Origin of the sequence: Pseudomonas rhodesiae (assembly GCF_007858255.1) — a bacterium.
GTDB lineage: Bacteria > Pseudomonadota > Gammaproteobacteria > Pseudomonadales > Pseudomonadaceae > Aquipseudomonas > Aquipseudomonas rhodesiae.
Window position 1 is genome coordinate 1 of the sequence record NZ_VFEU01000009.1, and the last position, 57,671, is coordinate 57,671.

Genomic DNA, 57,671 nt, shown 5'->3' on the forward strand with positions numbered 1-57,671 from the left:
GCGGCGCAGGCAGCAGCACTATCGGTCGGCCAGTTCACTTTGACGGTGCCGCGTGGGTGCAGAATCTCAATGCTGATATTCGATGAAGGTGGGTGTGCCGTTATCTGCATGGGCAATGGGATAAATGCTGGTTGAAGCGCTGAGCTTTTGTGCGCGTGCACTCGAATCCATTTGTGGACGAGGTTGGCGTTGAGGCTATGGCTGAGGGCGACGCCGGCAATCGAAGCGCCGGGTTGGGCACACTCTTGAATGACCTGGGCCTTGAAGGATTTGGAATAGGAACGGCGTGTTGGCTGCATGACATACCCGCTTAAAAGGCTAGAACTGGTGCCCACTTAAATTAAGTGCACACCATGTCCAAGCGTTGCGGGGTTGGGTAGATGACTTGGCCGGACGCATACGGCCGTGGCTGGTATTCAGTGCGCCTCCGTATACTGGATGAGCAACCCGTATCTGGCAAACCCTTGCTCGTTCGAAAGAGGACGTGGGTGATGAGTCGATACCTTCAAGCGGCGTTGTCGGGGCTGTTTTTCAGCACCTATCCTTCGCTGTTCATGGCCAGTTAAGCCTTTGGGCCAGGTCGGTGATCAGTCGTTAGGCAAGTGCAACTGCACTTCCATGGCGTCATGCAGGAGTCGGACGACCTCGATCACGTCGTCGTTTGCCAAGCGATAGAACACGACATGGCGCGGGCTTTTGACCGTTCCATGGGGGTGTTTAGCCTGCTGGCGTGAGTAGATGAGGTGATAGCTGCGAAGGCCCGGTGCAAGCTCATCGCGGTCGTGGCTGCCAATTCGATAGGGCGTGTCGGCGATAGCTTGTAATGCGGAGAGGATCAGCGCCTGGTAGCGCTGGCGTGCTTGATCGCCGAACTGCGTCTGGGAGAGCCTGAGGATGTCGACAATATCGGTGCGCGCCGCGTTGGAAATCCGATATTGCGGCATGCTCAGTGTTTCTCGCGCGCTGGGAGGGTGGCCTCCAGGCTCAAGCCCTCGAGGTAGTGCTCCAGATCCCCTTCGTTCAACTGAGTAAAGTGCCCATGCTCAAGATCCATGATGCCGATCGAGGTCGCCTGACGCAGCGCCTCAATTTTGGCGGTGTCTTCGGCGACGCGTTGCTCCAATAGCCGCAAACCTTCTCGCATCACTTCGCTGGCATTCTGATAACGGCCGGACTGCACCAGGTCCTGGATAACCTGTTCCTGGTGAGGGGTGAGCACAACGTTTCGCGTCGCCATAACTAACTCCAGGTCCATGCAAACAGGTACATTTGATTGTTGGCATATTATGCCATTTTCGTTCAGGGGAATAGTTTGGGGCCGACATTCGGCGATCAGCTGATGGCTGACTCGGCGCTAATCAGCAAGATTCAAAGTGATCCACCCATTAATAAAACAACCTGTAGATTGATTGTATGCGTCCGGCCAAGTCATCTACCAGCCCCGCAAAGCCAAGAGATGGTGTGCACTTAAATTTAAGTGGGCACCAGCTCTAGCTGTTTAAGCGGGTATTTCATGCAGCCAACACGCCGTTCCTATTCCAAATCCTTCAAGGCCCAGGTCATTCTAGAGTGTGCCCAGCGCGGTGCTTCAATTGCCAGCATTACGCTCAGCCATAGCCTCAACGCAAACCTCGTCCACAAATGGATTCGGGTGCACATGCACAAAAGCGTCGTGCTTTAACATGCATTTATTCCATTACCCATGCCGTTGGCCGCAGCAAGTTCGCACGCAGCGTCATCGAATATCTGCGTTGAGATCCAGCACCCATGCGGCATCGTTAAATTGAACTGGCCCACTGAAAATGCTGCTGCATGCGCGACCTTTCTTCGAGACCTGTTGCGATGATCCGCATCAACGCCATCTGGCTCGTCACCGCTCCGATGGACATGCGCGCAGGTACCGAAACTGCGTTAGCTAAGCCGATCGTGGTGTTAGGTGCGGCGCAGCCGCACTGCGCTTATCTGTTCGCCAACAGCCGCGCCAACCGCATAAAGGTGCTAGGGGCTGAAGTGCCCTCAGGTTTCTGGTCCTGCGATAGATCAGTGACGCCTTCGTACGTCTCATCATGTGGGTGCCGAACATAGCCGGTTCAAGGCCAATAGCTTTTTTCCACGCTTGACGATTCGGGCGTACTGCCGGGTCAGGGCTGGTCTGTGAGAGCCAGCAATGCCAGTAAGCTTTTACGGCCGCTCATTTCCTCCGCAGAAGTTGCTCCAGTAATAGCTCACGGCTCGAGGTATGGGGCGGATGAAGCTACTGGGTGCCAAAGTGCTAGTGTCGAGACTTTTTCGATTGCTAGAGCACCGCAAGGAGTAGCGCATGTCATGGCTAATTAAGCTGGAGGGGGCGCCCGATGGTTTTGATAAGTATCTCGCGAGATTCCATTGCCAATCTACCGGACGCCCAAGGCATGCTTAGAAAAACACACGGTGTATGACTTTGGCGGTGCATTCAATGTCTATCGCGCCGATGAACAGCTGGCCTATTTGCAAAATCGCGCAGCCGTCACCGACCCCGTCGAACGGGCGAACCTGGTCCTCAAGTACGAGGTCCATAACTACGACCCGGTAGGTACGTGGTTCATCATGGGCAATAACCCAGGCACCGGCGGGGTGATACCCCAGGGCAGTAGCCTGTTCAAACAGCTTATCAACGTATTGAAGGGCGAGACGAAAATGTACAGCTGTTACGCCTACGGCCCAAATGCCTGCACACGATACTGGCCCGAGGGTCGGCCCGTGCTGGTGCCGGTGAGCCCGCGCAAATAAGGAAATTCAGGATGCAGCTTAAACGTCTGGCGTTAATCGTGTTGATTGCTCCTTTTGTCAGCGCTTGCTTTAGCAAGCCATTCCAGCCCCCCCACGGCCGATGCCGACTTGTGGGAGAAGCCCGACGCCAGCCACCAGGATGTGGTTGCGTCCATGTTGGCGTGTGGTGAAAAGAATGGCTCCGGCATCGATCCCAATGCCAGCTTCCAGGAGCGGGCGCAGCGCTTTGTGTGTATGAAGCGCGCGGGCTACACCCGGCGTGATGGTTTTGACGTCTGTGCATTGCGCACCCAGGAACCGTTGAAGGCTTGCGAGTCGGCGCAATGAAACCACAAAAAAACCGCCTTCTTTTTGAGGGCTCGTCACTCAACACGATAGGGACATCACCTGTGAAATATGCAATCTGCGCCACCTTGCTGCTGTCGCTCAGCGGCTGCCTGACCATGTCGGGTGAATACACCGTGACGGCTCAGGACGCCTCCGGCGCCCCGTTAACCAAGCTTGGCACCTTCACCGCCGAGGGCCATAACATCTACCCCATACGCAATGCGTTCTGCCTCAATGCGCCGGAGGCGACGGTCATCATTCGCGATGCCCGCACCGGCGAGGAACTGCACAGCGAAAGCCCTTATCACTGCCGTTAAGCCTCAAAAAAGGATTTCCATGAGAGCGTTTCTGATAGCAGGCCTGGCCGTGGCCGGGAGTGGCTGCGGCAATATTTCCAATATCCGTGCTTACAATACGGCCTATGTTGAACCCACATCCGGGGATACCGCACGCTTGCGTGTGATCACCAATGGCATGGCGCGCGGCGTGCCGGGCCGTGACTGCATCGACTGGCGTGTGCCTGGCGCCGGGGTGATGGCCGTGTCCGAGTCCGGCTTTGCGGGTCAGAATAATGGTCGCAGCCTAGGCATGCCCGATAGCAACCGCCGGATGGAGGCGCAAGGCTCCGCGCGTGGCGAACTGAAGGTGCCGGCGAACAAGCCTTTTGCCATGAACTTCCAGAGTGAGGGTTATGTTTCTGGCGGCAATTCCTATAGCTGCAGGCAAAGCTTTCACTTCACCCCCAAGGCCGGGCAAGATTACGAACTGATCCTGCTGGACGGTGGCCAGTGCTTGGTCGCGTTGCAGCGCTTAAACCCAGCTGGAAAACCTGAAAACGAGCCTGTTGAGAAGGCAGGGCTGTGTAGAGCATTGGATGCCTTTTAGCTTGGCGTATTCAGAATTCCAGCGATAGGTGCCTATCTGGACATTGCGGATAGTTCAAACCTAAACGTGAGCCGAATCAATGCGCATCGGGGGCGTGGCCTTTAGCCGACTTGACCTACCAGGCGTATCCAAGAGGCAGAGAAGTGAGCGAGCTTGCACTTGCGGAGGAGGCAAGCTGGGCGAAACCAGAACCGAGTTGGTCGTCCGCTTTTGGCTGTGGATTCAACCGGTCGATGCAACAGATTGGCTAAATCGTTCTGCCGGTGTTTCGTAGTCTAGCGTTTTCCGAGGGCGGCTATTTAGCTGCCTTGCCACTTCATTGAGCGTGGCTTGCGAGTGCTCCGCAAGGTCGGTTCCTTTCGGGAAGTACTGCCTTAACAACCCGTTGGTGTTCTCATTTGATCCTCGTTGCCAAGGACGATGAGGATCGCAGAAGTAGACTTTGATGTCGGTAGTCACCGTAAAGCGTTTATGGTCAGCCATCTCTTTACCGCGATCCCAGGTCAGCGATTTGTAGAGTTCTTGGGGCAAGTTACGGGCGTTTTCAATTAGGGCGCTGATGACCGTCTCGCTATCCTTACCGTCCAATTTCACCAGCATTACGTAGCGGGTATGTCGCTCAACAAGAGTGGCAATTTGGCTGTTCCTGCTACCGCACAGCAGGTCGCCTTCCCAGTGACCTGGCACCGCCCGATCCTTAGCCGCGGCCGGGCGTTCACGGATCGATACAGCATCAGTGATTCGTCCGTGATTTTCTTTTTTCTGCGTGTGATGACGCGAGCGACGCATGGCCCGCGTGCGCCGTAAATGCTCAAGCAACTCCTTCTTCAGAGCCCCGCGAGCCTGTATGAAGAGCGTGCGATAGATCGTCTCGTGTGACACCTGATAGCTCGTATCGTCCGGGTACGTACGCTTCAACCAACCGGCAATTTGTTCCGGTGACCACTGCAATTGAAGCTTGTCTGCAACAATTTGCGCCACCGTTCGGTTCTCAACAAGTTTGCAGACCTTGGGTCGATGGGCGCGATCCCAGGCAGCCTGATCAGCTTGATTAGCCCGGTAGCATCCTTGTCCACCGTTGCGTCTGATCTCACGGCTGATCGTAGAGGCTGCTCGCCCTAGCAACGCAGCCATGGAACGGATCGAGTTACCTGCCACCACGGCACGCGAAATCTCTTCACGCTCAGCCAACGTCAGCGCCAATCTGGATCTGCGGCGTACAGCGGGTCTGATACCGCCTGTTTCCGCCAAGATGCGCTGTATCGATGAATGGTTTCGATCAAATAGTTGGGCGATGTGCTGGAGAGAGTCGCCTTTCTGCCAGTGATCCCACATCAGTTTTTTCTGGCTTTCGGTGTAATAGATCCGAGGTCTCTGCTTCATCTGCAACACTCCTTCTGCTTACACAGAATTTAGTCGTGTTGCATCGACCGGTTGAATCCACAACCCTAAGCAGACGGTACCCACTTAGTGTCAGCTAAGCTGAAAATTTGCCGCTCAGAAGAACTGCCAAGCTCTCCGAAGATAAGCTCCACTTTTTAGTTGTTGGCTTTTGTAGAAAATCCAGGTTTTGGATATGCGGAAGGATGACGGCCAATAGCTGTTTTGCATCCAAGCCTCGAAATATAGCCTCACAGTCGCCGCCATCGATTGCCATGTCATCGCTATCGAATTGACCTACGCCACTCCGAGCAAGCTGTGGCTTGAGTTCTTCAATAACGTTGCACCACAGGACAATGTCCTCGATGGAATGAGTGAAATGAAGGATCAGATGTTGCATCGGTTATTCCTGACGTTCTGATGATGATAGGAGCGCTGGCTATTTTCTTTCCTTTAACGTTTCGCCGGTGGAAACTCCTATTTCGAGGATTTTCATCCTTCATAGCGAGGCTTGCTTAAGCCTAGCTTGATTCCTCAATCACGGGCTGCTGCTTTCGAACTGAAGACGCCCATGCGACTCACATCATGCAGCTAAGCAACGGCTGACTCCGGCAGCTATTGGCCGATTGTAACCGGTCGTGAAAGACCGGAACCGACCCTAAGCCGCCTTCGCTAGAATGATCACGCAAGCTGACGGATAGAGGCTCTCCAGATTCAACGTCCATCGGCAGCTGATCCTGGTGGTTTTCAGAGGTAGGAGGAGCCTCCTTCCGAAGTGCAGGCCGGGTGTTCGAATAATAAGCCTGCCTAGGTCTCCAAACCAGCTTGAATCCACTTTCGTTCAAGGTATTCGGGGTCAGGACTGCCGCCGTCAATACGAAGCCTGAGCTTTTTTCCGGAATATCTTTGATACCCCGACTTCGCTAATAGCGGCGATACCACGATGTTGAGTGACTTCGGGTCCACCGCGATGAGGCTGCTATCAAACAGCCGATGGAGATCAGAGCGTAGCAGCAGCCCGTTCCCGGAATGATTCAGGCCTGCCTCAGAGTGGCTCACAATGTGCGCAGCCTCAAGCACCTGTGCAATGGATTCTCCGGATATTGCGCAAGTACTATCGTACAGCTCCATCAGGTTCAGTCTGAATCGACTTTGATTACGCCGGGCTTTGCGCTTCGCCACGACTGTGCTGCCGTCGTCATCGCGCGCCTCCGTACGTGGATGATCCGCCCCCTCCTCGCTGGTGTGCGCTTCTATCGCGCAGCTCATCAACTCAAGAAAATGCTCACAGACAACCGGCCAATCGGCATCGTCAATAAATCCATAACCTGTACGGGGTGTGTTGACTCCTGACTTTAGGCGGCTCTTCACGCCTTGGACCGAATGTGAATAACCCTCGTCTAAGGTTACTGGGGCGCCCAATAGGGCCTCAAGCATTGCGACATTCCGCTCATGGCTTGGTGCCTTGAGATGCCACGTGAAGCGTCCACGCTGATGCACAATCATCGACAAATCTAGTTCAAACAAATACTTCGCGCCCTTGAACAGAATGATGTAGAAGGGCCCGTCCCCCCCGCGCCAACTGGTAAACCGCACATGCATTCCGTTGGAGAGTTTTACTATCTCATAGGCTCCGGGCGCTCCACATGGAATCAACTCGGTGCTGATCGTCTCAGCTAGCTCTTTCATCAGCTCATGACCAAGACTCTTGTAGAACGCTTTATCTCGCGGCACTTTTCTCGTCCCCTTTAATGGTTTGTCTAATTGCGAATTTACCCGAGGACTTGAGTCATACGGTAGATTCGTCGGTGAGTGGGACGATCGCGGATTTGAAAGGCGTTTTGGATCGCGGGTTAGGTCGATAACGGCCACGTGCAAGTGACAGCTTCTGGCCGCTCTCTGCCGGTCACGACCAGGCGGCAGTCGGCCAGAAGCGAACAGTCTCACCGGGACAGGGCTGGTATCCATGAGGCTCGAAAGCATCTATGAAACTCGGGGCGATTCAATGATCCGTATGCGTATCTCAAAGATGTGCTGATTCGGCTGCCGACATAGCGGGCGAGTGAGATTGGGAAAAGCTAATAGCGCATGAGCAGCTGCTCGAGTCCTTGGATCGTACGAGACAGGAATACGCCTTGCGCAGTGGCATTATGCCGCTTAGCATTGGGGGCGAGTTAGCCTGCATCGATGCGGCTAGGGGTTTGATGCCCTAAATAATGGAACACACCTTGCGCCTGGAAGTGCAAGAAGAAAGGAGAGCGTCGTGACCCAGCAATTTGATAACGCGGTATTTGAGCAAGCCCTGGCTTTGACGGCAACTTGGGACTTTAAGCTGGCCATTGAAAAAGTCTTGGAGATCAAAAACGGAGAGTGGACCCGTGACCGTGCGGAAAAAGCCGTACAGAATTACACGCGTTACATGGCGGTGACCAAAGCGCTGGGCGGGTTGCAAATGGTGCCTAACGGGGATATCGACGAAATCTGGCACATGCACATTCTTGATACGCGCGCCTACATGGCGGATTGCAACGCGTTATTTGGTGAATACCTGCACCATTACCCCTACTTTGGCATGCTTGGTGAGGAGAACCGGCAGCAATGGCTGCAGGTGCAGAAAGTCTCCACAAATCTATGGGTGCAGCTATTTGGCGAACCGCTTTACGGTGCTGATAGCGCCCCGCAAAAGTGTCCGCAAGTTTGTCCCTGCAACATTGACGATTTGACGATCACATCGTCCGGGCTGTCTGCTGTTTTGAGAAGCGCCTGATTCATGTCGGCGAGCGATTATCCCGGCAGTCATAGCGTAGTGCGTTGGCCTCGGGAGAAAACAACTCCGAACAAAGCATTGCAGCTGGACCAATGTGAGCTCGCCGAGAATGGCTTCCAACTAATACGCCAATACGGGATTGATGTGTCTCGGCTTGAGCGTGACTTGGATCGGATTTCGGGAGGCCAGCTGTATTACTCAAGTCGGGTGGGCGCGCTTTGCCATCAGTACAGCGTGCTTCCGGAAAGTGCCAATTTTTCTGAACAGATGCTTGGCGGTGGCTTCCACACAGATTTTATGTTCCAGCCGAATCCTCCAGCCTTTATTGCGCTGCTTTGTCTGCAGCCGGATCCCAGACATCCTCTCTATGGCCGCAACCAGGTGGTACATGTGCGGCCTTTTCTAGAAAGGATGCAGCAGATATTTGGAGTGAGTGAGCAGGAACTGAAGGAGTACAGATTGCTGTATGACCTTGCTGAGCGTGGCCGCTTCGAGCTACCGATCCTGTCGGATTTAGATGGGAAACCCATTTTTCGCTTCCACGAACGGTTGCTGGCGAAGGGGCAGATGCAGGGTATTTCTGCGCCGGATATGTCGGTGGCAGCAATGCTTCATGCCGTGATGATGGAGGTCATGGCCGATATCTGCTTAGATCGCGGCGATCTGTTGATTCTGTCAAATCACAATGCTCTGCATCGCCGCGGGGAGTGCAGTATCGAGTTCGCAGGTGTGGCCGGTAAATGGCACGCGCGAGAAATGGCCACCATAAGGTTCAATCTATGAAGTATGGCTTCAACACTCGGTATGGCATTGAGGAGCAAGAAATCAAGGGCCATGGGAACGTGTTCTTTGTTAGGAAAGAGCATCGAGACGATATTGTTATCCTAGATGAGCGCTCTCTTGCACTAATAGAAAGAGTAAAGCAAAAAGGGGGGGGAGATGAAACTGATGAAGATGCCTCTACCTTCGCGAGGCTGGTTGGCGAACAGGTAATTATCCCCCTAGAGCCCTCCGATTACTTTAAAAGCCTCCCTTACATAGAAAGCCTGAGCTTCTGGTTGCAGGTGACGGATACCTGCAACCTAGCCTGTAGCTATTGCTATATCCCCTCGTTGAACAGCAAGCAACTTTTTCGCCCCGATTTATTTGACATGCTTGCTAGTAAACTGCTTGCGGTAAACGGGCTGCGGACAGTGAACATAAAGCTTGCCGGTGGTGAACCCTTGATGGCGTTCAATAAGTGGCATGCGAGCATTGTCCAACTCAAGGAACAGCTGGCGGATCAGGGCATTGAGTTGCAGTTGCGCTTAATCACCAACCTGACAACGCTGACAGACGCGATGATCGAGTTTATAGGTGAGCATGACATTGCAGTCTCAGTTTCTCTGGATGGTCTCGCGGCCTATCATGACAAGAACAGAATCTACACGGGCACCCAAAAGGGCACGTTCGAGGTTGTCGATAAGAACATAAAGCGATTGCAGGGCGCGGGTATCACGCCAAGTGTGATGGTCACCGTGACGTCAGAAAATCACGAGGGTGTCCCGGATCTAGTGGATTACCTCGTGCAGAACGACATCACCTTCCGCCTTGCAGATGCGAAAGGCGGGTACATCGATCCCGCTGAGTTCCTTTCTGCAATGGAGAAAGTCTCCGATGTACTGCGCGCAGGTGTTGACAGCGGCTTTCCGGTGAGCCGGCGTGTTGTTGTGTCCGATTTACGTACGCATTACCCCAGCTCAACCCCCTGTTCAATGGGTAAGAACGCTGCAGCAATTTACCTAGATGGCTCGGTGTATTTTTGTCATACCGAGTTCGGGAAGGGCAAGCCACTGGGACATCTAGAGGAAGATGGGAGTCTTCTAGAGATTATTCAAAAAGGCAGAGAAAAACACTTTGGCTTGAGCGATGACTGCCAGCAATGCGAGTACCGGCTGATTTGTGCGGGTGGCTGCCCTCTCTATCGTGTAGAGGGAAAGAGTCCCATGTGTCAATCCTATAAGAAGATAATCAGGCAAGTATTCGATTTGTATGAGCGCGAACAAGACCTCCTTTGAAATCACCGGGATTACCGAGAACAATCTGAAGAACATCGACTTCTGCGCCGCGGCCACGGAAGTGATTGTGATCATCGGAGTTAGCGGGTCTGGAAAATCCACTTTGGTCAATCGAGTCATAGCTGCCGAAGCTCTGCGACAGAGCAAGTTGCGCCGCAAAAGTGACGACCTCTTAGACTATTGCGTGCGCCCTAACTTTCAGACCGCTACGCGCTTGCCCGAACCAGTCATGATTTCCCAGCGCGCCATCATGCCTTCGGTGTCATCGACGTTCGGCATCCGAACAGGGCTCAATGATTTATTGGTCAGGTTATTCGTTCGCCGAGGTGAAATTTATTACCGCGGCGGGAGAATATCTAAGCCGGATCTTGCGACTATTTTGCAGTTCCGCCGACTCTATCACCCCCGGGCCCGTTTGCTGGGCTGCATTGCCCGCTATGAGGGCATCGGACGTAGCCAACTGGACCTGCTACGGAGGGCTGGGATACAACAAGTTTACCTTCGAGCGGAAGGCAAGCGTGCGCTTAGGCCGCTGGCACTGGATAAACTGGTGACTTCACAGCTTTCCAGCTGTGAGGTCTTCATCGATTTGGACGGTGACGATGCTCCGGTCCTGTTGAAAAAAAGCCGGGCGATTCCGGTGTTGATCGATGACTCCCTTGAGATAGATTTCCACCAACACGGCGTGGCGCTAGAAGATGGGACGGTCTTCAGGCTGCCGTCCAAGCTGTTGCTTTCGCGCTCAACGATGTCGTCACATTCGGGATGCTGTCGCGTGTGTGGTGGCGCGGGAACTGTGACCCACTACGATGCTGAGCGAGCCATTGACGGACAGGTCCCGTTGAAAAACGGCTTTCTGACCGTGCCGCTATCTCCATCGGGACGTTATAAGGGTTTTAAGTTCCTACCGTCCGGCCTAGTTGCTTTGCTAAAAAAGGAGGGGCTCGATGTTAATAAACCGTATTGTGCTCTCAGCACTGAGCACAAGTCCGCAATTCTGAATATATTAAAAGATAAGCTGGCCCGAAACAGTAGCGATAGCGCTGCCCAGCAGTTTATCACTGTCGGGACATGCAATGACTGTGAGGGGAGTGGCCTGGACTGGCAGGCTCGAGCAGTAACCCTCAATGGAAAGTCCATAGATTACTTTTTCGGGCTGACGCCATCCAAATTGCTTGCTGAGTTACGAGTTCTGGTCACTGAGGAAGATGAGGTCGCGCGCAAGATGCTGGTCGTGTTGGACTACCTATCGGCGTTGTCCATTGATCACATTGATCTGAATCGTCCCTTACCAAGTATGAGTTCAGGCGAGCTGCAAAGGATGAAGCTACTGCCTGCGCTTATCAATCGGTATTCAGGACGGCTCATAATTCTCGATGAGCCCTCCTCGAACCTGCAGTACCGTGACAACCTCAAAATACTGCGGCTGATCCTTGAACTAAGAGCGTGTAATAATTCTATTATAATTGTGGATCATAACCCGATGTATCAGGCGATCGCTGACCGGGCTATTAAAATTGGTCCTGGTCCAGGGGAGCTTGGCGGCTTTTACTGCTTAGTTGACGAAGATGATCAGTTATCCGCCGGTTTTGACGATCTACGCGAGGCCGAGGGACCAACAGCTGATTTCAGGTATACCACACTCCAGCTCCCCCACCTGCGAACTCTGCAGTTGGGGCAAGTGCGCATTCCTCATAGTGCTTTTACTGCCATTATCGGCTCTAGTGGCGCGGGAAAATCTACGTTATGCCGCGAGCTGATCTATCCCGCGCTTATGAAAAACGGTGAAAACGTCATTCTGTTGGACAGCACGCCACCACGTGGTGCTTCCAATTCCATTGTGGCTACCTACCTTAATGTATTCGATAAAGTCCGGAGATTTTATGCCCGCTGCGAGGGCGGGGAGTTAGTCGAAAGTGATTTCAGCTTCAATTCGACGGGAGCATGCGATCACTGCCAAGGTGCTGGTAATGTTGAGGGGCAGGTCTGCAGTGTGTGTTTTGGTAGTCGTTTCAGATCCGAGGTGGCGCTGTTCAGTGTAGAGGGCTACACCCTTACCGAACTACTGGCGGCTGATCTTGACCGGATTCCTTTGGAGGGCGGATTAGCCTTCCTCACTGAGGCTGTAGATATCCTAAAACGACTGTCTCTTTCTCATCTTAGCTTAGGGCGAGAGACGGACAGTTTGAGCGGTGGGGAACTGCAGCGTCTCAAAGTCGCCAGATTCTTAATGGCGCATCGAAAGGACCGCAAAGCCAGCAGCTATTTCGTGATTCTGGATGAGCCTTGTCGCGGTCTTGATCCACAAGCTGTGAAGAACCTGTACGACACGCTGAAGGATTTTCTATCCGATGCGGCTGTATTGATAATTGAACACAACCCCCATTTCATTTACAGGTGCCAGTCCATAATAGATATGGGTGAGGGCACGGGCATCAAAGACGAAACCACCGTGGTGCAGGGGAGGCTAAGGGAAAAAGTGTTCCCCAGTCTCAACCATGCGCAGGTGTTGAGCGCATCAGAGATGTCTGGCAATCTAGGGATACCTTGTGATGAAACTGATCTGCGGATCGAAGATGATGAGGTGTTAAGGGAGTTAAACACAAGACGTTACGAGCTGATTCCCTCTCTCCTACTCAAGCAGGACAACTTTGCCCTTGAGGCAAAATTTCGCGAGTCTTTCAGTCCTCTGATCCCGGACAAGAATGTTGTCTTGTACAGAACACGAGACGAGTTGGAGTGTGCGTTAAAGGAAGAGTGTCGGTTTTTTTTCAATCCGTTTATCGCTCTGCTGGAGCGTTTTCCCCGCGTTCCAGTATCCCTACAGCAAGAAGTTCTCAAGAAGATCGATAAGCGTGCCATTGTCTGCGATACCGATCCCTGGTCGTTCATGGTTACTGCGGGCTCGTTGCAGTCTGCTTATCTGAATGGGGCTGGAGTAGTTATCGCCCCTGGGCCAAATGGAGCGTTCGCCTATCACACCGTTCGCTTAGTGAGTCTGCAAGAGTGTGTGGTAGACCGAGTTTTCCCTCACACGTTCGCTTTTAACCTATATAGGAATGCCTGCCATTACTGTAACGGTTACGGGAAAATACAGAGCTATCCGCTACGGGAATGGATTAATAGGTCACGCTCCGTACTAGATGAGGGATTTATGACCTATCCCGTGCACAAGATTGTTCCCAAGGCAACGATCAAGCGTTTTGCCAAGGAAGGGTTGTTTGACTTTTCACAACCCGTTGAAACACTCTCCGACCAAGAGCTAAATATCCTACTTTATGGCTTTAAGGCTTACAGGTTCAGAAAGGCCGGATCCAGTGATGATTCGGAGGCTGCGTTCTTCGAGTGGCGCGGTCTCAACTCCTACTTGTATCGGAATGCGGCAAAATTGAGTCCCGCTCAAAACATCAACAACTCCATAAAGTGGACAACCTGCCCATTTTGTATGCAAGGCTTTTCGGACAAAATTAGATTTTACGCACTAAAAGGTCGTCTAATTACGGAATTTGTTGGGAATCAGCAGTCTTGATCTGTGTAGTGGTCTAATGAAACCGGACACCCATTTAGGCGAGAATGCTCGCCAGATCGAGGTGTCAGATGACCAAACAACGCCGCTCCTTTACTCCTGAATTCAAAGCGCGAGGCTGCCGACCTTGTGCTCAAACAAAACTACAGCTACATCGAAGCCAGCCGTTCGCTTGGCATTGGTGAGTCGGCATTGCGCCGCTGGGTTGACCAGATTCAGAAAGAACATAAAGGCGTCACCCCGCAGAGCAAGGGTAAGCGTATGCCGAAGTCACCTTGCATAAACTGTCGGGTCATCACGAAGAGCTTCACAGCGAGCAGTTCCTAGGAAGGCTTCCCCTGTAATCAGTTGCTGGTAGAGGATTGTCGCAGCACACTCAGCTACTCGCCCCACCCAAAGGAACTGAAATTACATGAAGGATCAACCTAGCCCTATCCCCCTTGTTATCCTTGACGTTCAGGACGCCATCGATCGCCCGAACTGGGATGGAAAAAATAATCCTGGGTATTTGGCGGTGATCCAACGCCTTCTCGCCCTCTGGCGGTCAAACGGCTGGCCAGTTCTTCACGTGAAGCACGATGAACGGACTCCTACATCCAGCTATTACGTCCATGGCCCGTGGAATGGCATCAAGAAAGACGTTGCCCCGATCGAGGGAGAAACCGTCATTATCAAACAGGAAAACTGCGCATTCATCGGCACCGAATTGGACGCCATTCTTACAAAGATGCGAGTAAAGCGTTTGGTGCTGACGGGCGTTGTCATTCATAACAGTATGGACGCCACAGTCCGTGCGGGAAAAGCACTTGGATACAGCATCGTCCTTCCCTCAGACGCTACGACAGCCGTGCCCGTCGTCGGGCCGCATGGAAAGTCCTGGGACGCCACAACCGTTCATGAACTGACCTTGGCAATACTCGGTGATGAATATGCCGATGTCATGTCGTCGGACGAAGTGGTCGCACAGCTCACCCTATGAAGCTTGAAGGTACCCACTGATGTGGGAGCAGTTGACCTATTTCACTCGCCCGCTGCGTCGGCAGGCGGGTGAGAACATCCTTTAGATATGCATATGGGTCATGCCCGTTCAGCCGCGCCGATTGAATCAAACTCATGATCGCCGCCGCTCGTTTTCCGCTTCGTAGCGATCCTGCAAAGAGCCAGTTTTTGCGTCCAAGAGCCCAGGGTCGGATCTGGTTCTCGCACCAGTTATTATCAATGGGTACAGCCCCATCATCGAGGTAGCGCGACAGCGCTGCCCAGCGTTTCAAGCTGTAGTCCAACGCTCTACTGATCGCCGAACCTCCGGGCACGAGATCGCGATGGGCGATCATCCAGGCATGTAGCGCATCCATTACCGGTACGGCTTTTTCTTGCCGTATTCGGCGCCGTAACTCCGGCTCCAGGTTACGGACTTCGCTCTCGATTTCGTAAAGCAACTGGATATAACGCAGCGCCTGCTCGGCGAGCATGCTCTTGTTGGTGGCGTGCAGTTCGAAGAACTTGCGCCGTGCATGGGCCATGCAGCCAATCTCTGTCACACCGAGTTCGAAGCTGGCCTTGTAGCCGCCAAAGTCATCACAGACCAGCTTGCCCCGCCAGTCTTGCAGGAAGTTGCGAGCATGCTCTCCGGCGCGGCTGGGGCTGAAGTCGTAAACCACCGCTGCCACGTTCGAGAACTGGCTGGTGGCGTAGGCCCAAACATAAGAGCGGTGGGTTTTCTTTGAACCCGGAACGAGCATCTGTACCGGTGTTTCATCGGCGTGGATGACCTGTTGCCCGAATACCACGTTGCGCAGCGCATCGACCAGAGGCTGTAACTGAGCGCCAGTCACACCCACCCAAAAGCATGCAACGCAGCACAGACCCTTGGCGGCGCCTACAGCTGCACCACCTCAGTTCTTGAGGCGTGTGTCACTGTGCCATCTTGGCCAAACGCCGTCGACATTTGAATCTTAATAGCTTGGAGACTCCAATCGGCATTTCTGTTCGCCGCAACCTCGCTGTTCTTGCGGCTGAGCACGCTGCTCTTGAGGCTATTGAGCGATTAGTGCGCCAGTTAAAGCTGGCGGAGGATAGTGATGAAAGTTCGATACTGGTAAGCAATGGCGAATCAACCAGACCCCGAGTCATGCATGTTGCACCATGAGGTGCAGGGTGAAGCGTTGACAGGGGAAACCGATGGGCCAGCCATTGAACCGCGTAATCATGAATTCGGGATGCCGATGTTGTTAAGCGAAGCAGAAGGCAATACGGAGCATGGCGTTATACGCCAGTCATGCTCTGATCCCGTGCGGTCGGAGACCCTGTGCACGCCGGGAAGTCCTTCGCACAGAACTGGGAGATCTCAGCGGTGCCCAGCGCGCAAGCACCGGGCGGAGCATGAAAGGCCAAAAGCCGTAACCCTGCTGTCCACGCCGCTGAGAAGTCGGATACGTCCGTAGTACCTGAGAATCCATCGAACAAAGGGCCAAGCTCTGCGGAGATTGTGGAGGAAAGGGACGTAGCGAAGGGAAACACCGACATGCCCCAACGCCCCGGACACTGAGTCGGATCAGTTGCGCGTCGATGGGACTTGAAGGTGTACGTGAAGCAGCCCGAAGGAACAAGGGCATGCAGTTCTCGGCATTGCTGCACCACATCACACCACAGTTATTGGCGCAGAGCTTCTATGCCCTGCGCTGCAGCGGCGGGCGTGGACGGCATCACGTTGTGGCGAGAATATGATGAAGGTCTTCTTCAGCGGGTATGCTGTAGTTCCGCACGTACGGATCTATGCGGGTGACAGCAGCTAACTGCCGTCCCTACCGCTGCGCGGTTCATAGGCTTGTCATGCCCAAAAAAGTAGTCCATGATTTTGTCCATAGAAAGCGTTACTGAACTTAAAAACTCAACGTTTTCAAAGGGCTAGGCGTTTAGTAAGAAACTCGTTTCCCGCTCCGCTATCTGACTTTTATCCTCATCGTCAATCTGTCGTCACTCGCGCGGCGTTCTGTCTTAACAGATCCAAATAGTCAGCCCATTGTTGAGCCGCTTCCCGGCGCTGCGCTAGCAGTTGCGCGCGTGCATACACAGCCCCCAGCGCACCTGGCATCCGGTGGGACAGCGACAATTCAAGCACGATGGGATCAATTCCCAGGTGCTCGTGGGCAATAGTCCTGTAGGTGGCACGAAAGCCGTGGGCAGTGATGCCGTACTCCGGCCAGATATGCTGAAACGACTTGAGCATTGACGTCGGGTTGATCGGGCGGCCTGGATAGACCGGCGAGACGAACACCCAACCTTGACCTTTGTCGTCCACCACGCGCGTTTGTCTGAGCTTACGCAACAGGATGAGTGCTTGTTCAGGTAAGGGCACGATGTGTTTGCTTTTGTCCAGATGTCTGGTCTTGCTCACTACGTAGCGCCAATCGGCGCCGACCAGGTCGACATCTTCCCAGCGCATCCGCACGAGTTCGCCAGGGCGTACGGGCAACATGACCAACAGGCGCATCGCGTTGGCCACACTGCCGTCATCGCACTCATCCAGGCGTAAAAGGAACCTGCCCAGATCGGCTGGCCTTTCAATCGCCGGATTGCTGGTTACGACGTGGCGAATCCTCAACTCCTCGACATTGCTGAGCGCCACGTTGCGCTCCACCCAGCCGCGGCCTTCAGCGAAGCCGAGGATGGAACGGATGATTGTGCGTACACGGCGGGCCATAGCCATGAGACGTTGCTGGCGCAGTGCCGTGATGATGGCGGTGACGTGTTCAAGCTTGATCTCGCTGACCGGTTTACTGCCGACTGCAGGGAGAATGTGGTTTCTCAATGCTCCGCGAAAACCCGCGATGGATTTGCTCACCAGATGGGCAGACTTGAAAGTCATCCACTGCTCAGCTACGTAGGCGAAGGTGCGCTGTTCACTGAGCCGCTGTGCCTCGATCTTGGCGGTTTTAGCCTTGAGCGGTGCGATGCCGTTCGCCACGTCGCGGCGCGCGCTGCGGGCAATCTCTCGCGCCTCCTTCAGGCCGATATCCGGGTACGAACCAATCGAAAACCGGTTTTCCTTGCCATGCAGGCGATATTTCAAGCGCCAGAACTTGGAAGGAGGGTTTCCGATTTTGCGTGACGCGCTCACCTCCAAGTAAAGACCGGGGACTTCGCCATCGGCATGTTTGCCAGGGGTAGTCAGTGCGCGTACGAAAGCGTCGGTCAGTTTACGCTTGAACAGAGCGCCTTCTCGGGCGTGCATAAGTGGGGGCATCATTTTTTAAAAAATGAAAATATGCCCCCAATTATGCCCCCAAAAGCCTCAGAACCCCTTGGTATTGGACGGACGTCCATGGATTGCAGATGCTGTAAGCTGATGTTTTATAAGCCTTTATAGAACCTAGTAGAACTCTGTTACAAACTCTCGGGGTCGCCGAAGAACATCTGAATACGCGACCGCAACCAGCGCTCTCCCGGATCGTTATCCTGTGAACCGCGCCACGCCATGTGCAGTTCAAAGCTGCGCACCGGCAGCGGCGGGTCTTCTGCGCGCAAGCCGCCGGCCGAGGTCAGGGCTTCGGCCGCGTAGTCGGGTACGGTGGCGAGGATGTCGGTGCCGGCCAGCAAGGTGCCCAGGCCATTGAATTGCGGCACGGCGAGTACGACGTGGCGCTTGCGCCCGAGTTTTTCCAGCTCTTCATCGATAAAACCGCTCAGGTCGCCGGCGAACGACACCAGGGCATGGGGGCGGGCGCAGAAGTCGTCCAGGCTCAGGGAGCCGGGCACGCTGTCGGCGCGCAGCAGTTTAGGCAGGCTGCGGCGCAGCACTTTGCGCTTGGCGTTGGCCGGCAGGTCGGCGGTGTAGCTGACGCCGATGGAGATTTCGCCGGAGGCTAGCAGGCTCGGCATCAGGATGTAGTTGACGCGGCGTACCACCAGCACGATGCCGGGGGCTTCGGCGCGCAGGCGCTTGAGCAACTGGGGTAGCAGGGCGAATTCAACGTCGTCGGACAGGCCGATGCGGAATACCGCATTGCTGGTCGCCGGGTCGAATTCGGCGGCGCGGCTAACCGCGGTGGAGATCGAGTCCAGGGCCGGCGAGAGCAGGGCGAAGATTTCCACTGCGCGGGCCGAAGGTTCCATGCTGCGCCCGGTGCGCACGAACAGCGGGTCGTCGAACAAACCGCGCAGGCGCGACAACGCGGCGCTGATGGCCGGCTGGCCGAGGAACAATTTCTCGGCGGCGCGGGTCACACTGCGCTCGTGCATCAAGGTTTCGAATACGATCAAGAGGTTCAGGTCGACACGACGCAGGTCGTTACGGTTCATCTTGTGTCCTGGAAGAGTCAGCAAACTTGACGAGAGCAGTCACAGGGAGCCGTTGGGTTCCCTCTTGCAGCATGACCGGCATGAATCTTACGGGGAAAGACTGGTACTCTGCACCGGCTAATTGAGTTTTCCTACGATACTTAAGGTCTATTCATCAGACGCGGAATCAATGACAGGCATGTCGACTATTAATGGTGACCGATGGTCTTGCCAGGAAAGCCCAGATAAAGTTCATGGCATTAGAGGTTAATTTGGCGAGGTTTGCGATGTCCCGCACGATCCGTTTTCACAAGTTTGGTCCGGCCGAGGTGCTCAAATGCGAAGAGCATGCAGCCGCGCTGCCCGCACCGGGCGAAGTGCAGGTGCGTGTCGAAGCGATTGGCATCAGTTGGTATGACATTTTGTGGCGCCAGAACCTGGCGTCTTCCCACGCACGTCTTCCTTCGGGCCTGGGCCATGAGATGGCAGGGGTGGTCGTCGCCTTGGGCGATGGCGTGGAGGATTTGGCCGTGGGCGATAAAGTGGCCAGTTTTCCGGCCGAAAGCCCCAATGACTATCCGGTGTATGGCGAGCAGATCGTCCTGCCCCGTTCGGCCCTGACGCGCTATCCGGACGTGTTGACCCCCATCGAAGCGAGCGTGCATTACACGCCGCTGTTGATTGCCTATTTTGCTTACGTGGATCTGGCACGGGTCAAACCGGGGCAGTTTGCATTGGTCACGGATGCCAGCCACTGTGCGGGCCCGTCTTTTGTGCAGTTGGGCAAGGCCTTGGGTGTACGGGTGATCGCCGCGACCAAGGACAGCGCAGAGCGCGAGTATCTGCTGTCGCTTGGGGCCGAGAAGGTAATCGTCACCGAAGAGCAGGACCTGCTTATGCAGATCAACAAGTTCACCGACAATCGCGGCGTAGACGTGGTATTCGATGGCCTGGGTGGTCCGCAGATGTCATTGCTTGGCGATGTACTGGCGCCGCGCGGCAGCCTGGTTCTGTACGGGCTGCAGGGCGGCAACCAGACGCCGTTCCCAGCGTGTGCGGCGTTTCAGAAGAACATTCAGTTCTATGTGCATTGCATCGGCAATTTCACCGGCAAGCCGGAACTGGGCATTGTCCAGGATCAGGTCGCTTTGCAACGGGCCTTGCGTGACATCAACCAGTTGACCGCCGACCGCGTGCTGGTGCCGCTGAAAACCACGGTGTTTCCGTTCAATCAGTTCGTGGAAGCACACCGCTATATGGACGAATGCCCGTGCCGAGAGCGTGTGGCGTTGCAGGTTGAAGCTGTTTAGCGCGTAGGAAGATTCGTAATCGGCTGTTTCGGCCAGCTGGCGCATGGGGCAAATGCGCCATTTGACAGGGCTTAAGCCTCGCCCTTCGTGAAGTGCCGATCAGGCTCTTCAGTCCCTGAATCCTGCTCTTGTCCCCCGACGCCGCACTGAATCCCAGGGCGGCGTTGTTGTGTATGCCCATTCGACATGCCTTCGGCTGTTCATCTGCACTGGTTTTCGACCAAGTTCTGTATCTATTAATCATTAATCCATCACTGATAATTGCGACTTCACATTCATCTCAAGGATTGAGCAATGATTGAATTCATGATGCCGCTACCGACCATCACTCGAACTACGAGTGCATCACTCATTTGGACTTTTGAAAAAAAGTGGGTTGATAACAACTCACTGATCGAAAGCCTGGAAAGTTGCTTGAGTGTATTTGTCGGACGCTTCTTTAAATAATTGGTTAAAGCTGTGTAGGAAAATGTCAGAGCCTTCCTAGGAATGACAAAAATATGAAGTTTATCCACTGATATCAGTGGGTTGCGCAGATCATGCTGGCAACGTTTCTCGGTGATCAAAGCGGGTCATTTCGTTGCGCGGTGCTAGTGTCTAGTTATCGGCGCACGGTGCGAAGGGCGAATTTCCTACATGCGCAATGGGTCAAGCGGAAACTGTCAGCAGTAGCTTGAAACTGATATTTCAACTCAGGTAGTACAACTATGAGCACTATTCACGAACAGGCTATGAATCATGTTTATCAGCAAGTTCTGCAGCGTTTGATCGGGCACTTTACTCGTTCGGGCAGGACGGCACTCCAGTTGTTGGTCCAACGCATTGTGGTGGCCGCAGGGGGCATGGAGCAGGTCGGGGATTACAAAGTGCTGGTGGCCCATGGGGGAGGCGAGGTCAGCAGTTACACGTTGGCGCTGTTACGCGCCGCGCAGTTGACGATCGCTGGTCGCGCTCCCCGAACGTTTCAGTTACGCGTGGCGACGTTACGCCACGCCGGCATGACCGAAGGGCAACTCGATACGCTCAATCGGGGTTACAACCGCCTGTTTCTGCACGATGACTCACGCGTCGAATTATTCATGGTGGAAAACCAGGAGGTCCATCCCTTCAATCACCTGCGTCCCGCGTCTGCGGTCGGGCGCGCGAACAGCCAGCGCAATATGCTGATGGTGGGGCACCTGAGTTCCGGGGACTGTCGCGCGGCATTGTGCAATGAAACCTACCTGGCTCTCGGCGATTTCTACCAGCGCGTCACGACTTGGAACGGCGGCGTTCACGCCTTGGTCAGCGGTGACTCCCCACGAAAGCAAAGCCAGTTTCTCGCCTGGCTGAAAAGAACCGCCGAAGGCGCTGGCATCCCCCCAGCCAAGGGGCGGGCGCGGTCGCTTACCGAATTGTTCGCACGCATGGACGAGTGGAGCACCGGCTACTACCGCGATGTCTATGGCGAACACTACGTGGCGCATGAGAACCCCAGCCCTTCAGGACACCGCCATCTGGCTTACATCGGCATTGACGATCTGCTCAAGGACGTCGACCTGCAATCCGCGACGCTATTGTCCGATTTCATGGCGTATACCCCCGATCCGCTGGGCTTCCATTTCAGCCACCCAAGCTATTCCAATCCGTTGCTGATGGCGCATTTGCGGGGCCTGCAAGCCGAATGCCTGCGCGATCTCGATTATGAAGACGGTGTAGACGGCTTCGTCCAGCAGGCCGCTCACTACATGCGACGCCTGCGCATGCCCGAGGAATTGTTCGCCGAGGCCAGCTCCCGCGAAGGGCGTTTGTTGTCGAGCACCTTCGCCCAGCAATTTTTCGGGCTTGATGAAACCCAATTGGTCTGCCTGCTGTTTTCACCGTTCATTCATTACGGTCAGCGGCTGGAAGGTTATCTGCGCCAGTGCCATCCCGGCATGCTTGTGGCACTGCCCGAACTGCACAAAGCGTTGCAGGGCAAGCCGTCGGCCGAGATGCTGCAACAATGGTTTACCGACACCAGCGGCCTACCCCTGCCGTTGTTGCAACACCTGTATCGCAAACGTCCCTTGACCTGCGCCAACGGTCAGCGGCGCAGTGACCGTGCCGTGGCGCATGGCGCGATCCCGGCCTTTCAATTGTCCGGGCGATGACCCAGCGCGGCGAGCGCCAGGCGGATTTCGCTTATCAGGCGGTCTATCGCTACATGATCAACCTGATCAACGAGGTCAGCACGGACACCCGGGTAAAATTGCCGTCGCTGCGCCAGTTGGCCGCTCGCATGAACGTGTCGATATCGACGATCCAATACGCCTACTCGTTGCTGGAGAAAGAAGGCCGGGTCTATTCGGTGGCCAAGTCCGGTTATTACGCTTGGCCGATGTCGGCCAATCCTACGGCGTGGTTGGGCGGGGACTTGCTCGACCGCCTTTACGCTGCGGCCCGGCGCCCCGCAATGGTGGTGCTCAGCGGCGATGAGCCTGCGCTGCAAGCTTCATTGGATGCCACCTTGCTGCGCCTGGAGCGTGAGTTGGTGCGCCAGTATCCCGGCAATTTGCAGCCGTGGGTCCAGCCGTGCGGGGTGTGGGAGCTGCGGGCAGCGCTGGCCGCGCGTTATACCTCGTCACCCACGCGGTGCTGGCACGCCGACGATGTTTACATCGGTGCCGATTTGCGTGGCGTGTTGGATATTTTGGTCGAAGTGCTGGGGCTCAAAGGCACCACGGTGATCGTCGAATCGCCTTGCGACTGGCTGATTCTGCGGCTGTTGCAGGATGCCGGCGTGCGCGTGATCGAGCTGCCCTGGACTGTCCAAGGGCGCTTGGACAGTGAAACCCTGGAGCGGCTGTTGCGCGATGAACCTGTGCATCTGGTGTTGCTCTCATCGGCGGTCAGCTTGCCTTCAGGCGTGGCGATGTCGGCCGAGGATCGTCTGACCGTGGCGCAGCGCTTGGATCGCTACGGCTGCTGGCTGCTGGAAAACGACAGCCTCGGCGAGTTGAGCCGGGAGGTGCCACACACGCCTTTGCGCGACCTGGTCAACCCTGATCGGCTAATCGTGTTTTCGTCGTTCGAGAAAATCCTCGGCTCGGAAGCGCCCTACGGCTACTTATTAAGTCGGCGCATGAGTGCGGAGTTGCAACGCCAGTTTCTTTTGCGTTCTTTCCGCTTATCGTCAATACGGCAGCGCGCCATCGCCCGTTTGTACCAGAGCGGTCGTATCGAGCAGCACCTGTGCGCGTTGCGTCAGCAACTGCGCGAGCAAGCCGCGCACATGGGCTTGCGCCTGGCCCACCACCTGGGGGATCAAGTGACGTATCGCGTACCGGCGGCCGGCGCTACGTTCTGGCTGGGCTCGAACCGTGCGGTGGATATGCGCCAGGTATTCCAGTATCTGCTGGCGCGGCAGGTCGTGATCGCGCCTGGGGAACTGTTCAGCGTCAGCGGGTTGCATCATCAGTATTTGCGTGTAAGTCATGCCTTTAATGGGCAGCCGAGCCTGGAGAGTGCGCTGATGGCTTTGAGCGACGCGTTGCGCCAGGCGCAAACGGGTTGAAAATTCTGTTGTGTGTGTAGGATCGATACCGTCGCGCAGTAGTCCAACTCTCAGTAAACTGGCATTTTTTCCGAATTCTTCCTTTCCGAGGTTTATGCATGACAATCAGTCCTTTTGCGGGCAAACCGGCACCGGCCCAATTGCTGGTGGATATCCCGCGACTGGTCACGGCTTACTACACCGGCCAGCCTGATGCAGCGATCTCCACCCAGCGCGTGGCGTTCGGGACCTCCGGGCACCGTGGCAATTCGTTCGAGCTGAGCTTCAACGAATGGCATGTTCTGGCCATCAGCCAGGCCATCTGCCTGTACCGCGAAGCGCAGGGCATCAACGGCCCGCTGTTCGTCGGCCTGGACACCCACGCATTATCCACTCCCGCCGGTGCCAGCGCGCTGGAAGTCCTGGCCGCCAACGGCGTCCATGTCATGCTGGCCGAAGGCGACGAATACACACCGACCCCGGCCATTTCCCACGCGATCATTTGCTATAACCGCGGGCGGACCAGGGGCTTGGCTGACGGCATTGTGATCACGCCCTCCCATAACCCGCCGCAAAGTGGCGGCTACAAGTACAACCCGCCTAACGGTGGTCCGGCGGACACCCACGTCACCAAGTGGATCGAAGCCAAGGCCAATGAGCTATTGGCCAACCGGCTCGTTGGGGTCAAACGTATCACCCACGCCCAGGCGCTCAAAGCCGACACCACCCATCGCCATGACTACCTCAATAGCTACGTGGCCGACCTGATTAACGTGATCGATATGGACGCCATCCGCAGCGCCGACCTGCGCCTGGGCGTCGATCCGCTGGGCGGAGCAGGGGTGCGCTATTGGTCTGCGATTGCCGAGCACTACCGTCTGAACCTGGAGGTGGTGAACACCGAAGTCGACGCCACCTTCCGCTTCATGAGCGTCGACTGGGATGGCCAGATCCGCATGGACCCGTCCTCCAGCTACGCCATGCAAGGCTTGATCGGCCTCAAGGAGCGTTTCGACGTGGCCTTCGCGTGCGATCCGGACCACGATCGCCACGGCATCGTCACCCCGTCCGGCGGCCTCTTGGCGCCGAACAACTACCTGGCCGTGTCCATCGATTACCTGTTCCAGAACCGTCCTGACTGGCGCGCCGACGCTGCCGTAGGCAAGACCGTGGTCAGCAGTGGCCTGATCGATCGCGTGGCCACGCGCATCGGCCGCCGCCTGTACGAAGTGCCGGTGGGCTTTAAGTGGTTTGCCGACGGCCTGTTCGAAGGCTCCCTGGGCTTCGGCGGTGAAGAAAGCGCCGGCGCATCGTTCCTGCGCAAGGACGGCACGGTGTGGAGCACCGACAAAGACGGCCTGATCCCGGCGTTGCTGGCGGCGGAAATGACCTCGCGCAAAGGCCAGGACCCCAGCCAGCTGTACCGTGGCCTGACCGATGCCCTGGGCGAACCGTTCGCCATTCGTGTCGACGCCAAGGCCACCCCAGCGCAAAAAGCCCTGCTGGGCAAACTGTCGCCGGAACAGGTGACCTCCACCGAACTTGCCGGCGAGCGCATCCAGCAGATCCTCAGCCACGCGCCGGGTAACAACCAGGCCATCGGCGGCCTGAAAGTGATGACCGAAAACGGCTGGTTCGCCGCACGCCCATCGGGCACCGAGGACATCTACAAGATCTATGCCGAGAGCTTTGTGGGTGAAGAACACCTCAAGCGATTGGTGCAAGAGGCGCAGGTGTTGGTAGACGGCGCCATCGCCGAATAACACCGCAACGCTTTGTAAGAGGGGGCTTGCCCCCGATGGCGGCATTTCAGTCCACTGGTCCAGGGACTGACCTGCCGCCAAGGGGGGCAGGCGTCGCCGCCGATTTTGGCTGTAAGGCGTCAGGTCAAGCCAGATCGACCAGCACGATCTCACTGTCCTCAATGGCCGTAACCCGTAGCAGTTGTTCATCCTCGATCGCTACGCCATCGCGGGCTTGCGCCCTTACACCATTGACCTCAATCACCCCGGTGGCTGGCACCAGATACGCTCGGCGCCCGCCCTCCAGGCGGTACTCAGCGACTTCACCGGCTTTCAGATTCGCCGCCACCAGGCGCGCATCCGCACGAATGCGCAGGCTTTCGCTATCGCCGGCCTTGCCACTGGCCAAGGTGACGAAGCCTTCGCGCTCACCCTGTGGAAACGGCTTGGCACCCCAGGATGGGGGCAGGCCTGCTTCATTGGGGATAATCCAGATCTGGAAAATCTTGGTCGGTGTGGCTTCCAGGTTGTATTCACTGTGGGCGATCCCCGTGCCAGCGCTCATGACCTGCACATCGCCAGCCTCGGTGCGGCCTTTATTGCCCAGGTTATCGGCGTGGCTGATGGCGCCTTCGCGTACATAAGTGATGATTTCCATATCGCGGTGCGAGTGCTGGGGAAAGCCCGTGCCCGGGGCAATAATGTCGTCGTTCCATACCCGCAGGTTGCCCCAGTGCATGCGCTTGGGGTCGTAGTAGTCGGCGAAGGAAAAGTGGTGATGGGCGTCGAGCCAACCGTGGTGGGCGCCGCCCAGGGCGCTGAAAGGTCGCAGTTCAAGCATGATCGTCTCCTATGGATGGTGCCTATCATCCAGCAACGCTTGATCGAGAAAAAGCGTAAAAAACGCTCCATTCTTATCGACTGATTCGATTGGATTCCCGCGTTTCAACATTCACTTCATCGCCTAACTGCCTGATGGCACAGCAATTGGCTGGTACTGCGCGGCGATTCCGGCGACCATGGGGTACTGCTCACAGCCCAGCCCATTGCAGGAGTCCGCGTGTCGCAACAAAAGCCTGATCTGCCCCCAGAACTGCTACCCCTGGCTCAGATGCCGTTGTTCAAACGCCTGGCGGCGCGCCTGTTTGGTCATGGCCTGACCCGCCTGCGCGCCCAGCACCGGTTTTCCTGGCTGCATGGGCAAGCCGATGGTTTTCGCAGTGGGCATGAAGCGGGCGTGGAATACGGTTATCGCGAAGGCAAGGCCGATGGCATCGAGGAGGGGCGGCAAGTATTGCTGATCCGCGATTTCCGCCCGGACGCGCACACAGCTCCCGGGATAGACGACAGCCTGTTCGATGACTGGCGCCTGCCGCTGACCGCCGACATCAAGAAGCGCATCAAGGCCGACGTCGCCCGTCTCTTACCGCCCCACGCTCAACCGAGTACGGCCCAGTGGAAGATGATCTTCAGCGAGACACCCTCAACCTCGGTGATCGCCGGGGCCGGCGCGGGCAAATCCACGTCATTGGTGTTGCGTATCCTGCTGCTGACCCATTACCTGGGCTTCGAGCTCAGCTCGATGACCGTGGTGACGTTTACCCGCGAGTCACGCCAGGATTTCATTCGCAAGCTTATGGAGATTATGAGCCTGTGGGGCCAACCCCTTGATGCCAAAGAGGCACAGGCGGTGGTGCGCACGTTCCACTCGCGCATCCTGCCGATGGTGCGCAGCCTGCCGGGCTTCGAGCGTTTGCAGGCGTTCGAAAACCTCAAGGCGGGCTTCGACGATGCCGACAGCAACCCGTTCGATCTGCGTATCAACGATGCCCAGCGCCAGCACCTGAACGCCTGCTACCAGCGTCTGCATCGCCAGCATCCGCGTTTTCGCGAGTTGATCGCGCCGCTGGCGCGCCACGGGTTACAACTCAAAGAACTGGAGCGCGACCATCCGGACGTGCAGAAGCGCATGGCAGTGACTGAGCTGGCCGCCCAGCGTGACGAAGAATTGTGCGATTTCATCGAGGACCTGTGGTTTCGCGCCGGGGCCTGGCCGATCAAGGGCATTGAGCCGAATCGCCAAACTGTTGAGATCAATGGCGCGCATTTCCACTGCCATGGCTACATTGCCGAATTGGACGCGTGGGTAGTACTGGGCTTCGACCCACGGGAAAACCCCCAGGTCAGCCGCCCCAATGCCAAGCTGTCAGTGCGCGCAGAGTGGGCGGTAAAGCGCACTCTGTTTCAAGCTTTCTGTCGTAAGCCATTGATATGGCTAGATAGTTATGAGTCATCCAAGCGCATGCTCAGCTGCCTGGCCGATGATGCCAGTGCCGGGCCAGGGTTTGATTACAAGGTCAAAGGTGAGCTGACATCGGCGCCGCTGCTGGACTGTTTTGTCACGGCCGCAGGCTTTATCGAGAACCTCGGACTGGACGTGCCCAGCGCCGTAGGTCGCATGAGCTTCGCCAAGGATGATCCGGACCGCTTGTTCTTCGAAGCGTTGAGTATTTTCTGGAAGGCGTTGGAAGACCATTTGCTCGACCAGAAGCCACCGATCATGACCTACAACCGCATGTTCTCGCTGTTCGGCGAAAACACCCCGGAAAACCTCAAGCTGCTCAGCGACCCGCTGTTAAGACCGTTGTCCCACTTGATGATCGACGAATTTCAAGACGTCTCACCGCAGATCGTTGGATGGATTCGCGCCAGCCTGCGGGAGATCCGCAGTCGCGGCCCGGCCATGCACGTGGGGCGCGGCGCGCAATACTCGTCGTTGCTGTGTGTGGGTGATGACTGGCAATCGATCTACGGCTGGCGGGGCAGTTCGCCCAAGTACTTTATGGCCTTCGACCAGGAATTCCCGTCACCGAGCACCACCCGTGTGATGCTGAGCGAGAATTACCGCAGCCACCAGCACATCATCGACGCGGCAGAGCACATCGTGCGTGCCGCGCCGTCGATCCCGGGTAAGAAGGCCAAGGCCAGCGGTGCGCCCAAGGCTCTGGTGCCGGTCAATGTGCTTGAGCGTGACGATGCAGCATTGGGGCGACGCTTGCTGGAGCATTATCAGCGTGGCGAAACAGTGCTGATGCTGTATCGAAAAAGTAGCGATAAGTTATTGATTCAAGAGCATATTCAGTCTGTAGTTAATCTGGATTCTAGCTTGCCCGCTGACTCGCGTCGGCTCAAGCAACTGACCTTTCACAGTGCCAAGGGCCTACAAGCGGATGCGGTTTTCCTGTTGGGGGATTGTCAGCACGTCACCCGCTCGCCGTATAAAAACCAGGTGTATCGCATGGCAGGCTTGGGTAAGGATGGCGACAACGAGCCCTATGACACCGCGCAAAAGGACGAGGTGCTGCGCTTGGCGTACGTCGGCATCACGCGGGCGGTCAGCCATTGCTATTGGTACGTGGAGAAGCCCGAAGGCCAAGCGGCGAATATGCCCAGGGCCTCGGAGCGGGTGGATGGCAAAAAGGCGTTTTTCGACGATCACCGTCACTGAAGGCCTGATGCAGTGGCCCTGCGGGAGGGAGCATGCCCTCCCGGTGCTGTGAATCGGTTCAGGCCTGCAACGAGAGCGGTGGCACAAAGGATTCCAACTCATCCTCCACCGCCTCGATAATCCGCTCGACATCGGCGGCGTCCATCACCGTGGCGCAGGGGATGCCGGCGATGGCGATCAGGGTTTCGCCGCTGGCGCGGTCGAACAGGCGGGCGACCATGCTGCCCGGCGCATCCATGCTGCCTTCAAAACCCATCGGATGAAAATGCCAGCGCATCAGCTGGCAGGCGTTGGGGAACGTCACTTTGTTCATGTTGCCCACCTTGTTCATTGAGCGCTTCCTTTAGCTCGCGGCAGGGGGCCAGGACCGTCACTGGTCGAGGCGTGTAGGACTTAAAAATAGCATTCGTTCGCAACGCCAATGTGACTTTTTTCGCCCCGTTCGGCGGTTGTTTGCCTTTCCCTTGACATGGATCATGCCCTGTCCAAAAGTTGGCTAAAGGCCATTATTCGGCTGCAGTGCCTGCACATTGAAGGCAGGGCGGAATTTCGGCAATCTCCACGCTTTATCCGCCCCCAGAGCCCTTTATGCCCGACATCGCCCCCGACGCCGACAGCCAGCTCACCCACGCCACGGGCGAACTGGTGCTGCGTCATCACCTTTGCTGGCGTCATCGCGACCTGGACGGAGTAATGGCCTACTACCATCCGGATATCCAATACCACGACTTTTTCCAGAACCGTGTGATCGGTTACCCAGAGCTACGTGAATACCTGCAGGCGAGCATGCCGCGTGCGGCGGACGAGGCGATCGAGCACACCGACCGCATCCGTGCCGATGGCGACACGGCGTTTATCCAGTACCGCATCACGCTGCGTGGTGGTCAGGGGCTGGTGTCCTTCCGCACCAGCGAGGCGATTACCGTGCGTGATGGGCTGATCTGGCGCGTCAATGAATACGCTTCGCTGGTGCATGAGCAACCGGCCCAAGCCCTGCGGCCCACGGTCAGCCGCCTTGGGCTGTCGCCCCAGCAACTGGGGCATATGGCCAACGACTTGCAGCAGTATTTCGACAGCAAGCAACCCTATCTCGACCCGGAACTGGACTTGCAGCGGGTGGCCAAAGAATGCGGTTACAGCCGCAACCAGATTTCCTACCTACTCAATCAGGTGCTGGGGCAGAGCTTCTACCGCTACGTCAACCAGGCACGCCTCCAGCATTTGCTGGCCGCGCTGAACACCGCCCAGGCGCCGATCAAGGTCGACGAACTGGCCTTTGCCGCGGGCTTCAATTCCCTCTCGGCGTTCTACAGTGCCTTTCGGCAGCACACCGGCCAGTCGCCCAAGGCCTACGTCAAACAAATTTCTCTGCGTGCACGCGCGCAAGACAGCCCCTGACACCGCCCTCTAGGATCCCATCTATCGAAACGCGGTAGAGGGAACGGGCATGTCGGCATGGCGCAATATCAGTTTATGGATGGATCAGGTGGGCGAGCCGCTGGTGGCGCGGCCATCCCTGACGCACGACCTGGATGTCGACGTGGCCATTATCGGCGCCGGTTACACCGGGTTGTGGACGGCCTATTACCTCAAGCGCCAGGCGCCGCAGCTGAACATCGCAATCATCGAGGCGCAAACCGCCGGCTTCGGCGCATCGGGCCGCAATGGTGGCTGGTTGATGGGCAACCTGTTGGGCGAAGACCGTCTGCTGGCCGGGCTGTCTGCTGAGCAGCGCCGTGCTTCCTTTGATTTGCTGCACGGCATCCCCGACGAGGTGGCCCAGGTACTGGCCCGCGAAGGCATCGACTGCGACTACCGCAAGGGCGGCGCGCTGTATTGCGCTGCGCGTTACCCCGAGCAGGAAACCAGCCTGCGCCGCTATCTGGACAAACTCTACGCCCAGGGCCTGACCGAAGCCGACTATCGCTGGCTGAGCCCGCAGCAACTGGCCGCGCAACTTCGCATCGCCAAACCTTATGGCGCGATCTACGCCCCCCATGTGGCGACTATCCAACCGGCCAGGCTAGTGCGCGGCCTGGCGCGGGTGGTCGAAGGCATGGGGGTCACCCTCTATGAAAACAGCCCCGTCACCCATTGGCAGTCCGGCAGCCTGCGCACTGACAAGGCCAGCGTACGCGCCACCTGGGTGGTGCCGGCTGTGGAGGGCTATGCCAACACCTTGCCACCTCTGGGCCGTTACCAACTGCCGGTGCAAAGTTTGATCGTCGCCACCGAGCCGCTGCCGAACAGCACTTGGGATGAGATCGGCCTCAGCCAAGGCCAAGCGTTCGGTGAGAGCAGCCGCCAAGTCACCTACGGCCAGCGCTCCGCCGACAACCGCTTGGTGTTCGGTGCGCGGGGCGGCTACCAGTTCGCCGGGAAGCTGCGCCATCACTTCGATTTGACCGACAGCGAAGTGCAACTGCGTCGCTACCTGTTTGGCGAACTCTTCCCACAGCTCAAGAACGTACGGATTACCCATTCCTGGGGCGGCAACCTGGGCATGTCGCGACATTTCCGACCACACATGCTGTGTGATCAGCGCACCGGTATTGCGCTATCCGGCGGCTACGGCGGGGAGGGCGTCGGTGCCACCAACCTGGGCGGGCGCACCTTGGCCGACCTGATTCTGGGCCGTGACACACCGCTGACACACCAACCCTGGGTGATCCGCGGGGGTGGTCTGGACGCCCTCAAGGCCTGGGAGCCCGAGCCGTGTCGCTGGCTGGGTTACAACGCGATCATCCGCAGTTTTGTCCATGAAGACCAGGTGTTGGCCAACCCCAACACCGCGCCCTGGCGGCGCAAGCTCGCCACGGGCGTGGCGCAGTTCATGGAAGGTTTTATGCACTAAGTCGTTTCATACACACGGGAGCCCCTATGAGCATCACTCAGTTCAAAGACGCGCTGAATGCGCATTTGCCGGATTCGTCCCCGGTCGCCGTGCCCTTGGGCGAGCCGATCGCGGTGGCGTCCACCTTGAGCGTCGAACGCAACGATGGCGTCGAGACGGGCATCTGGCAATGCTCCCCAGGCCGCTGGCGGCGCCAGATCCGCGCCCAGGAGTTTTGCCACTTTATACAGGGCCGCTGCACCTTCACCCCCGACAACGGTGAAACCCTGCACATCCAAGCCGGCGATGCACTGATGTTGCCGGCCAACAGCACCGGAATCTGGGACATCCAGGAAACGGTGCGCAAGACCTACGTCTTGATGCTGTAACGCTTTGATCCTTGATCGCCTGCCATAACAACAGCCCTAAAACCGCCAGGAAATCGAACCATGAAAGCCATTGCCCTGTTGCCCTTGATGTGGGTGGCCTGCGTCAGCCAGGCCGCCGAAACGGTGAAAATCTACAACTGGTCGGACTACATCGCGCCGGACACCACCAAAAACTTCCAGAAAGAGACCGGCATCGGTTTTACCTACGACGTCTACGACAGCAACGAAACCCTGGATGGCAAGCTGATGACCGGTAAATCCGGGTATGACGTGGTGTTTCCATCCAACCACTTTATGGCCCGGCAGATCCAGGGCGGTGCGCTGAAAAAACTCGATAAGAGCCAGTTGCCCAACTGGAAAAACCTCAACCCGGTGCTGCTCAAGGCCCTCGAAACCAACGACCCCGGCAATGCCCATGGCTTCCCGTACCTGTGGGGCAGTACCGGTATCGGTTACAACATCGACAAGGTCAAAGCCGTGCTGGGAGACAATGCCCCGGTGGATTCCTGGGACTTGATCTTCAAACCCGAAAACATGGCCAAATTGCAGAAATGCGGCGTAGCGATCCTCGATAACGGCCCGGAACTGCTGCCGGCGGCGCTCAACTACTTGGGCTTGCCGCACCACAGTAAAAAGCCTGAGGACTACAAAAAGGCCGAAGCCCTGCTGATGAAAGTGCGCCCTTACGTGGCCTACTTTCACTCCTCGAAATACACCGCCGACCTGGCCAATGGCGATATCTGCGTGGCCGTCGGTTTCTCCGGCGACATCCTGCAGGCCGAAAGCCGCGCCAAAGAAGCCAAGAACGGGGTGAATATCGGCTACAACATTCCCAAGGAAGGCGCCGCGATCTGGTTCGACATGGTCGCCATGCCCGCCGACGCCTCCAACGAAACGGCCGGCTACGCGTTTATGAACTACCTGCTGCGTCCGGAGGTGATGGCCAGCATCACCAACTACGTGCACTACGCCAACGGCAATCAGGCGGCGGATAGCCTGGTGGACCCGGCCATCAAGGCCGATACCAAGGTTTACCCAAGCCCGGACATGATGGGCAAGTTATTCGCCCTTGAAGCGATGCCGCTGAATATCGACCGTGTTCGTACGCGGGTGTGGAACACCATTCGCACCGGGCGCTGAGCCACTGGTGAGCGGGAAATCCCGCTCACCACAAGTACTCTTTTGCTTATGTCCCGGTATTGGGGGACAAGCGGGTTAATTTATTTCAGTAGTGGCGGTTTAATGTTGCCAATGACACCGTGACAATATAATCGCCAGCCTCTTGTGTGACGCTGTTCAAATTGAGCAGCGTTAAGGTTATTTAATATTTAAATAGGAGCGCTGTGTTTTTTGTCGGACGACAACCACAATACCCAATAAACACGGCCTGAGACTTCCAAGTGTTGTTTGCGTTGCACTTATTCAGCCGGCAAATAGATGTAGACGGAAGATTTCAAGTTGTGTCAGTTTTCTTACGCCTTCAAAAGAGGCGAGTGATAGGACGATCTCGCCAGCGGGGTTCCTATCGACCAAAGACTGATGCACTTGCAAACAAGGAAGTACGTTTATGTCAAAAGTAAAAGACAAAGCTATCGTGTCACTGGCGCAAGCCAGCACCGCTTACTCGCAAATCGATAGCTTCAGCCATCTGTATGACCGTGGCGGCAACCTCACGGTCAATGGCAAACCGTCCTACACCGTCGATCAGGCAGCCACCCAGCTGCTGCGCGACGGTGCCGCGTATCGGGACTTCGACGGTAACGGCAAGATCGATCTGACCTACACCTTCCTGACCTCGGCCTCTTCGAGCACCATGAACAAACATGGCATCTCGGGGTTCAGCCAGTTCAACGCGCAGCAGAAAGCACAGGCCGTACTGGCCATGCAATCCTGGGCGGATGTGGCCAATGTCACCTTCACCGAGAAAGCCAGCGGCGGTGATGCCCACATGACCTTCGGCAACTACAGCGGTGGCCAGGACGGCGCGGCGGCCTTCGCCTATCTGCCCGGCACCGGCGCAGGTTACGACGGCACCTCGTGGTACCTGACCAACAGCAGCTACACGCCGAACAAAACCCCGGACCTGAACAACTATGGCCGGCAGACCCTGACCCACGAAATCGGCCACACCCTGGGCCTGGCTCACCCTGGCGACTACAACGCCGGGAATGGCAACCCGACCTACAACGACGCGTCCTATGGACAGGACACGCGTGGCTACAGCGTCATGAGTTACTGGAGCGAAAGCAACACCAACCAGAACTTCAGCAAAGGCGGCGTGGAAGCCTACGCCTCCGGCCCGCTGATCGACGACATCGCCGCGATCCAGAAGCTCTACGGTGCCAACTACAACACCCGTGCCGGCGACACCACCTACGGGTTCAACTCCAACACCGGGCGTGATTTCCTCAGCGCCACCTCCAACGCCGACAAACTGGTGTTCTCGGTATGGGACGGTGGCGGCAACGACACCCTGGACTTCTCCGGTTTTACCCAGAACCAGAAAATCAACCTCAATGAAACCTCGTTCTCCGACGTGGGCGGCCTGGTGGGCAACGTGTCCATCGCCAAGGGCGTGACCGTGGAAAACGCGTTCGGTGGCGCGGGTAACGACCTGATCATCGGCAATAACGCGGCCAATATCATCAAAGGCGGGGCCGGCAACGACCTGATCTACGGTGGTGGCGGGGCGGATCAGCTATGGGGCGGTGCGGGCAGCGACACCTTTGTGTTCGGTGCCAGTTCCGATTCCAAGCCCGGTGCGGCGGACAAAATCTTTGACTTCACCTCCGGTGCGGACAAGATCGACCTCAGCGGCATCACCAAAGGCGCGGGCCTGACCTTCGTCAATGCGTTCACCGGGCATGCCGGCGACGCCGTGTTGAGCTACGCCTCAGGCACCAACCTGGGTACTCTGGCGGTCGACTTCTCCGGGCACGGCGTGGCGGATTTCCTCGTCACCACCGTTGGCCAGGCAGCGGTCAGCGACATCGTGGCGTGATGCACGGGCGCGGCGTTCCGGCGCCGCGCCTCCAGGATGGAGCATAAAGATGCAGCGTTTTTCCCTATTTTTAGTCGCCTGCGTGGTGCAGGCGACGTGCGTATCGGCAGGAGCCCACGCCATGGCGAGCAGTCTTGTTTTACCTTCCAGCGCCCAGCTGGCCGGGCATTGGCAGATGCAGCAACAGGATCAGGTTTGCGCCCTGGACTTGATCGAACAGGCCAACGCCTTGAGCGGCGACGTTGACTGTGTGGCGCAATGGTTGGGCGATAAGCCCTTGAGCTGGTCGCCGACCCCGGACGGGATCTGGCTGATGAACGCCGAAGGCACGGGCATCACTCACCTGAACCGGCAGAAAGAAGGCGAGTATCAGGCTAAAACAGCAACTGGCGCTGTAGTGAGACTGCACCGTAAACCTTAGTTGCAGTTATAACGCTATAACCTGTACTTATTAGTTGGCCGCTCCTTATATAAGGGGTTGGGGCAACTATTGCGTGTCGTTTGGTTCAAGGAAGAGCAGAAGATATGGCAAAGCCCCATGCCGTCGCGCCGTTATTCAAAGCGCTGGGTGAATACAAGAGCATTCTGATCAGCGTCGGCTGTTTTACCGCGTTGATTAACCTGCTGATGCTGGTGCCGTCGATTTATATGCTGCAAGTGTATGACCGGGTGCTGTCCTCCCAGAATGAAACCACTCTGGTGATGTTGACGCTGATGGTCGTCGGCTTCTTCGCGTTTATTGGCACCCTGGAAGTCATCCGCAGTTTTATCGTGATCCGCATCGGCAGCCAGTTAGAGCGGCGTTTCAACTTACGCGTGTATAAAGCTGCGTTCGAACGCAATCTGCAACGTGGCCAGGGGCATGCCGGGCAATCCCTGGGGGATTTGACCCATATCCGCCAGTTCATCACCGGGCCGGCGCTGTTCGCGTTTTTCGATGCCCCGTGGTTTCCCATCTACCTGTTTGTGATTTTCCTGTTCAACGTGTGGCTGGGCGTGCTGGCCAGTGCCGGCGCGCTGTTGCTGATCGGCCTGGCGTGCCTGAACGAATACCTGACCAAAAAGCCTTTGGGTGAGGCCAGCGGTTACTCGCAGCAGTCGACCCAACTGGCGACCAGCCATTTGCACAACGCCGAAACCATCCAGGCCATGGGCATGCTCGGCGCGCTACGCCAACGCTGGTTTGCCGTGCACTCGCAATTCCTGGGCCTGCAAAACAGCGCCAGCGACACCGGTTCGGTAATCACCTCCCTGAGTAAATCCCTGCGTCTGTGCCTGCAATCCTTGGTGCTGGGCTTGGGGGCGTTACTGGTAATCCGTGGCGACATGACCGCCGGCATGATGATTGCCGGTTCCATCCTCATGGGCCGGGTGCTCAGCCCCATCGACCAGTTGATTGCGGTATGGAAGCAATGGAGTTCGGCCAAGCTGGCGTATCAGCGCCTGGACGCATTGCTGCGCGAATTTCCCCCTGAGGTCGAGCAGATGGCCTTGCCGGCGCCCAAGGGCCAGGTGAGTTTCGAGCAGGTCAGCGCTGGCCCGCCGGGTCAGCGCAATGCAATCTTGCACCACGTCAGTTTCACCCTCGGTGCCGGCGAAGTGCTGGGGGTGCTGGGTGCGTCGGGTTCCGGCAAATCGACCCTGGCCCGCGTGCTGGTGGGCGTGTGGCCGACCCTGGCCGGCACGGTGCGCCTGGACGGTGCGGATATCCACCGCTGGGACCGCGACGACCTCGGCCCGTATATCGGCTACTTGCCCCAGGACATCGAATTGTTCAGCGGCAGCATCGCCGACAACATCGCGCGCTTTCGCGAGGCCGACCCCGAGCAAGTGGTGCACGCCGCGCAGCAGGCCGGTGTGCATGAATTGATCCTGCGCTTGCCCCAGGGCTATGACACGGTACTGGGAGACAACGGCGGCGGCCTGTCCGGTGGGCAAAAGCAACGTGTGGCCCTGGCCCGTGCCTTGTACGGCGCACCGCGCTTGATCGTGCTGGACGAGCCCAACTCCAACCTCGACACCGTCGGCGAAGCGGCACTGGCCAGTGCCATCGTGCAGATGAAGGCCCAGGGCAGCAGCGTGGTGCTGGTCACCCATCGCTCATCGGTGCTGGCCCAGGCCGACAAATTGCTGGTGCTTAACGAAGGGCGCTTGCAAGCCTTTGGGCCGAGCCAGGACGTGCTGCGCGCATTGTCCGGCCAACAGGAAGCGCCGAAGGAAAAACCCGGCGTGAGTTTCAGTCGTCAGTACCAGGCCGGAAGGAATCCAGGCGCATGAGCAGCATCACTCTTGAACAACGCGACGCCGGTTTCTTTGTGCGTATGGGCTGGCTGCTGACGGTGGTCGGCGCGGGCGGTTTCTTCCTGTGGGCCAGCCTGGCGCCGCTGGATCAGGGCATTCCGGTGCAGGGTACGGTAGTGGTGTCCGGCAAGCGCAAAGCTGTGCAAACCCTCAGCCCTGGTGTAGTCAGCCGCATCCTGGTGCGCGAAGGCGAGGTGGTCAAACAAGGCCAGCCGCTGTTCCGCCTCGACCAAACCCAAAGCCAGGCCGATGTGCACTCGCTGCAAGCCCAATACCGCATGGCCTGGGCCAGTGTGGCGCGTTGGCAGAGCGAGCGGGATAACCAGAGCAGCGTGACATTCCCCGCCGAACTGAGCGCCAACCCCGACCCGGCCCTGGCGCTGGTGCTGGAAGGTCAGCGCCAACTGTTCAGCAGCCGTCGCGAAGCGTTTGCCCGCGAACAAGCCGGCATCCGCGCCAATATCGACGGTGCCGTGGCGCAACTGGGTGGCATGCGCCGCGCGCGCAGCGACCTGACCGCCCAGGCTCAGTCCCTGCGCGAACAACTGAGCAACCTGCAACCCCTGGCCGACAACGGCTACATCCCGCGCAACCGCTTGATGGAGTACCAGCGTCAGCTGTCGCAAGTGCAACAGGATCTGGCGCAGAACAGCGGCGAAAGCGGCCGGGTGGAGCAGGGCATTGTCGAGTCGCGCCTCAAGCTGCAACAGCACCGCGAGGAATATCAGAAGGAAGTGCGTAGCCAACTGGCCGATGCGCAGTTGCGCAGCCTCACCCTGGAACAGCAACTGACCTCCGCCGGTTTCGACCTGCAACACAGCGAAATCACCGCGCCGGCCGATGGCATCGCGGTCAACCTGGGCGTGCATACCGAAGGCGCCGTGGTGCGCGCCGGCGAAACCCTGCTGGAAATCGTGCCCCAGGGCACGCGCCTGGAAGTGGAAGGGCATCTGCCGGTGCACCTGGTGGATAAGGTCGGCACCCATTTACCGGTCGATATTCTGTTCACCGCCTTCAATCAGAGCCGTACACCCCGGGTGCCGGGGGAGGTCAGCCTGATCTCCGCCGACCAGATGCTCGATGAAAAAACCGGCGCACCTTATTACGTACTGCGCACGCGTGTGAGCGACGCGGCGCTGGAAAAACTCCACGGTCTGGTGATCAAACCGGGCATGCCCGCGGAGATGTTTGTGCGCACCGGCGAGCGCTCATTGCTCAATTACCTGTTCAAGCCCTTGCTGGATCGTGCCGGCTCGGCGTTGACCGAGGAATGAGCATGAGAACCCTGTTCTTCGCCTTGCTGCTCACCTGCGCCAACGCCCAGGCGACTATGGGCCCGTTCGATGTGTACGAGCAGGCCCTGCGCAATGACCCGGTGTTTCTCGGCGCCATCAAGGAGCGCGACGCCGGCCTGGAAAACCGCACCATTGGCCGCGCCGGGCTGCTGCCACGGCTGTCGTACAACTACAACAAGGGGCGCAACAACTCCCAGGCCACCTTGCCTGACGGCCGTGGCGGCAATTATCACGACGACCGCAACTACAACAGCTACGGCTCCACCTTCAGCCTGCAACAGCCGTTGTTCGACTACGAGGCTTACGCCAACTACCGCAAAGGCGTGGCTCAGGCGCTGTTCGCCGACGAAAGCTTTCGCGACAAGAGCCAGGCCTTGCTGGTGCGGGTGCTGACCTATTACACCCAGGCGCTGTTCGCCCAGGACCAGATCGACATCGCGCGGGCCAAGAAAAAAGCCTTTGAGCAGCAATTCCAGCAGAACCGGCACCTGTTCCAGCAAGGCGAGGGTACTCGCACCGATATCCTGGAAGCCGAATCGCGCTATGAGCTGGCTACCGCCGAGGAGATCCAGGCCCTGGATGAGCAGGACGCCTCACTGCGCGAACTGGGCGCGTTGATCGGCGTGCCGAGCGTCGACATCCATGACCTGGCGCCGCTGAATCAAGGGTTCGCCGCCTTCACCCTGACCCCGGCCAATTACGACACCTGGCATGAGCTGGCGATCAGCAATAACCCGGTGTTGGCGTCCCAGCGCCAGGCCCTGGAAGTGGCGCGTTACGAAGTGGAGCGCAACCGCGCCGGGCACTTGCCCAAGATCACGGCCTATGCCAGTTCGCGCCAGCAAGAGTCCGACAGCGGCAACACCTACAACCAGCGCTACGACACCAACACCATCGGCGTGGAAGTCAGCGTGCCGCTGTATGCCGGCGGCGGCGTGTCGGCGTCCACGCGCCAGGCCAGCCGCGCCATGGAACAGGCCGAATACGAGCTGGAAGGCAAGACCCGCGAAACCCTGATCGAACTGCGGCGCCAGTTCAGCGCGTGCCTGTCAGGGGTGAGCAAGCTGCGCGCGTACCAGAAGGCCCTGGCGTCTGCCGAAGCCCTGGTGGTGTCGACCCAGCAAAGCATCCTCGGTGGCGAGCGGGTCAACCTCGACGCGCTGAACGCCGAGCAGCAGCTCTACAGCACCCGCCGCGACCTGGCCCAGGCGCGCTACGACTACCTCATGGCCTGGACCAAATTGCATTACTACGCGGGCAACTTGCGTGATACCGATCTGGCCAAAGTCGACGAGGCCTTCGGCCCGGTGAACCCACGCCCATAACAATAAGGACACCGTTTGATGAGCACTGACTCCTTGCGTTTCAAACCCTTCACCGCCGGTTCGCTGTTGCTATTGTCCATGACGGCCCAGGCGCAGTACCTGGAGGCCGGCCAGCCCGGTAACCCGGCCAGTTGGCGCTCAGCCGAGTACCTGAGCGACTGGGGCCTGGACCGCCTGCACGCCAACGAAGCCTACGCCGCCGGTATCGACGGCAGTGGGGTGAAGATCGGCGCGCTGGACTCGGGCTACGATGCCAACCACCCGGAAGCTGACAAAGCCCGATTCCACCCGGTCACCGCCACCGGCACTTACGTGGATGGCACTCCGTTTAACACCACTGGCGCGCTGAACCCCAACAACGACTCCCATGGCACCCACGTCACTGGCACTCTGGGCGCGGCGCGCGATGGCGTGGGCATGCACGGCGTGGCCTACAACGCCCAGATCTATGTGGGCAACACCAACGCCAACGACAGTTTCCTGTTCGGCCCGACCCCTGACCCCAAGTACTTCAAGGCGGTGTACAGCGCCCTGGTGGATTCCGGCGTGCGCGCGATCAACAACAGCTGGGGCAGCCAGCCCAAGGATGTCAGCTACCAGACCCTCGGCGACCTGCACGCCGCCTACGCCCAACACTACAACCGCAGCACTTGGCTGGATGCAGCCGCAGACGTAGCCAAGGCCGGCGTGATCAATGTGTTCAGCGCCGGCAACAGTGGTTATGCGAACGCTAGCGTGCGCTCGGCGCTGCCGTATTTTCAGCCGGAGTTGGAGGGGCATTGGTTGGCCGTCTCGGGGCTGGATAAAGCCAATAACCAGAAATACAACAAGTGCGGAATCGCCAAGTACTGGTGTATTTCCACGCCGGGCGCGCTGATCAACAGCACCATTCCCGACGGTGGCTACGGGGTCAAATCCGGCACATCGATGTCGGCGCCCCATGCCACCGGCGCCCTGGCGCTGGTGATGCAACGCTACCCCTACATGACTAATGAACAGGCGTTGCAGGTGCTATTGACCACCGCCACCCAGCTCGACGGCTCGATCACCCAGGCGCCCAACACCACGGTTGGCTGGGGCGTCCCCGACCTCGGCCGGGCGATGCACGGGCCGGGGCAATTGCTGGGGGCGATGAACGTCAACCTGGCGGCCGGGCAGGCCGATGTGTGGAGCAATGGCATCAGCGACCAGGCGCTGATCCAGCGCCAGGCCGAGGACCGCGCCGAACACGTCGCCTGGCAGCAGACCCTGATCGATAAAGGCTGGCAGAACGGCGTCGGCGCCAATGCCAGCCAGCAGGACCAGACCGACTATGGGGTCGGCAACGCCCGCGACCAGGCTGCCGCGACGCGTGTCTATGAAGGCAGCCTGATCAAATCCGGCGCCGGCAGCCTGGTGCTCAACGGCGACAGCACCTATCGCGGCGCGACCACCGTCAACGGCGGCCTGCTGGCGGTAAACGGCACATTGACCTCGGCCGTGAGCGTCAACGACAGCGGTACCCTCGGCGGCTCGGGGCGTATTGGCGCGCTGACGGTTAATCGCGGAGGCCGGGTGGCGCCGGGCAACTCCGTGGGGACCCTGCAAGTGGCCGGCGATGTGACGCTGGGCGCAGGCTCCACCTATGCTGTGGAGCTGACCCCCAGCAGCAGCGACCGCATCGTGGCGGGCGGCAAGGCGCTGCTCGACGGCGGCACGCTGACCCTGGCCCTGGAAAATAGTCCGACCTTGCTCAGCGGTGCACAGGCGCAGAGTCTGATCGGTCGCCAGTACAGCATCCTCCAGGCCGCTGGCGGTATCGAAGGCCAGTTCGGTCAGGTGCTGCCCAACTACCTGTTCCTCGGTGGCAGCCTCGATTACGCCGCCGGCGGTGTGCAGTTGCAAGTGGTGCGCAACGACGCCCGTTTCGCCAGCGTCGGCGCCACGCGTAACCAACGCAACGTGGCCACCGCCGCCGAGCAACTGGGCGCGGGTAACCCGGTGTACGAAAGCATGGTGCGCAGCGAGTCTCTGGCCGCCGCGCAACAGGGGCTACAGCAGTTGTCGGGGGAGATCTACCCGGCGATCGGCGCGATGCTGATCAACGACAGCCTGCAATTGCGCGATGCGGTGGGCGAACGGCTGCGCCATGTACCCACCAGCGGCGAGCGCAACCTGTGGCTGAAGGCGCTGGGTGCCTGGGGCAAGACCGATGCGCGCAGCGAAACGGCGGGTGCCACCACCTCCCTTGGCGGCGTGCTGGCCGGTGTGGACGGCGCACTGGACGAGCAGACCCGTGTCGGCTTGGTCGCCGGCTACAGCGACAGCTCCCTGAGCTTGGGTAGCAGCACGCACTCATCGGCTTCCATCGACAGCTACCACTTCGGCGCCTATATCGGGCGGGAGTGGGGCAACTGGCGCATGACCGGCGGCGCTGCCTACAGCTGGCATCGCGGCGATGTGAAGCGCGACCTGCAATACGGCGACGTCAGCGGCAAACAGAAAGCCAAGCTGGAGGCGCGCACGGCCCAGCTGTTCACCGAAGCGGCGTATCGCATTCAACTGCAACCGCTGGCGCTGGAACCGTTCGCCAACCTGGCCTATGTGCACCTGGACAGCGATGGCTTGCACGAAAAAGGCGACGCCGCCGCGCTGCAACGCGGCAGCGACCGTCGCGACGCGGTACTCAGCACCCTGGGCACACGCGTGTTGAAAACCGTCGCGCTCAATGACCACCAGCAGCTGGAACTCTCCGGTTCGCTGGGCTGGCAGCACAGCCTTACCGCCGTCGAATCCGAAGAGCACCTGGGGTTTGTCGCCGGCGGGCCTTCGTTCGCCGTGCGCAGTTCGCCGCTGTTGCGCGATGCCGCACTGGTAGGTGTGCAGGCCAGCCTGGCGCTGAGTGCATCGACGCGGGTCAACCTGGATTACCACGGCCAACTGGCTGGGCGTGAAAACACCCAAGGCGTGGGCCTGAGTTTGAACTGGCAGTTCTGAAGCGATCTACACACCTGCAATAAGAAAACTAAGGAAGGTCACCGTGAATATACGCAAATCAGGGGTCATCACCGCCGTACTGGCCAGCCTGGGGACGGCCCAGGCCGCACCTTATGTAGAAACCGGCAAGCTGGGCGACGCGGCGAGTTGGCGCAGCAACGAATTCAAGGCCGACTGGGGCCTGGGCGCCGTCAACGCCGACAGCGCTTATGCCGCCGGCTACACCGGCAAGGGCGTCAAACTGGGGATCTTCGACCAGCCGGTGTACGCCCAGCACCCGGAGTTCGCCAGCCCCGGCAAGGTGGTGACGATTGTCACCGAGGGCATTCGTCAATACACCGACCCGTATATTCCGGTCAAAGCCGGCGACGCGTTTCGCTATGACGGCACACCGTCCCTTGGCTCCAACGGCAAACTGGGCAACCACGGCACCCACGTCGGCGGTATTGCCGCCGGCAACCGCGATGGCGGGCCGATGCACGGCGTGGCGTTCAATGCGCAAATCATCAGTGCCGAGAACGGCGATCCTGGGCCGGAAGACGGGATCATCCTGGGCAACGACGGCGCGGTCTACAAAGCCGGCTGGGACGCTCTGGTGGCCAGCGGCGCGCGCATTATCAACAACAGTTGGGGCATCGGAATCGGTGACCAATACGCCCAGGGAGGCCGCGACCCGGCGTACCCGAATTTCACCGTCAACGAAGCCCAGGCGCAGTTCGACAATATCCGGCCGATCCTCGGCACCCTGGGCGGCGGTGCCTATGACGGTGCGATCAATGCCGCGCGCAGCGGGGTGCTGACCATCTTCGCCGCTGGCAACGATTACAACCGCAACAACCCGGACGCGATCTCGGGCCTGGCGTACTTTGTGCCGGACATCGCGCCGAACTGGCTCTCCGTGGCCGCATTGCAGCAAAATCCGGATACCAGCAGCGCCAATCCGTATGTGATCAGCACCTTCTCGTCGCGCTGCGGTTACGCGGCGAGTTTTTGCGTGTCGGCACCGGGCACCAAGATCTACAGCTCGGTGATCAACGGCACCAGCCTGGACAACCTCACCACCGACTACGCCAACTTCAACGGCACGTCCATGGCTGCGCCTCATGTGGCCGGTAGCGCGGCGGTGTTGATGGAACGCTTCCCGTATATGAATGGCGAGCAGATCTCCACGCTGCTGAAAACCACCGCCACAGATCTGGGCGCGCCGGGCATCGACTCGTTGTATGGCTGGGGCATGATCAACCTGGGCAAGGCGGTCAACGGCCCGGGGATGTTCGTTACCGCAGAGGACATTCCTGCCGAATTCCGTATCGACGGCGCGTATGGCAGCGGCCAGTTCGTTGCGGACTTGCCGGGCATCGGCGCGGTAGTAGATGCCGGCAAACCGACCCAGCGCGTCTGCAACGACGTGCACTGCGGCCTGGATGTATGGAGCAATAACATCAGCGGGCATGGCGGCCTGACCAAACAGGGCATCGGCGCCTTGGTGCTCACCGGCACCAACACCTACAGCGGCCCGACCCTGGTGAACCAGGGGCTGCTGGCGATCAACGGTTCGGTGACATCGGCTGTGACCGTCGGGCAGAGCGGTGTGCTGGGCGGCTCCGGTCGCGTCGGCTCGCTGCTGGCAACCCGCGGCGGCACGGTGGCGCCGGGTAACTCCATCGGTACGCTGAATGTGGCCGGTGACGTAACCTTCGAGCCCGGCTCGACCTATGCGGTGGAACTGTCTCCTACCAGCAGTGATCGCATCGTGGCCGGTGGTACCGCCACCCTCAACGGCGGCACTGTGACCCTGGCTCTGGAAAACAGCCCGACTCTGCTCAGCGGCGCCCAGGCGCAGAGCCTGATCGGTCGCCAATACAACATCCTGCAAGCCGCTGGGGGTATCAACGGCAGCTTTGGCGCGGTTCTGCCGGATTATCTGTTTATCGGCGGCACCCTGGACTACGCCGCCTCGGGCGTGCAACTGGATGTAGTGCGCAATGCCAACAGCTTCGCCAGTGCCGCGGTTACCGATAACCAACGCGCCGTTGCGGCTGCCGCTGAGCAATTAGGGGCGGGCAATGCGGTGTATGAGAGCCTGCTGACCGCGCCGAATGCCGCTTCGGCGCAGGACGCGTTCCAGCAATTGTCCGGTGAAATCTACCCGGCGCTGCAGACGGCACTGCTCAATGACAGCCGCTACCTGCGCGAAGCCGTGGGCGAGCGCTTGCAGAACGGCGAGATGGGCGCCACCAGCCAGACTGTCGACAGCCGTGGCAACGTGTGGGTCAAGGCACTGGGCGCATGGGGCAAGACCGACAGCCGCAGCGACACCGCAGGCTATACCACCTCCATCGGCGGCATGCTCGCCGGGGTCGACGGCGCGCTGGATGACGACACCCGCCTGGGTTTGGTCGCCGGTTACAGCGACACCTCGCTGAATATGGGCAGTGGCACCCACTCGCGGGCAGCGGTGGACAGCTACCACTTCGGTGCGTACGCCGGGCATGAGATCGGCGCCTGGCGCCTGAGCGGCGGCGCTACCTACAGCTGGCATCGCGCCGATGTGAAACGCGACCTGCAATACGGTGAAGTGGCTGGCAAGCAGAAAGCCAAAGTCGATGCGCGCAGCACCCAGGTGTTCGGCGAAGCGGCGTACCGCGTCAACCTGCAACCGCTGGCGCTGGAGCCGTTTGCCAACTTGGCCTATGTGCATCTGGACACCGATGGCGTCACCGAAAAAGGCGACGCCGCCGCGCTGAAAACCCGTGACGACCGCCGCGACCTGGTGCTCAGCACCCTCGGTATGCGCGCCCTGAAAACCTTCAACGTCAATGATCACCAGACACTTGAGGTGTCCGGCACCTTGGGCTGGCAGCACAACCTGAGCAGCGTGGACGCCGAACAGCACCTGGCATTTGCCTCGGGCGGTCCGTCGTTTGCCGTGGAAAGTGCGCCGATGGTCCGTGATGCGGCCTTGGTGGGCGCTCGCGTAAGCCTGGCGTTGAGCAAGGACGCGCGGGTGAATTTTGACTACAACGGCCTGTTGGCGAGCAAAGACAAGGTGCATGGCGTGGGCTTGAGCCTCGACTGGGCATTCTGAGCCGAGAGCGGGTTTGCTGTGGCAAGCCCGCTCACTACCAGGGCAAGCGTTTAGAGGGTGATGGACGTTCTCGATAAATTTAACAACAAGAGAGGCAATATCATGGGCGTGTTTGACTATAAAAACCTTGGGGCCGAGGGCTCCAAAGCGTTGTTTGCCGATGCCATGGCGATCACGTTGTATACCTACCACAACCTGGATAACGGCTTTGCCGTGGGCTACCAGCACAATGGCCTGGGCGTCGGCTTGCCGGCTATTCTGGTCGGCGCATTGCTCGGCAGTACGGACTCCCAGGGTGTGATCCCAGGCATTCCCTGGAACCCGGATTCGGAGAAGGCCGCGCTCGAAGCGGTGCAGAAGGCCGGCTGGACGCCCATCAGCGCCAGCACACTCGGGTATACCGGCAAGGTCGACGCCCGGGGCACGTTCTTCGGCGAAAAGGCCGGCTATACCACGGCCCAGGTCGAGGTGCTGGGCAAGTACGATGACGCGGGCCAGTTGCAGGAAATCGGCATCGGTTTTCGCGGCACGTCTGGCCCAAGGGAAACACTGATCACCGACTCCATCGGTGATCTGGTCAGCGACCTGCTTGCGGCGCTGGGTCCCAAGGATTACGCGAAGAACTACGCCGGCGAAGCATTCGGCGGCTTGCTCAAGAACGTCGCCGAGTATGCGGCGGCCCACGGTCTGAGCGGCCAGGATGTGCTGGTCAGCGGCCATAGCCTCGGCGGCCTGGCGGTCAACAGCATGGCCGACTTGAGCGACGCCAAGTGGTCCGGGTTCTATAAGGACGCCAACTACTTGGCCTACGCCTCACCGACCCAGAGTGCCAGCGACAAGGTGCTTAATATCGGCTACGAAAACGACCCGGTGTTCCGCGCTTTGGACGGCTCATCCGCCAACCTGTCGACGCTCGGTATTCACGACAAACCCCACGAGTCCACCACTGACAACATTGTCAGCTTCAACGATCACTACGCCTCGACCCTGTGGAATGTGCTGCCGTTTTCCATCGCCAATCTGCCGACCTGGATCTCGCACTTGCCGACCGGCTACGGCGACGGCATGGGGCGCATTCTGGAGTCAGGGTTCTATGAACAGATGAACCGGGACTCGACGATTATCGTGGCCAATCTATCCGACCCGGCACGGGCCACCACTTGGGTGCAGGACTTGAACCGCAACGCCGAACCGCACACAGGCGACACTTTTATCATTGGCAGCGATGGCGATGATCTGATCCAGGGCGGCAAGGGCGCGGACTTTATCGAAGGCGGCAAGGGCAATGACACGATCCGCGACAGCAGCGGGCATAACACCTTCTTGTTCAGCGGCCAGTTTGGGCAGGATCGGATTATCGGTTATCAGCCGACGGATAAACTCGTGTTCGAGGGTGTGGCGGGCAGCGGGGATTACCGTGATCACGCCAAGGTGGTGGGTGGGGATACGGTGATCAGTTTCGGGGCGGATTCGGTGACGTTAGTGGGCGTTAGCGGGGTGTTGGGGGAGGGGGTTGTGATCGGCTGAAGGGGCAGGGAGGGGGCTGGTTGGGCGCTACCGGGGGCTAGCCCCCTCCCACCTTGGTCCCCCTTCCACAGTGTGCTTTCCTTCAGACTGGCGCTTTTGCGCGTTGGGATCAGTCTTCTTTGCGGACGGTGGCCACGTCATCGGCTTTGACGCGGATGCGCTTGCCGGCGATATCGGTGAATTCGTAGAACCCGTCTGCGGTTTTGGTTTTAGGTGAGTCTTTGGTCAGGTATTGCGTGCCGTTTTGCAAAGTGACGACGGTTTGCGTGGCGCAACCGGCCAGTGCCAGAAAAGTGAGCGCAACCAGCGGCAGACCCAGATTCTTCATGTTCATAACCCTTACCTTTAACCTTGAAAAGTCCCGCGCCAGACGCAGCGGGGTATAAATGTTACGCCATCGGCTTCCCCATCAGATCACTTTTATACAAAAAGTTGCGTGCGCCATTTATCTATTACCGATTGCAACACAGCCACGGCGACGGCACTCTGTATGCATAACCAGTATTTGATCACCGCGCGCCATGGCCAACCCCCTCGACGATCCGCTCTACTACCTGCATAACTTCCGCCAGGTCCTGCATTGGCTGGGGCAGCGCTATGCCGATTTGCTCGATACTGACGAACAGCATTTCATTCAGCAATTCGACAGGTTGCCGCAGCCTTCCCAGGCTCTGTTGGTGCGTATGGTGATGCGCAAAGGCGTGCACTTTCGTGCGGGCAAACTCAACTATGTCGAGATAGGTTGCCCCCATGCGGCCGCCGCGCCGTTATTGGCGCTGGGCTGGGTGGACGGCCACTGTCTGCTGGCCATTGAGGAGCTGTTCGCGCTGCTGCAAAAGGGTGAATTGCTCAGTGCGTTCAAACCCTGGATCGAACAACCCAAAGGCAAGAAAGCCGACTGGCTGGAAGGGTTGACTGCGCGATTCAACGAGCCGCGCAGTTTTGCGCAGTGGTGCCCGGACCTGGCCGACACGCTGTACAGCCTCACGGTGATGGAATTGTGCGACCGCCTGCGCCTGATGTTCTTTGGCAATTTGCATCAGGACTGGTCCGAATTCGTATTGGCGGACCTGGGCATCTACACCTATGAAAAAGTCGAGTTCTGCGCCGAGTCCCGTGGCCTGCGCAGCCGTGACGACGTGCACGGCTATCTGTTTCTGCACCAGTGTCAGCACGCCTTTGAAAGCGGCGAGGCCGTGGACGAGGTCCTGGCTCGGATCGCCAGCCTGCGTACCGACAACCCCTGGCTGGAAAAGCGTCGGGCCAAACTGTTGTTCCAGGTGGGCCAATCCTGTGAACGCAGCGCCGAATTGGCGTTGGCGCAGCAGATCTACCGCGCCTGCACCTACCCCGGTGCCCGCGCGCGCTTGATCCGCGTACTGGAACGCCAGGAGGATTACGTCCAAGCCTTGGCCCTGGCCAGCGCCGCGCAGCAGGCACCGGAAAGCGCCGCCGAACAGCAGCACTTGCTGCGTGTGGTGCCGCGCCTGCGGCGCAAACTGGGTGAACCGGCGCTGCCCAAACCCAAGCCGCGTCCGGTCACGCGCCTGGACCTGGACCTGGCGTTGCCCGAGCCGCAGATGTCCGTTGAATACTGCGTGCAGGCCCATCTCAGCGCGCCGGACGCGCCGGTGCATTACGTGGAAAATGGCCTGATCAATTCCCTGTTCGGCCTGCTGTGCTGGGAGGTGATTTTCGCGCCATTGCCCGGTGCGTTTTTCCACCCGTTCCAGCGTGGCCCGGTGGACCTGCACAGTGAAGACTTCCACCAACGCCGCGCACCGCTGTTCGCCGCCTGTTTCGAGCAACTGCAGGACGAGCGCTACAAAACCACCATTCGCCAGCGTTACCGCGATAAATGGGGCATCCAGTCGCCGTTCGTGTTCTGGAACCTGCTCAGCGAAGAGCTGCTGGAGCAAGCGCTCGCATGCCTGCCCGCCGCCCACCTGCGCTACTGGTTCGAGCGCTTGCTGTTGGACATCCGCGCCAATCGCTCCGGCATGCCGGACCTGATCCAGTTCTGGCCGGCGCAAAAAACCTACCGCATGATCGAGGTAAAAGGCCCCGGCGACCGCCTGCAAGACAACCAACTGCGCTGGCTGGAGTTCTGTGGCGAATACCAGATGCCGGTCACGGTCTGCTACGTGCGCTGGGCGGAGCAACCGGCTTGAGTTACAGCGTGGCGGTACGTGCCTTGTGTGAGTTCACCGCCAAGGTCGGTGACCTGGACCTGCGTTTCACCCCGTCGCCCAGCGCCCAGGAAGGGATCGTCGGCCACCGCACCGTAGCGTCGCGCCGCAGCCCGCATTATCAGAACGAAGTGGCCCTGGAAGGCGAGTACCAGCAGCTCAAGGTGCGGGGCAGGGCGGACGGCTACGACCCGGACAGCCAGCGCCTGGAAGAGGTCAAAACCTACCGCGGCGACCTCGACGCCCAACCCGCCAACCATCGCCAACTGCACTGGGCTCAAGTCAAGGTGTATGGCTGGCTGATGTGCCAGAAACTGGGGCTGACAGAGATCGATCTGGCGCTGGTCTACTTCGATATCGTTGGCGAGGGCGAAACCCTGCTCAGTCAGCGCTTCCAGGCCCACGCTCTGGAAGCGTTCTTCAACCAGCAATGTGCGCTGTTCCTGGATTGGGCCCGCCGGGAGATGGATCACCGAGAGGCGCGCGACCGCGCGGCGCAGAACCTTGGCTTCCCCCATGCCGACTTTCGCCCCGGCCAGCGGGTTCTGGCCGAGTCGGTGTACAAAGCCGTCAGCACCGGCCGGTGCCTGATGGCCCAGGCGCCCACCGGCATTGGCAAGACCATCGGCACGATTTTTCCGCTGCTCAAGGCGTTGGCGCCGCAGCAGTTGGACAAGGTGTTCTTTCTCACGGCCAAAACCCCTGGGCGCAAGCTTGCTCTGGATGCCGCCCAGGTGCTGTTCACCCGCAACCCGGACTTGCATGTGCGTGTGCTGGAACTGGTGGCACGGGACAAAGCCTGCGAGCACTTGGACAAAGCCTGTCACGGCGAATCCTGCCCCTTGGCCAAAGGTTTTTACGACCGCTTGCCCGCCGCACGTAGCGCTGCGGCCAAGCTACGGCTGCTCGACCAGCGCAATCTGCGTGAGGTCGCCCTGGCCCACAACGTTTGCCCGTATTACCTGAGCCAGGAAATGGCGCGCTGGGCTGACCTGGTCGTAGCCGACTACAACTATTATTTCGACTTCGGCGCCATGCTGTTCGGCCTCGCCCAGCTCAACCAATGGCGCGCCGCGGTACTGGTGGACGAAGCTCATAACCTGGTGGAGCGCGCGCGCGGGATGTACAGCGCCAGCCTTGATCAGTACCGCCTCAAGACGTTGCGCGACGAGGCGCCCGAGGCCCTGAAAAAGTCTTTGCAGCGCCTCAATCGCGAGTGGAACGCGTTGCACAAGGCGCAAGTGGCGCCGTACCAGGCCTATGACGCCAGGCCCGATAAAATGCTCAGTGCCTTGAGCCTGTGCGCGAGTGCCATGGGCGATTATTTCAACGATCACCCCGATGCCCTGGCCGGCGACCTGCAAGCTTTTTACTTTGACGCGCTGCAATTTGCCAAAGTGGCCGAGTTGTTCAACGAACACTTCATCTTCGACATCACTAAACGCTCCTTGGGCGGCAAACGCAGCAGCTCGACCCTGTGCCTGCGCAATGTGGTGCCCGCCGAGTTCATCCGCCCACGACTGACCGCTGCCCGCAGCAGCGTGTTGTTTTCCGCCACGTTAAGCCCGCGCCATTACTACGCCGACTTGCTGGGCTTGCCTGCGGACACGGCGTGGGTGGACGTGGCGTCACCGTTCAAGGCCGAGCAATTGCGGGTGCGCATTGTCGATGAGATCTCGACCCGATTCGTGCATCGCGAGACGTCGGTGGGCCCCATCGTTGAGCTGATCGCCCAGCAATTCGCGCAACAACCCGGTAACTACCTGGCGTTTTTTTCCAGCTTCGATTACCTCCAACAAGTGGCGCAGCGCCTGGCCGAACAGCACCCGCATATCCCGCTGTGGCAGCAGTCACGGGGCATGGCCGAGGCTGAGCGCCAGGGCTTTCTCGACCAGTTCACCGAACATAGCCAAGGGGTGGGGTTCGCCGTGCTCGGCGGCGCGTTCGGCGAGGGTATCGACTTGCCCGGCGCGCGCTTGATCGGCGCATTTATCGCCACCCTGGGCCTGCCGCAACTGAACCCGGTCAATGAACAGATGAAGCGGCGCATGGCCGCGATTTTCGGTTCAGGCTACGACTACACCTATCTGTATCCAGGCCTGCAAAAAGTCGTGCAGGCAGCCGGCAGGGTTATCCGCAGCCAGCAGGACCAAGGCGTGGTGATGTTGATCGACGATCGTTTCGGTGAGGCGCGGGTACGGCCGTTGTTGCCGAGCTGGTGGGCAATTTCGTCCTGACCTCATGCACCCCGGTTCTTGGCTATCAGCCCCCGAGCGGCGCTGATGACCGAGCATTTGGCGCAAATGATGCTGGTGCAAATCCCGCACCTCCCTCACTCTTTCCTCGCATTCTGGGCCACTACAAGGAAGCCAACCATGAACGATAGCCAGCGGAGCACCCTCAAGGTCAACGGTATTGAACTGTGCGTGCATATCGCCGGGCCGGAAAATGGCGCGCCCGTCTGGTTACTCCATGGCTTTCCCGAATGTTGGCACTCCTGGCGCGAACAGATCCCGGCCCTGGCTGCGGCAGGCTATCGAGTGTTCGTGCCCCAGATGCGCGGTTACGGGCCATCCAGCTCGCCGGCCGAGATCGCTGCCTATGACCTGTTGACCTTGTGCGCCGATATCCAACAGGCCATGGATCATTTCGGGCATACCCAGGTGGTGATGGTCGGGCATGACTGGGGCGCAGTGGTGGCCTGGCACTTGGCATTGCTTGAGCCTGAGCGCATCACCCGCTTGATCACAATGTCGGTACCGTTTGCCGGGCGTGCGCGCCGGCCGGTGATTGAGATCATGCGCGAGCTGTATGCCGATCGCTTCAATTACATTCTGTATTTCCAGGCGCCTGGAGTGGCCGAGCGCGAACTGAACGCCGATATCGAGCGGACGTTGCGGCTGTTTATGCAGGATCAGGATGTGTTCCTTCAGCAAAAACCTGCCGACGCCACCTTGCTTGAAGGCGTGCCTGTGCCGGGTCCGCTGCCCGGTTGGTGTTCCCAAGAAAATTTGGATGTGTACGTGCAGACCTTCACCGAACATGGCTTTCGCGGCCCGTTGAACTGGTACCGAAATTTCGAGCGCAATTGGCAGCGCACCGAGTTCTTGGCCGGGCGGCAGGTGATGCAGCCGACGTTGTTCCTGATCGGCGACCGCGATCCGGTAGGTGTCTTCGAAGCCCACACACTCAAACGCATGCCCGACTGCGTGCCGCAGTTGGAGCAGCATGTGTTGCCCCACTGCGGTCACTGGATCCAGAACGAGCAGGCCACGCAGGTGAATGCGCTGCTGCTCGACTTCCTGGGCCGCCCCTGAGCCCTCAGACCACTTCGAGATAGGAGCTGTGAATCGCCCGCGCCAATTCGCGCACGGTGTCGATAAACTCCGTAAGGCGGCTGTGCAGGCCGTCTTCGAGAATTTCATCGATCCCGGTGTAGCGCAGCCGCGCTTCAAACTCCGCCGCCAGGCGTTGCGCCGTGCGCCCGTAGCTGCCGGGCAGGTCGGCGAGGATGTGGTTCAGTTCCTCGACACAGGCATGCAGTGAACGCGGCACGTCGCTGCGCAATAACAGCAACTCCGAGACCGAGCGGGCATTCAGCGCGTTCGGGTACAGCTGCGTATAGGCTTCGAACGACGACAACGCACGCAGCAGAGCGCTCCACTGGTAATACCCGCGCGCCGAGAGGTCGCTGACTTCTTCCGATTCTTCGCCAAACATCTCATAGCGCGCATCCAGCAGGCGCAACGTGTTGTCAGCGCGCTCGACAAACGTGCCCAGGCGGATAAAGCGATAGGCATCGTTGCGCATGATGGTGCCCGAGGTTGCCCCCCGAAACAGATGCGACCGCTGCTTGACCCAGTCACAGAAGTGGCTGATGCCGTGTCGGCCCAGGCCGCCGGCGGCGATGCTGCGCATTTCCAGCCAGGTGGCGTTGAGGTTCTCCCACATATCGGCGGTGATACGTCCGCGTACCGCATGGGCGTTGCCCCGCGCGGCGCGCAGGCAGTTATAGATGCTGGCGGGGTTTTCTTCGTCAAGGGCGAAGAAGTGCAGCATGCGCTCGGCGTCCAGTTGGGTGTGACGTTCCAGATAGCTGTCCAGGGTGCCGCTGCTGAGCAACGACATGGCCAGTTCGTCCAAGCCATCGCTGCGACCGGCCTGGGGCATCAGCGACAGCGAATAACTGACTTCGAGCATGCGCGCCAGGTTTTCGGCGCGCTCCAGGTAGCGGGACATCCAATACAGGTCTGCGGCGGTTCTACTCAGCATGATTCAGTCCTCCACCACCCAGGTGTCCTTGGTTCCGCCGCCTTGCGACGAGTTGACGATCAGCGAGCCTTCCTTGAGGGCCACCCGCGTGAGCCCGCCCGGTACCAGGCGGGTCTCCTTGCCCGACAGCACGAACGGGCGCAGGTCGATATGCCGCGGGGCGATGCCGTTTTCCACAAAGGTCGGGCAGGTCGACAGGCTCAGGGTCGGTTGAGCGATGTAGGCGTGGGGGCGGGCCTTGATGCGCTGGCGGAAGTCCTCGATTTCGGCGGCGCTGGATGCCGGGCCGACCAGCATGCCGTAGCCGCCTGAGCCCTGGGTTTCCTTGACCACCAGTTGCTCAAGGTTGGCCAGCACGTGAGACAGCTCCGCCGGTTTGCGGCACTGAAAGGTCGGCACGTTCTGTAGCACCGGTTCTTCATTCAGGTAGAAACGGATCATGTCCGGCACATAGGGGTAGATCGACTTGTCGTCGGCCACCCCGGTGCCGATGGCGTTGGCCAGTACCACGTTGCCGGCGCAATAGGCGGCCACCAGGCCAGGCACGCCGAGCATGGATTCGGGGTTGAACGCCTGCGGATCGAGGAACGCATCGTCGATACGGCGGTAGATCACATCCACCGCCTTGGGCCCGTCGGTGGTGCGCATGAACACTTTCAGGTCCTGCACGAACAGGTCGGCGCCTTCCACCAGTTCCACGCCCATTTCCCGGGCCAGGAAGGCATGTTCGAAAAATGCGCTGTTGAAGCGGCCAGGGGTCAGCACCACCACGTTGGGGTTGTCGAGGCGGCTGGAACTCTTGAGGGTCTTGAGCAGCAGGTTGGGGTAGTGATCCACCGGCGCGATGCGCTGCCGGGCGAATACCTCAGGGAACAGGCGCATCATCATTTTGCGGTCTTCGAGCATGTAGCTCACGCCGCTGGGGGTACGCAGGTTGTCTTCAAGCACGTAATAAGTGCCGTCGCCATCGCGCACCAGGTCGACACCGGAGATATGCGAGTAGATATCGCGGTGCAGGTCCAGCCCGACCATCGCTTTCTGGTAACCCTCGTTGCCCAGCACTTGATCCGCCGGAATGATCCCGGCCTTGATGATGCGTTGATCGTGATAGATGTCGGCGAGGAACAGGTTCAGCGCATTGACCCGCTGGATACACCCGCGCTCGATCACGCGCCATTCACTGGCAGGGATGCTGCGGGGGATGATGTCGAAGGGGATCAGGCGCTCGGTGTCCTGTTCGTCGCCGTACAGGGTGAAGGTGATTCCGGCGCGGTGAAACAGCAGATCGGCTTCACGACGACGCTGGGCCAGCAGTTCCGGCGGCGTATTGGCCAGCCAGCGGGAGAAATCCTGATAATGCGCACGGCACACGCCGTTTGCGTCATTCATCTCATCAAAGAAAGATCGAGCCATTCCGGTACCTTGTCAGTGCCTTTGGTTGCGCGAGCGGCACTGCCGTTTTGAACAACGCATGTTTTTATGAGCCCGTGGCGCGGGGTGCCAGCGGGCCTGGTCCTTACTTTCTCAGGATGTCGGCTCTGGGTGGGGGGGGTAACGAATGCTCCTGTTTCCAAACAGATGAATCCATAAAGCAATGCCTGTGCCGAAACCCCACCTTCCAACACATCCGCCCGCGTAGTGAGCGAGCCTGCTCGCGCCAGGCTGCGCAGCGGCGCCCCGCCAGCCCCCCAGAAAGGTGCACCCCACCTTCAATCAACACGCCGCGCACCAACCCGGTGCACAACAAACTTGAACTCCCCACACGGCCTGTTCCTCTAACGGGGTCTATACACCCCGTGGACCCTCCCCGTGCCCAGAATCATCTCCCCCCACACTCCGGAAGCGGCGCTGAACGACCACAGCGAACACAGCGCCAAGATCTTCGGTTCGCCCAAGGACCGCCTGGACTTCTATCGCCGCGAGATCCAGTACGAAACCTCCATCCTGGCCAACCGCACCGACGCTTACCTCACCGCCCAATCGTTCCTGGTGATTGCCTTCGTGTCAGGCATGGGTAACCTCAACCCAGAGTGGGGCAAGCTGTTTACCCTGATCGTGCCGCTGTTCCTGGCACTGCTGGGCATTCTCAGCTCGCTCAACGCCTGGCCGGGCATTCGCGCGGCGTATGACATCATCGATCACTGGCACTTCAAGCAGAGCCAACTGCTGCACAGCGAACCGGTGATGGGCCTGGCCTATGACGAGTCGCCGCTGTTTTCCGAGCGCGAGTCGTCCCACAAGGGCTATCGCAAGTCCCTGCTGTTTTCCGTGCGCACGCCGTGGATTTTCATGGTGTTCTGGATTCTGCTGGGGGCTTATGCGTTCTATATCCAGGTCGACAACCCAGGCGGTTGAGCAATCCGGCGGAACTTCGGGGCAGGGCGCGGCACCTTATGTCTATGCAGGCTGTAGTTACCCAATCACTGCGCAGAGGTGAAACATGAGCACTAGCAACGATCCCCAAGTCAGCGACCGTAACGATCCCGCCATCGACGGTGGCGAGCCGGCACCCGGCACCGCCGCCGATGCCCCTAAGGACCCCAAGCCTGCCCCCGACCCCAAGGACAACGACTACAGCCCCGACTTCAAGCCCGAGCGCGAGCCCAAGCCTGAAACCGACGCCGACATCGACACCCAGGGCGGCTAGTTAGAGGAGACGATCATGGCTCATCAACCGGATGAAGAACTCAACGACCCAGGTAACGAAGACCCGGGTTCATTGATGGATGACGCCGAGGTGCCGCTGATCGAAGCGGATGAAGAGGGCGCTGCTGGCGACATCGGGCATCTCTGACTTCTCATTCACTTCAAACGCCTCCTTAACAGGGGCTCCAGCGTGTCCACCGGCAACGGCCGGCTGAACAGATACCCCTGGATCTGATCGCAACCGGCCTCTTTCAAAAACGCCCATTGCGCCTGGGTTTCGACGCCTTCGGCCACCGCCAGCAAGCCCAGGCTGTGGGCCAGTTGGATGACGATCCGAACAATCGCGGCGTCCTGGGGGTTACTGGTGACTTCGCGGATAAAGGCAATGTCGATTTTCAGCGTGTCGATGGGAAAGCGGCGTAGGTAGGCCAGGCTGGAATAGCCGGTTCCGAAGTCGTCGATGGCGATTTTCACGCCCATGGCACGCAAGCGTTGCAGGCTGACGATGCTGTGCGCGGTGTTCTCCATCAGTGTGCCTTCCGTGATTTCCAACTCCAGCCAATGGGCGGCAACCCCGGTGCCGGCCAGTATGTCGGCTATCTCTGCGATCAGATCGCCCTCGATCAATTGATGGCCGGAGACGTTCACCGACACCTCCACCGCGCCGATATCGCAACGCTGCCAGGCCGCTATCTGTCGGCAGACAGTCTCGATCACCCAATGCCCGACTTGGCCAATCAGGCCGAGGCTTTCCAGCATCGGCA

General features: G+C 58.9%; 47 protein-coding genes and 4 pseudogenes (1 of these 51 running past the window's edge). 35 read left to right on the top strand and 16 right to left on the bottom strand.

Going from position 1 to position 57,671, the window contains the following annotated elements; all coding sequences use genetic code 11:
- The 3 genes from tnpA to FIV35_RS15075 form a co-directional block, all read right to left on the bottom strand.
- Positions 1-299, bottom strand: a 299-nt coding sequence (gene tnpA / locus FIV35_RS15065; RefSeq protein WP_211363913.1) for an IS66-like element accessory protein TnpA, incomplete at its 3' end; no start/stop codon positions are given.
- Positions 300-587: 288 nt separating this feature from the next.
- Positions 588-944, bottom strand: a complete 357-nt coding sequence (locus tag FIV35_RS15070) for a type II toxin-antitoxin system RelE/ParE family toxin (protein WP_034138144.1) — start codon at positions 942-944, stop codon at positions 588-590.
- A 2-nt stretch (positions 945-946) separates the two neighbouring features.
- Positions 947-1,237 (bottom strand): type II toxin-antitoxin system ParD family antitoxin, encoded by a 291-nt coding sequence (locus tag FIV35_RS15075; protein WP_034097264.1) that lies wholly within the window; start codon positions 1,235-1,237, stop codon positions 947-949.
- Positions 1,238-1,513: 276 nt separating this feature from the next.
- Between FIV35_RS15075 and FIV35_RS30315 the strand changes: the two genes are divergently transcribed.
- On the top strand, positions 1,514-1,681 hold the full coding sequence (locus tag FIV35_RS30315; protein ID WP_146375002.1) for a transposase: 168 nt from the start codon (positions 1,514-1,516) through the stop codon (positions 1,679-1,681).
- A gap of 206 nt (positions 1,682-1,887) precedes the next feature.
- Positions 1,888-1,974, top strand: a pseudogene (locus tag FIV35_RS29895) (IS66 family insertion sequence element accessory protein TnpB); the annotation flags it as partial.
- Between the two features lie 25 nt (positions 1,975-1,999).
- Here FIV35_RS29895 and FIV35_RS29900 read toward each other — a convergent pair.
- Positions 2,000-2,142 (bottom strand): annotated as a pseudogene (locus tag FIV35_RS29900) (integrase); the annotation flags it as partial.
- Positions 2,143-2,385: 243 nt separating this feature from the next.
- Between FIV35_RS29900 and FIV35_RS15090 the strand changes: the two are divergent.
- From FIV35_RS15090 to FIV35_RS15105, 4 genes are all read left to right on the top strand, one after another.
- Entirely contained in the window at positions 2,386-2,769 is a 384-nt protein-coding gene (locus FIV35_RS15090) for a hypothetical protein (RefSeq protein ID WP_146375004.1), read from the top strand.
- A 108-nt stretch (positions 2,770-2,877) separates the two neighbouring features.
- Complete coding sequence (locus tag FIV35_RS15095) at positions 2,878-3,096, top strand: hypothetical protein (RefSeq protein WP_146375006.1); 219 nt, start codon at positions 2,878-2,880, stop codon at positions 3,094-3,096.
- A gap of 62 nt (positions 3,097-3,158) precedes the next feature.
- Positions 3,159-3,413 carry a hypothetical protein gene (locus tag FIV35_RS15100; RefSeq protein WP_034138142.1) on the top strand — a complete coding sequence of 85 codons (255 nt, stop codon included), beginning with the start codon at positions 3,159-3,161 and terminating at the stop codon, positions 3,411-3,413.
- A 19-nt stretch (positions 3,414-3,432) separates the two neighbouring features.
- Positions 3,433-3,981, top strand: a complete 549-nt coding sequence (locus tag FIV35_RS15105) for a hypothetical protein (RefSeq protein WP_034138141.1) — start codon at positions 3,433-3,435, stop codon at positions 3,979-3,981.
- Between the two features lie 222 nt (positions 3,982-4,203).
- On the opposite strand, the gene FIV35_RS15110 is transcribed toward FIV35_RS15105, so the two are convergent.
- The 3 genes from FIV35_RS15110 to FIV35_RS15120 form a co-directional block, all read right to left on the bottom strand.
- Positions 4,204-5,364, bottom strand: coding sequence for an IS30 family transposase (locus FIV35_RS15110; RefSeq protein WP_034138140.1), 1,161 nt, complete (start codon positions 5,362-5,364; stop codon positions 4,204-4,206).
- A gap of 94 nt (positions 5,365-5,458) precedes the next feature.
- Entirely contained in the window at positions 5,459-5,761 is a 303-nt protein-coding gene (locus FIV35_RS15115) for a hypothetical protein (RefSeq protein WP_034138139.1), read from the bottom strand.
- Between the two features lie 407 nt (positions 5,762-6,168).
- Positions 6,169-7,095: an HNH endonuclease gene (locus FIV35_RS15120; RefSeq protein ID WP_170245405.1), complete on the bottom strand. Its 927-nt coding sequence runs from the start codon at positions 7,093-7,095 to the stop codon at positions 6,169-6,171.
- Positions 7,096-7,624: 529 nt separating this feature from the next.
- On the opposite strand from FIV35_RS15120, the gene FIV35_RS15125 reads away from it, so the two are divergent.
- From FIV35_RS15125 to FIV35_RS15150, 6 genes and pseudogenes are all read left to right on the top strand, one after another.
- Entirely contained in the window at positions 7,625-8,128 is a 504-nt protein-coding gene (locus FIV35_RS15125; RefSeq protein WP_034138138.1) for a glycine-rich domain-containing protein, read from the top strand.
- Between the two features lie 3 nt (positions 8,129-8,131).
- Entirely contained in the window at positions 8,132-8,911 is a 780-nt protein-coding gene (locus FIV35_RS15130) for a TauD/TfdA family dioxygenase (RefSeq protein WP_052198953.1), read from the top strand.
- A complete protein-coding gene (locus tag FIV35_RS15135) occupies positions 8,908-10,185 on the top strand; it encodes a radical SAM/SPASM domain-containing protein (protein ID WP_034138137.1) in 1,278 nt (425 codons plus the stop codon). Before FIV35_RS15130 ends, FIV35_RS15135 begins: the two co-directional genes overlap by 4 nt.
- Positions 10,160-13,714, top strand: coding sequence for an ATP-binding cassette domain-containing protein (locus FIV35_RS15140; protein ID WP_034138136.1), 3,555 nt, complete (start codon positions 10,160-10,162; stop codon positions 13,712-13,714). Before FIV35_RS15135 ends, FIV35_RS15140 begins: the two co-directional genes overlap by 26 nt.
- 68 nt (positions 13,715-13,782) lie before the next feature.
- A pseudogene (locus tag FIV35_RS15145) lies at positions 13,783-13,963 on the top strand (transposase); the annotation flags it as partial.
- A 160-nt stretch (positions 13,964-14,123) separates the two neighbouring features.
- Positions 14,124-14,690, top strand: coding sequence for an isochorismatase family protein (locus tag FIV35_RS15150; RefSeq protein ID WP_034138135.1), 567 nt, complete (start codon positions 14,124-14,126; stop codon positions 14,688-14,690).
- Here the strand turns inward: FIV35_RS15150 and tnpC are convergent.
- From tnpC to FIV35_RS15170, 3 genes and pseudogenes are all read right to left on the bottom strand, one after another.
- Positions 14,680-15,555 (bottom strand): annotated as a pseudogene (tnpC, locus tag FIV35_RS15155) (IS66 family transposase); the annotation flags it as partial. The gene FIV35_RS15150 and the pseudogene tnpC sit on opposite strands and share 11 nt — an antisense overlap.
- A 1,121-nt stretch (positions 15,556-16,676) precedes the next feature.
- Entirely contained in the window at positions 16,677-17,945 is a 1,269-nt protein-coding gene (locus tag FIV35_RS15165) for a tyrosine-type recombinase/integrase (protein ID WP_034138134.1), read from the bottom strand.
- 152 nt (positions 17,946-18,097) lie between these two features.
- On the bottom strand, positions 18,098-19,012 hold the full coding sequence (locus FIV35_RS15170) for a LysR family transcriptional regulator (RefSeq protein ID WP_034113643.1): 915 nt from the start codon (positions 19,010-19,012) through the stop codon (positions 18,098-18,100).
- Between the two features lie 266 nt (positions 19,013-19,278).
- On the opposite strand from FIV35_RS15170, the gene FIV35_RS15175 reads away from it, so the two are divergent.
- The 4 genes from FIV35_RS15175 (at position 19,279) to pgm (ending at position 25,578) form a co-directional block, all read left to right on the top strand.
- Positions 19,279-20,301 (top strand): zinc-dependent alcohol dehydrogenase family protein, encoded by a 1,023-nt coding sequence (locus FIV35_RS15175; RefSeq protein ID WP_034138133.1) that lies wholly within the window; start codon positions 19,279-19,281, stop codon positions 20,299-20,301.
- A 707-nt stretch (positions 20,302-21,008) separates the two neighbouring features.
- Entirely contained in the window at positions 21,009-22,433 is a 1,425-nt protein-coding gene (locus tag FIV35_RS15180; protein ID WP_034138132.1) for a hypothetical protein, read from the top strand.
- Positions 22,430-23,836 carry an aminotransferase-like domain-containing protein gene (locus tag FIV35_RS15185; protein WP_034138131.1) on the top strand — a complete coding sequence of 469 codons (1,407 nt, stop codon included), beginning with the start codon at positions 22,430-22,432 and terminating at the stop codon, positions 23,834-23,836. The genes FIV35_RS15180 and FIV35_RS15185 overlap by 4 nt, the downstream gene beginning before the upstream one ends.
- A 98-nt stretch (positions 23,837-23,934) precedes the next feature.
- Complete coding sequence (gene pgm, locus FIV35_RS15190; RefSeq protein WP_034138130.1) at positions 23,935-25,578, top strand: phosphoglucomutase (alpha-D-glucose-1,6-bisphosphate-dependent); 1,644 nt, start codon at positions 23,935-23,937, stop codon at positions 25,576-25,578.
- A 124-nt stretch (positions 25,579-25,702) separates the two neighbouring features.
- Here pgm and FIV35_RS15195 read toward each other — a convergent pair whose 3' ends face one another.
- Complete coding sequence (locus tag FIV35_RS15195; RefSeq protein ID WP_034113648.1) at positions 25,703-26,398, bottom strand: pirin family protein; 696 nt, start codon at positions 26,396-26,398, stop codon at positions 25,703-25,705.
- Positions 26,399-26,617: 219 nt separating this feature from the next.
- On the opposite strand from FIV35_RS15195, the gene FIV35_RS15200 reads away from it, so the two are divergent.
- Complete coding sequence (locus tag FIV35_RS15200; RefSeq protein WP_034138129.1) at positions 26,618-29,065, top strand: UvrD-helicase domain-containing protein; 2,448 nt, start codon at positions 26,618-26,620, stop codon at positions 29,063-29,065.
- A gap of 58 nt (positions 29,066-29,123) precedes the next feature.
- Here the strand turns inward: FIV35_RS15200 and FIV35_RS15205 are convergent, their stop codons facing one another.
- Positions 29,124-29,396 carry a DUF1652 domain-containing protein gene (locus FIV35_RS15205; RefSeq protein WP_034138128.1) on the bottom strand — a complete coding sequence of 91 codons (273 nt, stop codon included), beginning with the start codon at positions 29,394-29,396 and terminating at the stop codon, positions 29,124-29,126.
- Positions 29,397-29,653: 257 nt separating this feature from the next.
- On the opposite strand from FIV35_RS15205, the gene FIV35_RS15210 reads away from it, so the two are divergent.
- The 12 genes from FIV35_RS15210 to FIV35_RS15265 all read left to right on the top strand — a co-directional run bounded on the left by FIV35_RS15210 (position 29,654) and on the right by FIV35_RS15265 (position 47,800).
- Positions 29,654-30,463 (top strand): helix-turn-helix transcriptional regulator, encoded by an 810-nt coding sequence (locus FIV35_RS15210; RefSeq protein ID WP_034138127.1) that lies wholly within the window; start codon positions 29,654-29,656, stop codon positions 30,461-30,463.
- Positions 30,464-30,512: 49 nt separating this feature from the next.
- Entirely contained in the window at positions 30,513-31,919 is a 1,407-nt protein-coding gene (locus tag FIV35_RS15215; protein WP_034138126.1) for an NAD(P)/FAD-dependent oxidoreductase, read from the top strand.
- Between the two features lie 26 nt (positions 31,920-31,945).
- Positions 31,946-32,287, top strand: a complete 342-nt coding sequence (locus FIV35_RS15220; protein ID WP_034138125.1) for a cupin domain-containing protein — start codon at positions 31,946-31,948, stop codon at positions 32,285-32,287.
- A 60-nt stretch (positions 32,288-32,347) separates the two neighbouring features.
- Positions 32,348-33,427 carry a polyamine ABC transporter substrate-binding protein gene (locus FIV35_RS15225; RefSeq protein ID WP_034138124.1) on the top strand — a complete coding sequence of 360 codons (1,080 nt, stop codon included), beginning with the start codon at positions 32,348-32,350 and terminating at the stop codon, positions 33,425-33,427.
- Between the two features lie 427 nt (positions 33,428-33,854).
- Positions 33,855-35,288 (top strand): serralysin family metalloprotease, encoded by a 1,434-nt coding sequence (locus FIV35_RS15230; protein WP_034138123.1) that lies wholly within the window; start codon positions 33,855-33,857, stop codon positions 35,286-35,288.
- A 49-nt stretch (positions 35,289-35,337) separates the two neighbouring features.
- A complete protein-coding gene (locus tag FIV35_RS15235) occupies positions 35,338-35,709 on the top strand; it encodes an AprI/Inh family metalloprotease inhibitor (protein WP_034113656.1) in 372 nt (123 codons plus the stop codon).
- A gap of 104 nt (positions 35,710-35,813) precedes the next feature.
- A complete protein-coding gene (locus FIV35_RS15240; RefSeq protein ID WP_034138122.1) occupies positions 35,814-37,565 on the top strand; it encodes a type I secretion system permease/ATPase in 1,752 nt (583 codons plus the stop codon).
- Positions 37,562-38,863 (top strand): HlyD family type I secretion periplasmic adaptor subunit, encoded by a 1,302-nt coding sequence (locus FIV35_RS15245; RefSeq protein ID WP_034138121.1) that lies wholly within the window; start codon positions 37,562-37,564, stop codon positions 38,861-38,863. Before FIV35_RS15240 ends, FIV35_RS15245 begins: the two co-directional genes overlap by 4 nt.
- A 2-nt stretch (positions 38,864-38,865) precedes the next feature.
- Positions 38,866-40,209 (top strand): TolC family outer membrane protein, encoded by a 1,344-nt coding sequence (locus FIV35_RS15250; RefSeq protein ID WP_034138120.1) that lies wholly within the window; start codon positions 38,866-38,868, stop codon positions 40,207-40,209.
- 18 nt (positions 40,210-40,227) lie between these two features.
- Entirely contained in the window at positions 40,228-43,185 is a 2,958-nt protein-coding gene (eprS, locus tag FIV35_RS15255; RefSeq protein WP_034138119.1) for an autotransporter serine peptidase EprS, read from the top strand.
- 43 nt (positions 43,186-43,228) lie between these two features.
- On the top strand, positions 43,229-46,273 hold the full coding sequence (locus tag FIV35_RS15260; protein ID WP_034138118.1) for an autotransporter serine protease: 3,045 nt from the start codon (positions 43,229-43,231) through the stop codon (positions 46,271-46,273).
- Between the two features lie 102 nt (positions 46,274-46,375).
- On the top strand, positions 46,376-47,800 hold the full coding sequence (locus FIV35_RS15265) for a polyurethane esterase (RefSeq protein ID WP_034138117.1): 1,425 nt from the start codon (positions 46,376-46,378) through the stop codon (positions 47,798-47,800).
- Between the two features lie 109 nt (positions 47,801-47,909).
- Here the strand turns inward: FIV35_RS15265 and FIV35_RS15270 are convergent, their stop codons facing one another.
- Positions 47,910-48,134: a YgdI/YgdR family lipoprotein gene (locus tag FIV35_RS15270; RefSeq protein ID WP_034097805.1), complete on the bottom strand. Its 225-nt coding sequence runs from the start codon at positions 48,132-48,134 to the stop codon at positions 47,910-47,912.
- 187 nt (positions 48,135-48,321) lie between these two features.
- On the opposite strand from FIV35_RS15270, the gene FIV35_RS15275 reads away from it, so the two are divergent.
- The 3 genes from FIV35_RS15275 (at position 48,322) to FIV35_RS15285 (ending at position 53,306) form a co-directional block, all read left to right on the top strand.
- On the top strand, positions 48,322-49,971 hold the full coding sequence (locus FIV35_RS15275) for a VRR-NUC domain-containing protein (RefSeq protein ID WP_034138116.1): 1,650 nt from the start codon (positions 48,322-48,324) through the stop codon (positions 49,969-49,971).
- On the top strand, positions 49,968-52,226 hold the full coding sequence (locus FIV35_RS15280; RefSeq protein WP_034138115.1) for an ATP-dependent DNA helicase: 2,259 nt from the start codon (positions 49,968-49,970) through the stop codon (positions 52,224-52,226). Before FIV35_RS15275 ends, FIV35_RS15280 begins: the two co-directional genes overlap by 4 nt.
- Before the next feature lie 138 nt (positions 52,227-52,364).
- Positions 52,365-53,306, top strand: a complete 942-nt coding sequence (locus FIV35_RS15285; RefSeq protein ID WP_034138114.1) for an alpha/beta fold hydrolase — start codon at positions 52,365-52,367, stop codon at positions 53,304-53,306.
- A 4-nt stretch (positions 53,307-53,310) separates the two neighbouring features.
- Here the strand turns inward: FIV35_RS15285 and FIV35_RS15290 are convergent, their stop codons facing one another.
- Both FIV35_RS15290 and FIV35_RS15295 read right to left on the bottom strand, forming a co-directional pair.
- A complete protein-coding gene (locus FIV35_RS15290; protein ID WP_034097812.1) occupies positions 53,311-54,261 on the bottom strand; it encodes an alpha-E domain-containing protein in 951 nt (316 codons plus the stop codon).
- A 3-nt stretch (positions 54,262-54,264) separates the two neighbouring features.
- Positions 54,265-55,674, bottom strand: coding sequence for a circularly permuted type 2 ATP-grasp protein (locus FIV35_RS15295; RefSeq protein ID WP_034097813.1), 1,410 nt, complete (start codon positions 55,672-55,674; stop codon positions 54,265-54,267).
- A gap of 396 nt (positions 55,675-56,070) precedes the next feature.
- Here FIV35_RS15295 and FIV35_RS15300 point away from each other — a divergent pair, with 396 nt between their 5' ends.
- From FIV35_RS15300 to FIV35_RS30105, 3 genes are all read left to right on the top strand, one after another.
- Positions 56,071-56,616, top strand: coding sequence for a hypothetical protein (locus FIV35_RS15300; protein WP_034138113.1), 546 nt, complete (start codon positions 56,071-56,073; stop codon positions 56,614-56,616).
- 85 nt (positions 56,617-56,701) lie between these two features.
- On the top strand, positions 56,702-56,908 hold the full coding sequence (locus FIV35_RS15305; RefSeq protein ID WP_034138112.1) for a hypothetical protein: 207 nt from the start codon (positions 56,702-56,704) through the stop codon (positions 56,906-56,908).
- A gap of 15 nt (positions 56,909-56,923) precedes the next feature.
- On the top strand, positions 56,924-57,055 hold the full coding sequence (locus FIV35_RS30105; RefSeq protein ID WP_259444982.1) for a hypothetical protein: 132 nt from the start codon (positions 56,924-56,926) through the stop codon (positions 57,053-57,055).
- Between the two features lie 8 nt (positions 57,056-57,063).
- Here the strand turns inward: FIV35_RS30105 and FIV35_RS15310 are convergent, their stop codons facing one another.
- Positions 57,064-57,671, bottom strand: partial view of an EAL domain-containing response regulator gene (locus tag FIV35_RS15310; RefSeq protein ID WP_034138111.1) — the 3' end only. The gene runs 640 nt beyond the window's last position; the window shows 608 of its 1,248 coding nt (coding positions 641-1,248); its start codon lies beyond the right edge, outside the window; the stop codon is at positions 57,064-57,066.

What these genes read in the sequence shown, in the direction of transcription:
- FIV35_RS15265 (WP_034138117.1), top strand. Translation starts at nt 46,376, where the DNA reads ATGGGCGTGTTTGACTATAAAAACCTTGGGGCCGAGGGCTCCAAAGCG.
- FIV35_RS30315 (WP_146375002.1), top strand. Translation starts at nt 1,514, where the DNA reads ATGCAGCCAACACGCCGTTCCTATTCCAAATCCTTCAAGGCCCAGGTC.
- FIV35_RS15165 (WP_034138134.1), bottom strand. Translation starts at nt 17,945, where the DNA reads ATGCACGCCCGAGAAGGCGCTCTGTTCAAGCGTAAACTGACCGACGCT.
- FIV35_RS15285 (WP_034138114.1), top strand. Translation starts at nt 52,365, where the DNA reads ATGAACGATAGCCAGCGGAGCACCCTCAAGGTCAACGGTATTGAACTG.
- FIV35_RS15305 (WP_034138112.1), top strand. Translation starts at nt 56,702, where the DNA reads ATGAGCACTAGCAACGATCCCCAAGTCAGCGACCGTAACGATCCCGCC.
- FIV35_RS15230 (WP_034138123.1), top strand. Translation starts at nt 33,855, where the DNA reads ATGTCAAAAGTAAAAGACAAAGCTATCGTGTCACTGGCGCAAGCCAGC.
- FIV35_RS15245 (WP_034138121.1), top strand. Translation starts at nt 37,562, where the DNA reads ATGAGCAGCATCACTCTTGAACAACGCGACGCCGGTTTCTTTGTGCGT.
- FIV35_RS15150 (WP_034138135.1), top strand. Translation starts at nt 14,124, where the DNA reads ATGAAGGATCAACCTAGCCCTATCCCCCTTGTTATCCTTGACGTTCAG.
- FIV35_RS15115 (WP_034138139.1), bottom strand. Translation starts at nt 5,761, where the DNA reads ATGCAACATCTGATCCTTCATTTCACTCATTCCATCGAGGACATTGTC.
- FIV35_RS15130 (WP_052198953.1), top strand. Translation starts at nt 8,132, where the DNA reads ATGTCGGCGAGCGATTATCCCGGCAGTCATAGCGTAGTGCGTTGGCCT.
- FIV35_RS15185 (WP_034138131.1), top strand. Translation starts at nt 22,430, where the DNA reads ATGACCCAGCGCGGCGAGCGCCAGGCGGATTTCGCTTATCAGGCGGTC.
- FIV35_RS15195 (WP_034113648.1), bottom strand. Translation starts at nt 26,398, where the DNA reads ATGCTTGAACTGCGACCTTTCAGCGCCCTGGGCGGCGCCCACCACGGT.
- FIV35_RS15290 (WP_034097812.1), bottom strand. Translation starts at nt 54,261, where the DNA reads ATGCTGAGTAGAACCGCCGCAGACCTGTATTGGATGTCCCGCTACCTG.
- FIV35_RS15250 (WP_034138120.1), top strand. Translation starts at nt 38,866, where the DNA reads ATGAGAACCCTGTTCTTCGCCTTGCTGCTCACCTGCGCCAACGCCCAG.
- FIV35_RS15235 (WP_034113656.1), top strand. Translation starts at nt 35,338, where the DNA reads ATGCAGCGTTTTTCCCTATTTTTAGTCGCCTGCGTGGTGCAGGCGACG.
- FIV35_RS15220 (WP_034138125.1), top strand. Translation starts at nt 31,946, where the DNA reads ATGAGCATCACTCAGTTCAAAGACGCGCTGAATGCGCATTTGCCGGAT.
- FIV35_RS15210 (WP_034138127.1), top strand. Translation starts at nt 29,654, where the DNA reads ATGCCCGACATCGCCCCCGACGCCGACAGCCAGCTCACCCACGCCACG.
- pgm (WP_034138130.1), top strand. Translation starts at nt 23,935, where the DNA reads ATGACAATCAGTCCTTTTGCGGGCAAACCGGCACCGGCCCAATTGCTG.
- FIV35_RS15075 (WP_034097264.1), bottom strand. Translation starts at nt 1,237, where the DNA reads ATGGCGACGCGAAACGTTGTGCTCACCCCTCACCAGGAACAGGTTATC.
- FIV35_RS15205 (WP_034138128.1), bottom strand. Translation starts at nt 29,396, where the DNA reads ATGAACAAGGTGGGCAACATGAACAAAGTGACGTTCCCCAACGCCTGC.
- FIV35_RS15110 (WP_034138140.1), bottom strand. Translation starts at nt 5,364, where the DNA reads ATGAAGCAGAGACCTCGGATCTATTACACCGAAAGCCAGAAAAAACTG.
- FIV35_RS15225 (WP_034138124.1), top strand. Translation starts at nt 32,348, where the DNA reads ATGAAAGCCATTGCCCTGTTGCCCTTGATGTGGGTGGCCTGCGTCAGC.
- FIV35_RS15215 (WP_034138126.1), top strand. Translation starts at nt 30,513, where the DNA reads ATGTCGGCATGGCGCAATATCAGTTTATGGATGGATCAGGTGGGCGAG.
- FIV35_RS15175 (WP_034138133.1), top strand. Translation starts at nt 19,279, where the DNA reads ATGTCCCGCACGATCCGTTTTCACAAGTTTGGTCCGGCCGAGGTGCTC.
- FIV35_RS15295 (WP_034097813.1), bottom strand. Translation starts at nt 55,674, where the DNA reads ATGGCTCGATCTTTCTTTGATGAGATGAATGACGCAAACGGCGTGTGC.
- FIV35_RS15275 (WP_034138116.1), top strand. Translation starts at nt 48,322, where the DNA reads ATGGCCAACCCCCTCGACGATCCGCTCTACTACCTGCATAACTTCCGC.
- FIV35_RS15070 (WP_034138144.1), bottom strand. Translation starts at nt 944, where the DNA reads ATGCCGCAATATCGGATTTCCAACGCGGCGCGCACCGATATTGTCGAC.
- eprS (WP_034138119.1), top strand. Translation starts at nt 40,228, where the DNA reads ATGAGCACTGACTCCTTGCGTTTCAAACCCTTCACCGCCGGTTCGCTG.
- FIV35_RS15105 (WP_034138141.1), top strand. Translation starts at nt 3,433, where the DNA reads ATGAGAGCGTTTCTGATAGCAGGCCTGGCCGTGGCCGGGAGTGGCTGC.
- FIV35_RS30105 (WP_259444982.1), top strand. Translation starts at nt 56,924, where the DNA reads ATGGCTCATCAACCGGATGAAGAACTCAACGACCCAGGTAACGAAGAC.
- FIV35_RS15170 (WP_034113643.1), bottom strand. Translation starts at nt 19,012, where the DNA reads ATGAACCGTAACGACCTGCGTCGTGTCGACCTGAACCTCTTGATCGTA.
- FIV35_RS15180 (WP_034138132.1), top strand. Translation starts at nt 21,009, where the DNA reads ATGAGCACTATTCACGAACAGGCTATGAATCATGTTTATCAGCAAGTT.
- FIV35_RS15135 (WP_034138137.1), top strand. Translation starts at nt 8,908, where the DNA reads ATGAAGTATGGCTTCAACACTCGGTATGGCATTGAGGAGCAAGAAATC.
- FIV35_RS15140 (WP_034138136.1), top strand. Translation starts at nt 10,160, where the DNA reads ATGAGCGCGAACAAGACCTCCTTTGAAATCACCGGGATTACCGAGAAC.
- FIV35_RS15270 (WP_034097805.1), bottom strand. Translation starts at nt 48,134, where the DNA reads ATGAACATGAAGAATCTGGGTCTGCCGCTGGTTGCGCTCACTTTTCTG.
- FIV35_RS15240 (WP_034138122.1), top strand. Translation starts at nt 35,814, where the DNA reads ATGGCAAAGCCCCATGCCGTCGCGCCGTTATTCAAAGCGCTGGGTGAA.